Genomic DNA, 40,486 nt, shown 5'->3' on the forward strand with positions numbered 1-40,486 from the left:
CCTGTTCAGCCCCGTGTTGCGGCGCCTGCCCACGCAGGCGCAGGTGGCCTGGCTCACGATCGACGACGGCCCCTCGGAAGACACGCACGCGATCCTCGACCTGCTCGACGCGCACGATGCGAAGGCCACGTTCTTCCTCGTCGGCGAACGCGCGCGCGCGCGGCCCGATCTCGTGCGCGAGATCGCGCGCCGCGGCCATGGGATCGGCAACCACAGCGCGACGCATCCGCAGGCGTGGTTCTGGGCGCTGCCGCCGCGCCGCATGCGCGAGGAAATCGAACGCACGCAGGCGACGCTGCGCGAACTCACCGGCGCGACGCCGCAGTGGTTTCGCGCCGTGGTCGGCATGGCGAATCCGTTCGTCGCCGCGGTGTTGAAGGCGCACGGCATGACGCGCGTGGCGTGGAGTGCGCGTGCCTACGATGCGTTCGCTTCGGACCCCGCGGTGGTGGCCGATCGCATCGATCGCCAGCTCACGCCGGGCGCGATCGTGTTGCTGCACGAAGGCGCGAAGCACGGCCGCAACGTCGACGCGGTGCGCGCGGTCCTCGAACGCCTGCAGGCGCGCGGCTATCGCACGATATTGCCGGACTAGTCGCGCGCCGCGACGATCCGCCAGTTGTTGAACGGCGTGTTGCCGAACAGCGGCGTGAATGTCGCGCGCAGGCCCGCGCGTTCGAACTGCGCGCGCAGCGCATCGGGATTCGGGTAGCCCTTGGGCGCCGACGGCATCCAGTGCAGGACGCGCGAGAGCACGTCGATGCGGCGCGTGGTGCGCGCGCGCGTGCTGCCGTCGTCGAGGCCGGTGCGGATCACCAGGCGACCACCGGGCGCGACGCGATCGATCGCTTGCGCGACGACGTCCGCTTGCATGTCCGGCGGCACGAACTGCAACACGTCGAGCACGGCGACGCTGCCGTGGTGCGCGGGCAGGCCGTCTTCGACATCGACCACGTCGAACGCGACCTCGTGCAGTCCCGCGCGTGCGGCGCCGCGTCGCGCTTCGCCGATCTTCGGCGCATCGATGTCGACGCCGCGATACGCCATCGACAGGCCCTGCGCGCGCAACGCGTGCGCAAGCAGCCCGATGCCGCAACCGACATCGAGCACCGGCAGCGACGTGCCGCGCAAGGCTTCGATCACGCCCGGATACAGCGGATCGGTGCGCAACTTCGCGCGCGAGTAGTAATAGAGCGTGCGATTGCCCCACCAGCGTTCCGGCAGGAACGCGCGCGCGATGCGCAGCGCTTCGGCCGGCGGCAGGGCGGCGTCGTTCATCGCGCCATCAACCGGCGTACGACGGGCAGCGCGAGGCCGGTCCACGTCGTGTACATCGCGGCGGAAGGATGCAGCCCGTCTTCGGCGACCTGGTCCGCGTCGGCGCCGCGTTCGCGACTCGCGGGCGTGATGTCGACGTACGCGACGCCGCGCGCCTCGGCGATCTCGCGTGCGATCGCGTTGAACGCATCGATCTCGCCGCTGACGTCGCCGCGCGTCGGCGCTTCGTTGATGCCGAACGGCGTGATCGCCCAGTCCGGGATGCTCAGCACGAGCACGCGGTCGGCGCGGCCGTTCGCGAAACCGATCGCGCGCGCCAGCAATTCGGCGAACTCGGTGCGGTAATCGGCGAGGCTGCGGTTGCGATACTGGTTGTTCACGCCGATCAGCAGCGAGACGAGGTCCCAGTGGCCGAGCGGTTCGGCGGCGTCGATCGCGGACGCGAGTTCGTCGGTGGTCCAGCCGGTGGTCGCGATGATGCGCGGATCGCGCAGCTCGATGCCTTCCTCGCGCAGCGCGCGCGCGAGCTGCACCGGCCAGCGCATGTCGGCGTCGACGCCTTCGCCGATCGTGTAACTGTCGCCGAGCGCCAGGTAACGCACGGTCACGCGACCGCCGCGCGACGCGCGACCACGGCTTCCGCACGGCGGTCCAGCACGCGTTCGATGCGCGCGAACACATCGCGCAGCACGTCCGCTTCCGGCAATAGCGTCACGCGGAAATGGTTGCGATATGGCACGTTGAAGCTCGACCCCGGCACGACGAGGACGTCTTCCGTCTCCAGCATTTCCAGCGCGAACGCGTGATCGTCGAACCCTTCCGCCGCATCGCCGACGACCGCGGGAAATCCGTAAAGCGCACCTTGGGGCGCGACGAGCGAGAGGTGTTCGCTCGCTTCGCAACAGTCGATCAATGCGCGGCGCGTGTCGTGCAGGCGGCCGCCCGGGGCGGTGAGCGCGCGGATCGTGTCTTCGCCGTGCAGCGCCTGCTCGATCGCGAACTGGCCGGGCACGTTCGCGCACAGGCGCAACGCACCGAGCAGATCCATCGCGTGGTGGAAGTCGCCGCTGGCGAGCGGATCGCCGCTCAGCACGGCCCAGCCCACGCGCCAGCCGCAGGCGCGATGGACCTTCGACAAGCCGCCGAACGAAAGGCACGGCAGGTCGCCGGCCAGCGGCGCGAGCGGCTGGAACGTCGCGTCGTCGTACAGGATCTCGTCGTAGATCTCGTCGGACATCAGCAGCAGGTGGTGCTTTGCGGCGATCGCGACGATGCGTTCGAGCAGTTCGCGCGGATAGCTCGCGCCGGTCGGGTTGTTCGGATTGATCAGCACGATCGCGCGCGTGCGCGGCGACACGAGCGACGCGATTTCTTCCGGATCCGGCAGGAAGCCGTTCTCCGGATTGCAGCGGTAGTAGACCGGTCGCCCGTCGTTGAGGATCGTCGCGGCCGACCACAGCGGATAGTCGGGCGAGGGCAGCAGCACTTCGTCGCTGGGATTGAGCAGGGCGCGCAGGCTGAGGTCGATCAGCTCGCTGACGCCGTTGCCGACGAACACGCGCTCGGGCGATGCGTTCGGCGTTCCGCGCAGGCGATGGAACTCGGCGATGGCTTCGCGCGCGGCGGGCAGGCCCTGTTGGTGCGTGTACGGATCGGTGCCGGCGATGCGATCGGCAATCGCGCGCTGCAGGTGTTCCGGCGCACGGAAGCCGAACGCGCCCGGGTTGCCGATGTTGAGCTTCACCAGCGTGCGACCCTGGGCCTCGAGTTCGCGGGCCCGGCGGGCCAGTTCGCCGCGGATCTCGTAGCGGACTTCGGACAGGCGCTCGCGGGTTTTCAGGCTCGGCATCGACATCGTTGCGAATCGGCGGGGGATGGCCCGCAAGCCTACCAATGCCCGCGCTAGAATCCAGCCGCATGCAGCCAGAACGCACACAGTGACCTCGCCCCTGCGCGCCATCGGTTGGCCCTTCGCCGACGAGGTGGACGATCCCGCATGGCGGGAAACGCTTTCAGCGCACCCGAAAGCGCGCCCCGCGCGGGTCATCGAGCAGCACCGATCCGGTTACACGGTGGCCGAAGGCCTGGGCGAAGGCATCAAGGCCGAATCCCCGCCGGAGTGGCAGCGCGCCTCGAGCTATCGCAAGGGCGGCATCGCGCCGGAAGAGCGCGCGGCGGTCGGTGACTGGGTCCTGCTCGAAGGCAAGCGCATCGTCGCGCTGCTGCCGCGCCATTCGGCGATCAAGCGCGGCGCCGCGGGCGAGCACTACAAGCAACAGCTGATCGCCGCGAACATCGACACGGTGTTCGTGGTGTGCGGCCTGGATGCGGACTTCAATCCGCGCCGCATCGAACGCTACCTCGTGTTGATGGGCGGCAGCGGCGTCGAACCCGTCGTCGTGCTCACCAAGGCCGACAAGGCGCTCGAAGAGGATGCGCGGGCCGTCGACGATGCTCGCGCCGCGCTCGAGGGCGTTGCGCAGGACCACGTCGCCGTCGTCCCGGTGAACGCGAAGGACCGCGACAGCGTCGCCGCGCTCAACGGCTGGTTGCAGCCCGGCAAGAGCATCGTGCTCGTGGGGTCGTCGGGCGCGGGCAAGTCCACGCTCACCAACACGTTGCTCGGCGTGGAGAAGATGAAGACCGGCGAGGTGCGCGAAAGCGATTCGCGCGGGCGCCACACGACGACGCATCGCGCACTTATTCCGCTGCCCGGCGGCGCGTGCCTCATCGACACGCCCGGCATGCGCGAACTCAAGCCGACCGGCGAGGAAGACGTCGCCGAGAATTTCAGCGACATCGAAGCCCTGGCCGAGCAATGCCGCTTCCGCGACTGCCGCCATGCGAAGGAACCCGGCTGCGCGGTGCGCGCCGCGATCGAAGCGGGCACGCTCGACCCGAGCCGTTTCGCCAATTTCCTCAAGCTGCGCGACGAAGTCGCCGGCGCCGCCGACAAGCTCGCCACGCGCCTGCAGCAGAAATCCAGCGACAAGGTGCAGAATCGCGCGTTGTACAAGCGCATCGACGAGAAGTACGGCCGCCACTGATGACCCAGCTTGCCGACGACGCCCTCCATCACGCCGCGCTCGACGCGCGCATGGTGAAGGTCGCGCGCGGCATTCGCCTGCTGAACATGGTGAGCTGGGCGGCGAGCGAGCAGAAGCGCTTCTGCGCAGGCTTCGAGTGCGGCGACGTCACGCTGCCGATGCACGTGTACCCGAAGTACGACTTCACCGAGGAACGCCGCGAACTCGAGGCGGTGGAGAAGGAAGCCGATCCCGACCATCCGCTCGGCCATTACGTGTGCGATTCGGCGCGCAGCTGGGGCATCGCGTGCGAACTGCTGGAGAACCTCGGCACGCCCGAGGTCATGCGGCATTCGATCCGCCTGTTCGGCCGTCCCGACGAGCCGCTGCCCGGCGGCGGCCCGACCACGCGCGAGGCCGCGCACCATTTCATCGACATCGCCAACGAACTCGACAAGGAACTGCTCGCGCCCTCCGAGCAGGTGCAGATCTCCGCGACCGCGTTGCAACTGCAGCTGCAGGCGTCGCTCGACGATTTCTTCAACCAGCGCGTGATCGAAGTGGTGCTCGATCCGGAACTGATCGCGAAGGCCGCCGCCGGCGCCACGCGCATCCGCCTGCGTTCCAGCGCCGCCTTCAACGACTACGACAGGCACCAGTTGCTGGAACACGAGGCGTTCGTGCACTCGCTCACTGCGCTCAACGGGCGCGAGCAGCCGCAGTTGCAGAGCCTGTCGCTCTCCTCGCCGCGCACGACCGCGACGCAGGAAGGCCTGGCGACGTTCGCCGAACAGATCACCGGCAGCATCGACATCGAACGCATGAAGCGCATCAGCCTGCGCATCGAAGCAGTGTCGCGCGCGATGGAAGGCGCGGACTTCGTCGAGGTGTTCCGCTACTTCCTGGAGATGGGCAACTCGACGGCCGAAAGCTTCGTGTCCGCGCAGCGCGTGTTCCGCGGCGTGCCGACCACCGGCGGCTCCGCGTTCACCAAGGACACGGTGTACGTGCGCGGCTTGGTCGGTGTGCACACGTTCTTCCGCTGGGCGCTGCGCGAGCGCAAGTTGCGCCTGTGCCGACTGTTGTTCGCGGGCAAGATGACGCTGGCCGACGTGCAACGGTTCGAGCCGATGTTCGACTGCGGGGCGTTGTCGCCGCCGCGCTACCTGCCACAGTGGGTGTCGCGCGCGAACGGGCTCGCGGGGATGCTCGCGTTCTCGCTGTTCGCAAATCGCATCCGCCTGGACCAGGTAATGGCGTCCGAAGGCCTCTTCGAAATGCAGTGATTACGTTGCCGTGCGTCAGTCGGTCGCCGGCAACAGGCGGCCGTCGCGCGCGATGCGGTAATCGGCGGGCTGGCCGTGTTCGACCAGCTGCACGCGCGCGCCGATCGGCACGCCGTCGTAGGCCGGCACGTCGTGCGTGAGGCGCAGGAACATCCACGGCCTGGCGTCGTCCTCCGGGCGCAGGCGCAGCGGCGGGGCATCGAGCGGCCGCGTGCGCAACGCATCGGCGAGCGCGGGCGAGAACACCGATTGCACGCGGCCGACTTCGAACATCACGCCCATCAACACGATGCCGTGCAGGATCGTCAGCAGCGCATACGTCGCGATGGCCATGCGGCCCCAGCGCGCCGTGCGCGACCACGCGGCGGCGCCGCACAGCGCGGACACCGCGGCGAACGCATAGGCGTAGTGCGCCCACGCCTGTCCGAGCAGCAACACCGGACCGAGCGCCGCGCCACCCGCGACCAGCGCGAACACGCAGAGCTTGTGGTTCGCGCGCCACAACGCCGCGATCCACGCGGCCCACAGCAGCGCGGACACGACGAGGTACTTCGGCGAGATCGACAGCGTCTGGTGCGCTTCGAGCACGCGCACCATCGGCGTGAACAACTGGTACTCGCACCAGCGCACGAAGATGTTGGCGACCTTCGCTTCGTACAGCGTCGGCAGGTTCGCCGAGTGGAGCATCGCGTCGAGGCGCAACGCGAGGTAGGCCGCCGCCGCGACGCCCGCGCCGATCGCCGCCGCGGCCCAGCGCTTTTCGCGCGTGAAGACCCAAGCAACCGCGGCGAGGACCGGGATCGACAACGCGGCTTCCTTCGCGAACAACCCGACCGCGGTGGCGAACGCGGCGAACATCGCGACCGCGACGAACCCGCGCACGCGCAACGCGACCCATGCCACCGCCAGCGCGCAACTCAGCCATGCCAGGTCCGCGATCGTGCCGATCCAGCCATGCGCGACCACCGCGTACGGGCTCAGCGCGAAGACCAGCGCCGCCGCGCCCGCGAGCCGCGCCTCGATCCCCAGCCGCCGGCCGACCGCGTACACCGCGCCGACATTCACCGCGCCCCACGCCACCAGCAACGCATGGAAGGCCCGCGGCGTGTCGAAGAACAGCCGCGACAACCCCATCCACAGGTTGAAGGTGAGCGGGCGGAACTGGAACGGCGAGAAGTCGAACCACGCGAACGACTGCCCGAGCGTCGCGAAATACGCCCATTGCAGTTCGTCGTGGCTGAAGTAGCCGGGGTTGAGCGCGAGCGGCAGCTGGAGCACGAAGGCCGCCAGCACGATCGCCCAGGGGGCGGGCGAGGCCGGCAGCGCAGCCACCCAGCGCCGCAGGTCGGGTGCGGGCATTCGAGGTCCGGGGCGCGGTTCTGGCGAAAGTTTCTCGTGAAGCCGACGCCATTCCAAGCACTGTCGGGGACCGGCGACGCGCGCCGTGGGTAGAATCGAGGGCCCGTTCCCCCGAACCACGGCTCACGATGACCGACGATCTCAAGCAATCCGCGCTCGACTACCACCGCCTGGAGCCGCGCGGGAAGATCAAGGTCGTACCGACCAAGCCGATGGTGACCCAGCGCGACCTGTCGCTGGCCTATTCGCCCGGCGTGGCCTACGCCTGCGAAGCCATCGTCGCCGACCCCAAGGAAGCCGGCTCGGTCACCGCGCGCGGCAACCTCGTCGCGGTCATCACCAACGGCACCGCCGTGCTGGGCCTCGGCGACATCGGCCCGCTGGCCGGCAAGCCGGTGATGGAAGGCAAGGGCGTGCTGTTCCAGAAGTTCGCCGGCATCGACGTGTTCGACATCGAGATCGACGAGCGCGACCCGGACAAGCTGGTCGAGATCATCTCCTCGCTGGAGCCGACCTTCGGCGGCATCAACCTCGAGGACATCAAGGCGCCGGAGTGCTTCATCGTCGAGCGCAAGTTGCGCGAGAAGATGAACATCCCCGTCTTCCACGACGACCAGCACGGCACCGCGATCATCGTCGGCGCCGCGGTGATCAACGCGCTGGAAGTGGTCGGCAAGAAAATCGGAGACGTGAAGCTCGCCACCGCCGGTGCAGGCGCGGCGGGCATCGCGTGCCTGGACATGCTCGTCGCGCTGGGCATGAAGCCGGAGAACATCCTCGCCTTCGATCGCGAGGGCGTGCTGTACACCGGTCGCGGCCACATGGATCCGGACAAGCAGCGTTACGCGCGCGATACCGACAAGCGCACGCTGGAAGACATCGTCGCCGGCGCCGACGTGTTCCTCGGCCTCTCCGCGGGCGGCATCCTCAAGCCGGAAATGGTCGCGAAGATGGGCGAGCGCCCGATCATCCTCGCGCTCGCCAACCCGAATCCCGAGATCCTGCCCGAAGACGCCAAGCGCGTGCGCCCCGACGCGATCATCGCGACCGGGCGTTCGGACTATCCGAACCAGGTCAACAACGCGCTGTGCTTCCCCTACATCTTCCGCGGCGCGCTCGACGTCGGCGCGACGGAGATCAACGAGGCGACGAAGCTCGCCTGCGTGCGCGCGATCGCCGCGCTCGCGCGCCGCGAAGCCTCCGACCTCGGTTTGGCCTACGGCGGCGACGTGCCGTCGTTCGGCGCGGACTACATCATCCCGCGTCCGTTCGATCCGCGCCTGCTCGTGATGCTCGCGCCGGCGGTGGCGAAGGCCGCGATGGATTCGGGCGTGGCGACGTGCCCGATCGTCGACTTCGCCGCCTACGAAGAAAAGCTTGGCCAGTTCATCTATCGCACCGGCCTGCTGATGAAGCCGGTGTACGACCGCGCGCGTGCCGACAAGCAGCGCGTCGTGTATGCCGAGGGCGAAGAAGAAACCGTGCTGCGCGCCGTGCAGACGGTGATCGACGAAGGCATGGCGAGCCCGATCCTGATCGGCCGCCCGGACGTCATCGAAACGCGCATCAAGCGCCTCGGCCTGCGCATGCGCGCGGGCGTCGATTTCGAACTCACCAACATCAACGACGATCCGCGCTTCAACGAGTACTGGCAGCAGTACCACGCGCTGACCGAGCGTCGCGGCGTCACGCCGGCGGCGGCGAAGAACCTGATGCGTTCGCGCCCGACGCTGATCGCCGCGCTGATGGTCGAACGCGGTGAAGCCGATGCGCTGATCAGCGGCCTGGTCGGCCGTTACCACAAGAAGCTCGGTTACCTGCGCAGCGTGTTCGGCCTGGATCCCGGCGTGTCGAGCACGTCGGCGATGACTGGCGTGATCAACGAGCAGGGTGTGTGGTTCTTCCTCGACACGCACGTGCAGCTCGATCCCACCGCGGAGCAGATCGCGGAGAGCACGCTGCAGGCGTCGTATCGCTTGAAGCTGTTCGGCATCGAGCCGAAGGTCGCGTTGCTGTCGCACTCCAATTTCGGCAGCCACGACGACGCCAGCGCCCGCAAGATGCGCCAGGTGCGCGAGATCCTGAAGGCGCGGGTGCCGAAGCTCGAAGTCGACGGCGAAATGATGGCCGACACCGCGTGGGACGACGACCTGCGCCATCGCATCATGCCGAACACCACGCTGAAGGGCCGCGCGAACCTGTTCGTGATGCCCAACCTCGACGCCGCCAACATCACCTACAACATGGTGCGCGTGATGACCGACGGCGTGGCGATCGGCCCGATCCTGATGGGCATCGACCAGCCCGCGCACGTGCTCACGCCGGCGAGCACGCCGCGCCGCGTGGTCAACATGACCGCGATCGCAGCGGTCGAAGCGCAGATCCGCAAGGCGACGCGACAACCGGCGTAAGCGTGGCGAACCTGTCCGCCACCATCCTGGTCATCGCCTACGACATGCAGGCGATGATCGGCGACGCCGTGCGTTCCGCGCTCGCGCAGACGGTGCCGTGCGAGATCATCGTCAGCGACGACTGTTCACCCGACGGCGGTGCGACGCTGGCCGCGGCGCGCGAGGCCATCGCCGGCTACACCGGGCCGCATCGCGTGATCGTGCGCAGCACGCCGCGCAACCTCGGCCTGTGTCGTCACCTCACCGAACTCGCATCGATCGCGACCGGCGACGTGCTCGTCTGCGTCGGTGGCGACGACGTCGCGTATCCGCAGCGCACGCAACGTTTGCTGGAAGCATTCGAACGCGAGCCGGATGCGCAGGTCGTCGGCTCGCTGGTCGACGACATCGACGGCATGGATAACGTGCTCGTCCCGCGCACGCGCGGCACGCCGTACGAAATCGACCAGCAGTGGCTGCTCAAGCGCGGCAAGCTCGCGGCCGTGCTCGGTGCGTCGATGGCGATCCGCCGCACCTTGTTCACCGGGTTCCCGCCCCTGGAAGGCATGGTCGAAGACAACATGCTCACGTTGCGCGCGGTGCTGGCCGGGCGGTGCTTCTGCCTGCAGGAATCGCTGGTCGGCTATCGCCGGCACGCCGGGAACCTCGGCGCCTGGATCTTCGATCGCAGCGGCCGCGATTACGCCGCGTACGAGCGACGCAATCGTCGCGTGCTCGCGATGTACCGCGAGATCGCGGCGGACCAGCGGCGCTGCATCGACGCGCGGCCCGACCTTCCCGCAGCGAAGCGAGCGATGGGGGCGCAACTCGCCGACATGTACGCGATCGAAGCGGACATGCGCGAAGCGGTACTCGACAAGCCGCGCAGCGAATGGCTCGCACCGTTGTGGCGCGGACTGCGGCATCCGGGATTGCGTCGCAAGAGCGTCGAGCGCGCGTTGAAGCTGGTGTTGCCGCGCAAGCTGTTCGGCAAGCTCGGCTAAGCGCAAACTCGGTCGGACTCGACCATCAACCGCGGAACAGGCGCGTTTCCAGCGGATCCTGCAGCAATGCGCGACGCAGCCTGCGCCGCGTGCGGCGGAAGAACTGCAGTGCGTTGATCCACGCGATGCCGCGGAACGGCGGCAACGACGCGCGGTTGCGCCAGATCATGCGGAACAGGCCGCTGGCGCTGCCCGCAAGCCCCGGCGACAACGCCGATTGCCACAGGCGCGCGTCTTCGCTGCCGCGCCAGCCCGTCTGGCCGAAGGCGTCGAGCAGGTACATGCGCTCTTCGAGCCAACGACGATCGGGCGAACCCGGCCAACGCTTTCCTTCCAGCTGCGCGTCCGCGCGCTGTTGCTTGCGCTGCTTCTTGCGTTCACGCCTGCTCTGCACTTCCTTCTTGCCGAGCGGCGAATAGGCGCTTACATGGCGGCGGAATTGCACCAGCGGTTCATCGACGAACACCACGCCGTTGCCCGCGGCTGCGCGTATCGCCAGCCACCAGTCGTGATACAGCTCGTGGGGGAAGGGCCGGGCTGCGTCGAACACTTCGCGACGCACGAGCAACGCATGTCCCGACACGGTGTTCTGGAACACGAACTTCATCGGGTCGCGCCCGTCGTGCATCGTCGCCAGGTCGTCGGAGATGTTGCGTCCGATCGGCTGCCCGTCGCCATCGATGTACGCGGAGTCGCAGTACGCCATGTCGGCCTTGCCGATCGCGCGCGCGAGCGTGGCGAGTTTGCGCGGGTGCCACACGTCGTCCTGGTCGCAAGGCGCGATCATCGGCGCATCGCACAGCGACATGCACTTTTCGAAACTGCGCAGGTGGCCGAGGTTGACTTGGTTCGCGTGCACGCGGATGCGAGGATCGCGCCGCGCGTACTCCTGGAGCAACGCAAGTGAACCATCGCTCGAGCAATCGTCGACGACCACGACTTCGAGCTCGACGCCTTCCTGCGCGAGCAACGAATCGAGCTGCGGACGCAACCATGCTTCGCCGTTGTAAACGCATAGCGCGACAGAGATGCGCGGCAGTCCCGCAAGCGCAACCAGGCCCGGATGCGGGGACCATTCCATCGGGGCGAACGCGACGCTTCCTAGCGGCATAGGCGAAAGGCCATCGACTGTCTTCGAAGGTGACGCATGGTAGCGGCGTACTTCGCTTGGACGAATCTAGTGAATCTCCGGGAAACAGAAAGCGTTCAGTTTGGAGCTTTAGAGAAAATTCGCATCGAGGTTGTGACGACGCTGGCAATACGGTCCCGGAGGCCTTCCGACACCACGCCTCCCCCGCGATGTCCCTCAGCTTTCTCTCTCGTTTCTCACGGAATGCGCGCTGCGTACCGGCCGAGTCCAGCGTCGGAAACCGTTTCCAGCACGCACGTCGCCCGCGGGCATGGAACCTGCATGCGCGCCCGTACGGGGTCGTGCCGTGACCCACGCAGACGCGCCCTCCGTCACGATCCTGTTGCTTTGCCACAAGGACGAGCGCTTCATTCGCGCATCGCTCGAGGCCGCGTTCGCGCAGACGGTGCCGTGCGAAATCATCGTGTCGAACGATTGCTCGGGCGATCGCACGTTCGACATCGCGCAGGAGATGGTCGCGCAATACCACGGCCATCATCGCGTCAGCGTGCGTCGCAACGAACGCAACCTCGGCGTGGCCGAGCACGTCAACGCGACGGTGCCGCTGGCGAGCGGCGAGATCATCGTGATGATGGCCGGCGACGACATCGCGTATCCGCATCGCGTGGCCGCGACGCTCGATGCGTTCGCGCGCAATCCGCGCGTGACGATCCTGGGCAGCGACTTCGACGGCATCGATGAAGAAGGTCGCGCGCATCCGCTGCGCTTTCGCCCGCGTCCGGACCCGTTCGGACTCGATGCCTTCGTGCAGGCGGGCCGCCTGATCGGATTGCTCGGTGCCACGATCGCATTCCGGCGCGAAGTCTTCGATCGCTTCGGGCCCATCCTGGGGCCGATCGAAGACAACGCGCTTAGCCTGCGCGGCGCATTGCTCGGCCAGTGCCTGCAACTACAGGACAAGTTGATCCAGTATCGCCAGCACGCGGGCAGCGTCAGCGCCGGTGTGTTCGCGCGCAACGAATCGCAGGATGTCGCGATGCGCCGTCGCTACGAGCGCACGATCCGCTTCTACCGCGGCACCGCGGACGACCTGGAGCAATGCGCGACGCAACTGCCGGATCTGGCTGGCGAAGGCAGACGCCACGTCGATGACATCCTCGCGATGTACCGCATCGAAGCAGACTCGCGCGAAGCGCTGCTCGAAAGGCCGCGTCTGCACTGGGTGCGACCGATCCTTCGCGGACTCATGCAGCGCGGCGCGCGAAGGAAGAGCGCGGAGCGCGCGTTGAAGCTGTTCGTTCCGCGACGGTGGATCGGATTGCGCGCGTAGCGCGTGGGGTGTCGCGCGCGCATCTTTCGATGCGTCGCGGGCGGTTACGTCGCTGCCCGCAAAACGTGGTCCGACAATCCGCGCTCGGCCCAGGTCGACCGGGTCTCGCGCGCGCGACGCAACAAGACGTCGTTGGGAATCTCGAGGTTCGGTGGAATCCCATCCGGCCATCGCGTGCGATGCCAGAGATGGATCGCGAGTCCGGCGTAACGCAGCCGGGTGCGCTTCACGCCGGCATGCGCGAGGCGACAGGCGAGATCGTCGTCCTCGCGTCCCCAGCCTTCGTAGGCGTCGTCGAAACCGTTGACGCGATCCAGGTCCGATCGCCACACGCCCATGTTGCAACTCATCGGCACGCCGCCCCAACCATTGCGCGCCCGATTGCGCGCGAGGAACGGCAGGCGCAGCGCATGCTGGCGACGCGATTCGCCGCTCTGCGCCTTCGCCAACGGCATGAACGGCGAGAACCTCGGCGTCGCGCCTTCCAGCAATCGTTTCGATCCGTCGGCAGACAGGTTCAATCGTCCACCCTGCAGATAGAGCCCCGGCTGGATCAGCGCAAGGTGATCCTCGACGAACCGCGGGTGCAGGAGCATGTCGCCGTCGATGAAGATCACGTAGTCGCCCGCGCTCGCCGCAATTCCGAGATTGCGCACGCGCGCGGCGCGGAAGCCGAGGTCGTCCTGCCACACGTGTCGCAGCGGGACAGGAAACACCTTCGCCATCGCGTGCACGAGCTCGCCGGTGTCGGCGCGCGAACCATCGTCGGCAACGACGACTTCCAGCGGAAGGCGCGTTTGCCGCGAGGCGCTTCGCAGGCAGAGTGCCAACGCTTCCTTCCAGTTGTACGTGGTGACCACGAGGCTTGCAGATATCATCGATGCTCGAACCGTTGTCGCGATGCTGGGCGAGTCTAGTCACCCTGGAGGCGTATGCGCGCGTTGGAAAAGTCGGAGCCGGAACGCGCCCTGCAGCGTGCGGAACATTTCCGCGGCCAGTCGGGGTACGCGATCAACTACCGCGACCTGCCGATCTTCGCGGCGCCAGGGCTGCATGAACTCGCGGCCGAGCGTCTCGCCACCGTGCTCGCGCCGGCCGGCGCGCGCGTCCTCGAGCTGGGCGCGGGCGCGGGCGCGATGTCGCTGCGCCTGAAGGATCGCGGTTACGCGGTCACCGCCAGCGATCTGAACGAACGCAGCTTCGTGCCCACGCGCGAGATTCCTTTCGTCGCACTCGACCTCAACGAGGCCTTCGCGCAACGACTGCAGCGACGCTTCGATGCAATCGTCGCGCTGGAGTTGGTCGAACACCTGGAGAACCCGTGTCACTTCTTCCGGCAATGCCGCGAAGCGCTGGAAAACAAGGGCTTCCTGCTGGTCTCCACACCGAACCTGGCCAATCCGGTATCGCAAGCGATGTTCGCCACGCGCGGCCACTTCCAGTGGTTCAACGACAACGACTACCACGAGCAGGGCCACATCATGCCGCTGTCCCCAGGCGTGTTGCGGCGGTGCTGGACGGAGGCCGGTTTCGTTTGCCGATGGCAAGGCAGCGTCGGTGATCCGTTGCGCATGCTGGACCGCAAGCGCGATCGTCGCCTGCGCTGGATCTCGAAACTGTTGGCCGCCGTGTCCGCGACACCCGATGCCCTGCGCGGCGAGGTGTACCTGGCCGTGCTGCAGGTCGGCGGCCTCGACGGCGACGATTCGCCCTGACGCAAACGACGCGCGCTGCAACGGCGCGCGATGAGGAATGCACGCATGCGGACGCCGCGCGTCGCGCGTGCGCAATCCCCGCGGCCGCATTGGAGAATTTTCGCATCGAGTAGCGGGCGAACTCGCAATACGGTCCGTGGGGAATTTCTCACGCGCACGGTCCGGCCCCGAGATGTCCCATACGCTTCGCTCGCGATTCGCACTCTGGACACGGCTGCGCCGGCAGCGGGACGATGCCCGCGCTGATCGGGCCGGCGAAACGCACGACGACGCGCGCTGGATCGCGCGATTCGATGCACCGACGGATGCAGACCGGGAGCGCTGGGCCAAACGCGCACGCAACGTGCACGGGCGACCGCTGTTCTCGCTGCTGATGCCGGTACGCGACCCCGATCCACGACGTCTCGCGCGCGCGATCGCATCGGTGCAGGCACAGGCGTACGACCGCTGGGAACTCTGCATCGCGGACGATCGTTCGAGCGATCCGAACGTCAAGCGCGTGCTCTCCGATCTCGCCTTTGCCGACCCGCGAATCCGCGTGGTATGGCGCATGCATCGCACGCAGCCATCGACGACGTTCAATGCGGCGCTCGACATCGCGCGCGGCGAACACATCGCGCTGCTCGCGCCCGACGATGCGCTGTCGGAACACGCATTGCTGTGCATCGCCGAGACGATCGCACGCAAGCCCCGCGCAGCGATCGTCTATTCCGACGAAGACTGCATCGACGACGACGGCCAGCGCCGCTCGCCATGGTGCAAGCCCGACTGGAACCGCGAGTTGTTCCGCGGCAGCGGCGGGCTGTCGCACCTGGGCGTGTTTCGCACCGAGCTCGTGCGGCGCGTCGGCGGATTCCGGCCGGGATTCGACGGCGCGGAGGAGTTCGACCTGGCATTGCGCTGCGTCGACGCCACCGAGCCCGCATCGATCGTGCACGTGCCGCACATCCTCTATCACCATCGATCGCCGCCTGCGACGGAATGCAATGCGCATCGCCGTGAAGCGAGCGAACTGGCGCTCGCGGACCACTTCGATCGCAACGGGCTCGAAGCGGTGGCGGCCGCCAACGACGACGCGACGTGCACCATTCAATACGGCCTGCCCGATCCGATGCCGCGCGTGTCGATCATCGTGGTCGACGACGCGAGCCTGCTGCGCCTCCAGCGATGCATCCACGTCCTGCGCACGCAGACCGACTACAAACCCGTGGACATCCTCGTGGCGACACGCCGCGCCTCGCCGTTGCGCAATGCCAGCTTCACCGGCGTGCGCTGGGTGCGGGGCGCAAACGGAAGCCTGGCCGATGCCTGCAATCGTGCCGCGAAGGCGACGTCCGCGGAGCTGGTCGTGTTCATCGACAGTCGCTGCGATCGCATCGCGAGGAATTGGTTGCGCAGGCTCGTGTCGCACGCGCAGTTGTCGCACGTCGGGATCGTCGCGCCGTCGTGCATGCAGGACGGCAAGGCTGTCGGCGGCGGCCTCGTGCTCGGGACGAAGGAGGGCTTCTCGTCGCGCGCGCAAGCGGGCGTCGCGCAACAGGTGCGCGCGCGGCCACGGCTGCATCGTGATGCGCCGCTGGATCTTCGAGCAGGACAGCGGGTTCGACCCGTCGTATCTCGACCTCACGTGCGCGGTCGTCGACCTGTCGATGCGTGTCGCGCTGCGCGGCCTCGAACATCATTGGATGCCCGCGGTGCATGTGCGCTTGCGCCGGCCATCGCTGCTCTCGCGCCTGCGCCGGACGGGCCGCCATCGCGCAGAGCGCCGCCGCGTCTGCGACGCATGGCGCCTGGACGACTACCGCGATCCCTTCTGGAATCCCAACCTCAGCCTTGGCGCCACCGATGGCGCGTTCGCGTGTCCGCCGCGTTCCGATGCGGGCGCGATGGCCGACGACGCGCCGGAACCCTGCTTCAACGCGCGCCCGACCTTCAAGCCCGCTACTTGAACAAGGGCCCGTAGAACGACCGCTCGCGCTTCGCGCGATAGACCTTGTTTGCGCACTTGAAGAAGTAGACCAGCGCCGACACCTCGTGCCCGCCGCCCGCCTGCGGCAACGACACGCGATATCGCCAGATCACGCGCAGCAACGGGCCCACCTTGCCGTGCTCGCCCGCCAGCAACGCGTACAACCAGCGATCCGCCACGCTGCGCGGGAACCACGGCATGTACGACAACTGTTCGAACACATAGCCCTGCTGCGCGAGCCAGCGCTTGTTGTGCGACGACGAACGCCGCCGCCGCGAACCGTCGGCGCCTTTCCCCGCCGACGACGAGGCCGCCGCATGCCGGCGGAATCGCACCAGCGGCTTGTCGACGTACACCACGCCATTGCCCGCGGCCGCACGCAGCGCGAGCCACCAATCGTGGAAGAGCAGCGTCGGGAACGGCTTCGCGGTCTCGAACGCTTCGCGACGCACCAGCAACGCATGCCCCGACACGGTGTTGCGGAACACGAACCGCAACGCATCGTTGCCCGTAAGCATCGGCCCCACGTCCTGCGACAGGCGCTTGCCCAGCGAACGGCCCGCGTCGTCGATGTATGCCGAATCGCAGTACGCAAGGTCCGCATCGCCGATCGCCGCCAACAGGGTCGCGAGCTTCGACGGCTCCCACACGTCGTCCTGGTCGCACGGCGCGATGAAGTCCGCCGTGCACAGCGACATGCACTTCTCGAACGCGCGCAGGTGACCGAGGTTGGTCTCGTTGGCCTCGACGCGCACGCGCGGGTCGCGCGCGGCGTACTCGCGCAGCAGCGCGAGCGAGCCATCCGTCGACGCATCGTCGAGCGCGACCACTTCGAGATCGACGCCTTGCTGCGCCAACACCGAGTCCAGCTGCTCGCGCAGCCAGCGCTCGCCGTCGTGCACGCAAAGGGCGACCGAAACGCGGGGCAGGGGGGATGCCATGGGCCTGATGCTACCTGTCGGTTGGTTTCAGCGGAAAGCGATCGGGCCCCTCCACGCCCCAGTTGCTAGAATCACGGCTCTAAACGACCCCACCCCCACCTCCCTGCAATGGGGAGGAGAGCAGAGATCACGCGATGAATTGGCTGAACGAGCTGCTGCTGAACGACCCCGACCCCATCGAAACCCGCGAATGGGTCGAATCGATCAAGGCGGTCATCGACAACGAAGGCCCCGAGCGCGCGCACCAGTTGCTCGAAGGCATGGTCGAGCTGACGCGTCGCGCGGGCGCCCACCTGCCGTTCGCGCCGACCACCGAGTACGTGAACACCATCGCGCCGCACCTCGAGGCCAAGAGCCCGGGCGACGCCGCGATGGAATGGCGCATCCGTTCGATCATCCGCTGGAACGCACTGGCGATGGTCGTGCGCGCGAACCGCAAGCCGGGCGACCTCGGCGGCCACATCGCGTCCTTCGCGTCGGCGGCGACCCTCTATGACGTCGGCTTCAACCACTTCTGGCGCGCGCCGAGCGCCGAACATCCGGGCGACCTGCTCTACATCCAGGGCCACAGCTCGCCGGGCATCTATTCGCGCAGCTTCCTCGAAGGCCGCATCAGCGAATCGCAGCTCGACAACTTCCGCATGGAAGTCGACGGCCGCGGCATCAGCTCGTATCCGCATCCGTGGCTGATGCCCGACTACTGGCAGACGCCGACCGTGTCGATGGGCCTGGGTCCAATCGCCGCGATCTACCAGGCGCGCTTCTGGAAGTACCTCGAAGGCCGCGGCCTGATGCCGAAGACCGACCGCAAGGTGTGGTGCTTCCTCGGCGACGGCGAGACGGACGAACCCGAATCGCTGGGCGCGATCTCCGTCGCCGGCCGCGAAGGCCTCGACAACCTGGTGTTCGTCATCAACTGCAACCTGCAGCGCCTCGACGGCCCGGTGCGCGGCAACGGCAAGATCATCCAGGAACTCGAAGGCAGCTTCCGCGGCGCGGGCTGGAACGTCCTCAAGCTCATCTGGGGCAGCTACTGGGATCCGCTCCTCGCGCGCGACACCCACGGCGTGCTGAAGAAGCTGATGATGGAAACCGTCGACGGCGAGTACCAGAACTGCAAGGCGTTCGGCGGCGCGTACACGCGCGAGCATTTCTTCGGGAAGTACCCGGAAACGCGCGAGATGGTCGCCAACCTCTCCGACGACGACATCTGGCGCCTCAACCGCGGCGGCCACGATCCGCACAAGGTCTACGCCGCCTACCACCAGGCCGTGCAGACCAAGGGCATGCCGACCGTCATCCTCGCCAAGACGGTGAAGGGCTACGGCATGGGCGCGGCGGGCGAAGCGCTCAACCCGACGCACCAGACCAAGAAGCTCGACGACGAAGCGGTGCGCCTGTTCCGCGATCGCTTCAACATCCCGGTCAGCGACGAAAGCCTGAAGGACAGCGCCGTGCCGTTCTTCCACCCGGGCGAGAAGTCGCCGGAAGTGGAATACCTGCATGAGCGTCGCCGTGCGCTCGGCGGCTACCTCCCGCAGCGTCGCAAGAAGAGCACCGAAACGCTCACCGCGCCGAAGCTCGAAGTGTTCGATCGCCTGCTGAAGAGCAGCGGCGACCGCGAGATCAGCACCACGATGGCGTTCGTGCAGAGCCTGTCGATCGTGCTGCGCGACAAGTCGGTCGGTCCGCGCTGCGTGCCGATCGTCGCCGACGAAGCGCGCACGTTCGGCATGGAAGGCATGTTCCGCCAGCTCGGCATCTATGCGCCGCACGGCCAGAAGTACAAGCCGGTCGACCGCGACCAGCTGATGTACTACCGCGAAGACGCGGCGGGCCAGGTGCTGGAGGAAGGCATCACCGAGTGCGGCGCGTTCTCGAGCTGGATGGCCGCGGCCACCAGCTACAGCACGAACGACCTGCCGATGATCCCGTTCTACATCTACTACTCGATGTTCGGGTTCCAGCGCGTCGGCGACAGCGCGTGGCAGGCGGCGGACATGCGCGCGCGCGGCTTCCTGCTCGGCGCGACCGCGGGTCGCACCACGCTCAACGGCGAAGGCCTGCAACACGAAGACGGCCACAGCCAGGTCTTCGCGAGCGTGATCCCTAATTGCAAGAGCTACGACCCGACCTTCGGCTTCGAAGTCGCGGTGATCCTGCAGCACGGCATGCAGCGCATGCTCGACGAACAGCGCGACGAGTATTTCTATCTCACGCTGATGAACGAGAACTACGCGCACCCCGACATGCCCGAAGGCGCCGCCGAAGGCATCGTCAAGGGCATGTACCTGCTCACCGACGCCGGCAAGCCGAAGAAGGCCGAACTGCGCGTGCAGCTGATGGGCAGCGGCACGATCCTGCGCGAAGCGATCGCCGCGGCGGAATTGCTCGACAAGGACTTCGGCGTCACCGCCGACATCTGGTCCTGCCCGAGCTTCAACGAACTCGCGCGCGATGGCTTCGACGTCGAGCGTTGGAATCGATTGAACCCGGAAGCGAAGCCGCGCAAGGCGTACGTGACGGAGATGCTCGAAGGCCGCCAGGGACCTGCGATCGCGGCGACGGATTACATCCGGACGTTCGCGGAGCAGATTCGTGGGTTCGTGCCGATGCGATACACGGTGTTGGGCACCGATGGTTTCGGTCGCTCGGACACGCGCGCCAACCTGCGTCGCCACTTCGAAGTCGACCGCTACTACATCGCGCACGCGGCCGTTGCGGCGCTCGCGGCGGAAGGGAAGATGGCGGGGAAGGATGTTGCTCGAGCGATCAAGCTTTACAAGATCGATGCGGAGCGGGGCAATCCGCTCGGCGCGTAGGCGTCCGCAAGCGCAGTGAGTCAGCGAAGGGCGCCGATGGCGCCCTTCGTCTTATCGGCGATCGCACGATGCACGCCGTAGAACGCGAGCGCACCGACGAAGCCCAGCGCGCCGAACACCGCAGCTTCCTGCAACCACTCCAACCACCCGGCGGTCGTCGTCACACCATTCGCCATCGTCTGCACGCCATCGCTGAACACATCGACGCCCGCAGCATCGTTGAATGGAAACGAGAAGATCGCGTAAGGCAGCGCCCCCACCAGCGCGCCCGCGATCGCCATCGGCAACACGCGATAGCGTCCGATGCGTCGCAACACGACCACCGCCGGCACGCCGAGCAATACCACGTGCGCCAGCGCGATCGCGAACAACACTCCGGCGACGATCCACCACTCGTCGCGCGTGATCTCGTCGCTGGCGATGGTGCCCACGAGCGCCATCAACACGATCGTCGGCAGCGCGGCGGCGGCCAGGGTGGCCGCGACGAACGCGGTGAACTTGCGAGCCTGCATGTGTGCCCCTTCGGTGGTCCCCGTGACCGCAAGCGCACTATCCCACAGCAAGGCGGGCGCGTTCGTCGGCGACCAGCGGCAAAACCGCACGACGTGACCACGATTCAACAGGACACCGTGCCACCATTTGCCCCGACTTCAAGGAGGAAGCGCCATGCAGCTGCTCTACGCTTCGCCGAGCCTGGGGTTCGGCCACACGTTGCGCATTGCGTTGGAAGGGGAAGGGATTTCGGCGTTCTGTTCGGACGCGGATGCCGCGGTTGCGGGCATCGCCGGGCCGATGGCGGGGCCGCAGACGCGGGTATACGTGTCGTCGGATGACTTCACGCGCGCGGTCGAAATCCTCGAACGATTGCTGACGGACGACACGGCGCCCGCGCCCGCAGCGACGCCACCGCCACCGCCGCGTCGCCTGCCCACGTGGTGGCTCATCGCGATGAGCGCAGGTGCGATCGCGGTCATGGGGGCGATGCTGTCGCAGTAGCATTGCGTCGATGGTCCGCATCATCGACGCCGCATTCCCCGACGACCTCGCCACGGTCCGCACGCTGCTGCTCGAATACGCGGCGTCGCTGCCGGTCGACCTCGACTTCCAGGACTTCGAAACGGAAGTCGCGACGCTGCCTGGCAAGTACGCGCGCCCACGCGGACGCCTGTTGCTCGCCCGCGACGACGAGCGCGTGCTCGGTTGCATCGGCATGCGTCCACTGACCGGCAACGATTGCGAAATGAAACGCCTCTACGTGCGTCCCGAGGCGCGCGGCATGCAACTCGGTCGCCAGCTGGTCGAGCGTCTGTGCGACGAAGCTCGCAGCGAAGGCTACGCACGCATGTTCCTCGACACGTTGCCGACGATGGCGTCGGCGCAGCGGTTGTATGCGTCGATGGGGTTCGTGCCGACGGAGGCTTACGTGTTCAATCCGGTGGCGGGGACGCAATACATGGTGCGCGTGTTGTAACCCACCTTGACAGTACAAAGGGCCAGCCGGAAGGTTGGCCTTTCTCATACAAGGAGTCTCGATGCTGACTTTCTTGCTCGTCCTGCTGATCGCCGCCTTGATCGCCGTCGTGCCCGTGATGATCGGCGCGCGCATGGTGGGCGCCGCGAAGACCAACTTCGGTGCGGCGTTGTTCGGCGTGATCGTGCTTGGCGTCGTGTCTGCAGTTGTGCGCTGGTCGGGCGTCAACGAGTTCCTCGGCTGGGTGATCTCCGCGGTCGTCGGCGGCCTGCTGCTCGCGCAGATCCTGGGCACGACGTTCTGGCGCGCGATCGTCGTGTCGATCATCGCGACGGTGATCCAGGTGATCGCGGTGGTGGTGTTGGCGGGGACGATGCTGGCGTCGGTGGTGGCGCGATAGACGACACGGCAAACGAAAAGGGCGCCTATCGGCGCCCTCCCAAGGTTGCTATCCCTGTTGCTGCGGCCCTCGTGACGAGGGCCCCGGGTGGGACTCGAACCCACAACCTGCGAACTGCGAAGTCCGAGCTCTATCCATTTGAGCTACCGGGGCTGATCTCGACCGCAGGGCAACTGTAATGAGCCTCGCGATCAAAAAACCGCCGAGCGCGCTCGTGTAGCAGGTTCCTCGATTCGACAAGAACTTATTAGCGGCAAGTTGTCGCGGATTCCGCAATTTGTCGTGCTTGACATGGCTGCGAACGTGGACAACCATGCGCGCACTGCGAAGTTCGAGCGGCCCAAAAGGGCTGTGAGCTACCAAAGGGCCAGCCGAAAGGTTGGCCCTTTCTCTTTGCAGCGAGGTTCAACGCGAGTCGCCCGCCTTTGCGCCGCGCTCAGCTCGCATCCTCCCAGCCTCCTCCCACACCGCCTTGAAGATATTCGCGTAGTACTTCGTGTCCTCGCCCGACAACGACGTATTCGAAAACACCACCACGCCGATCTTCCCGTCGAGGCTCGCGAGCATGTCGGTCATCACGCCGGGATCGCTGCCGCCGTGGCCGACGCGCGTGACGTTGTACTTGCTCTGCCAGAACAGCCCGACGTTCTTCTCCGCGAGGTCGACGTTGTCCGGCTTGTTCGCCTTCGTGTAGTGGAAGCGCAGCATTTCGTCGACGGTCTTCTGATCGAGAACGCGCACGCCTTCGTACGCGCCGCCGTTCAACAGCATCGCGAAGAACCGCGACAGGTCCGCCACCGACGTGCGCACGCCGCCGTCCGGATACGTCGACAAGCCATACAGCGGAATCGGGATGGTCATACCGCCCTGCGAGACATACAGCGTCGAATGTCGCGCGCGATCGATGTCCGCCAGGAACCAGCCGGTGTGTTGCATGCCCAGCGGCTCGAACACGATCCGCTTCGTGTAGGCGTCCAGCTTCTCGCCCGACACGCGTTCGACGATGTAGCCCGCGAGCCCGGCGCCGATGTTGGAGTACTCGCGATGCGTGCCAGGCTTCGCATCGACGAAGTTGTCCGCCGACCAATTCGCGCCGCCCGGCACGAAGTAGCTTTCGAGGAACGTGCCCAGCGCTTCCGGTGCATCGCCACCGTAGTGGTACGCGCGCTTGTAGACGTCCCAGCGATCGGCGATGCCAGACGTATGCGTCGCGATCTGCCGCAGGGTGATCTTCTCGTCGGGGAAGCGCGGATTGCGCACCTTGAACGGCAGGTGCGCGTCGACGTCCTCGTCGAGCGACAACTTGCCTTCCTGCACGAGTCGCATCATCGCAACGCCCGTGACGGTCTTGCTGATCGATCCGATGTTCATCATCGTGTCGGGCGTGAACGGTACGCCGCGCGCAATGTCGGCGTGGCCATAGCCCTTCGTCCACGCGACCTTGCCGTCGACGAGGATCGCGGCGCCGACGCCGGCGATCGCGCCTTCCTCCATCTGCTGCGCGATGTAGGCGTCGAGCGTTTCCTGCGTGCCCGCGCGGACCGGCGTCGCGATGGCGAACGCGAGCATGGCGACGAAGACCGAAAGCACGTTTCCGTAGCGCATCGAACGTCTCCCAGGTGACCGAAGGTAGCGACCGCTCGTTATCCTCGCCCGCGTTGATCCCAGAGTCCAACCCGCGGAGGTCGCCATGCCACGCAGTCAATCCGTCCTCGTCCCCCGAGTGGGGCAGTTCAAGGACACCTATCACCGCATCAAGCGCGACAAGCGGTTCAAGGACGTAACGCCGATCATCTTCTGCGAGGGCGACTCGTGGTTCTCCACGCCGCTGTCGATGAACATGCTCGACTGGCTCGTCTACGCGCCGCCGGAACTAGAAGCGCTCGGCGTGCCGGTCTTCGGCGCGGGCGGCCTGTTCTTCCGCGCCGAGGAATCGGGTTACCACGCGAGCGCCAACCCGAAGAACCCGAAGGCCTCGATGTTCGTGCCGAAGAACATCCACAAGCTGAGTGGCTGGTACAAGCACCACGAGTTCGACATCGTGCTGCTGAGCGCGGGCGGCAACGACTTCGTCGCCGACTTCCTCGACAAGACGTTCAAGGGCCTGCAGCCGATGTCGGTGTCGAAGGCCTTCCGCGAGATCGAGAAATCCGGCAAGTTCAAGACCGTGTACGAGGCGTACCAGGCGTTCGTCGGCGCGTTCCTCGACATCCGGCCGAACGTGCCGATCCTCGCGCACACCTACGACTATCCGCGACTGCTGGGAAAGCGCGCGGAGTTCACCGTTGCGAACCTCGGCGCGGCGGCGATCTTCGCGAAAGGCACGGGCCCGTGGATCGGCGATCGCATCGCGCACGTGTTGCCGGATACGAAGGACCAGCGCGAGTTCGCGCGCATGATGATGGATGGCTTCACCGAAAACGTGCTGATGCCGGTGAAGAAGAAGTTCAAGACGAAGGGGCGATTCGAGTTCGTCGACTTGCGCGGGATCCTGACGAAAGACACCGACTGGTTCGACGAGATGCATCCGACGGGCGAGGGGTTTCGCATCCTGGCTGAAGTGATGCGAGTGCGGATCGGGGAGTTGTTGCCGGAAGGGAAGCGCATGGGAGTGCTGTAAAGAAAAAGGGCGCCATTCGGCGCCCGTTTCCAAGGTTGCAATCCTTGCTGTTGCGGTCATCGCAGGAAGCGCCCCGGGTGGGACTCGAACCCACAACCTCCGTCTTGCGAAGTACGTGCTCTATCCAGTTGAGCTACCGGGACTCCCGACCGCGGAGCAACTGTATCGAGCAACTTGAGCTGAAAATCGACGTTGAAGCGCGAGTAGCTGATTCCTGAAAACAACAGGAAAAGACGACCTGTAAACGTTCACTCATTGCCTCGACTGTTGATGCTTGACAAGGCGGAGCCTGTGGCCAACCATTGGGCCACTTGCGAAGTGCGTGCCGGCCGAAAGGCCGTTGAGCTACCAAAGGGCCAACCGAAAGGTTGGCCCTTTCTCTTTTCCGAAGTGCGCGAAGGTGATTGCGCGCAGTCGCGCGATCAAAGGAGCTCGTTCAGCCGAACGAGCGGAAGACTCGACCATCAGAGAGTCCACGAATCCGCGATTGACGACTCGACGACAGGACGTGAGTGCCGCACCATCAACGCGACTTGCGAGGCTGGAGCTGGCCGAAAGGCCCAGTTGAGTCACCAGAGGCCAACCGAAAGGTTGGCCTCTTCTCGTTTCAGGCCCGCGCTCCCGCATACACTCGGCGTCCCCCCGCACCACACGAACGCCGCCGCATGCGCCCATCTCGCTTCCGAACCCGCGCGCTGCTCGCACTCCTCGCGATCGCCGCGACCGCACCGCTCTTCGCCGCCGAACCCACGACCACCGTGCCCACGTCGCTGCGCAACACCGGCGACGCAGCACACCTCTTCGGCTACACCCCGAAGCCAGGCATGGAAGCGCAATTCGACGCCGGCTATCGCAAGCATCTCGACTGGCACAAGACGCACGACGACCCGCTCGTCTGGTACGGCTGGTACGTCACGCACGGCCCGCGCATGGGGATGTTCATCGACGGCTCGTTCGGTGCGCCGTTCTCCGCGTTCGACAACCGCGTCGCGATCGCCGACGACGTCAAGGACGCGGACCGCAACGTCACGCCGTATGCCGACGCGGCGTTCCGCAGCGTGTGGCGCGTGCGCCGCGACCTCAGCACGGGCACGCCGCTGGAAGAGTGGAAGCCGTCGGCGATGGTGCAGGTCCACACCTACAAGGTGCGCCTGGGCAAGGCGAAGCAGTTCGAACAGATCGTCAAGCGCATGCGCAGCGTCGCCGAAGCGAGCGGCAAGACCGGCGCGTTCACCTGGTACGAAGGCATCGGCGGCGTCGACAACGAATTCATCCTGATGGTCGCGCGCGATGGATGGGGCGCGTTCGATGCGCCCGGCGACCTGGAAGGCGTGCTCGCGACGATCGAAGATGCGACGACGCGGCGCGAACTGCTCTCCGGTTACGCCGCATTCGTGGAAGACGTGTCCAGCGAAGTCTGGCGTTACCGCAGCGACCTCAGCCTGATTCCCTGAGATTCCCCGGTCGGGGGGACGCCCGTCAGGGCGGCAGGCCGAACAGCCGTTTCGTCGACTTCCACGCCAGGAAGATGGCCGGCCGCGCCTCGTGGAACGTGAGGTCGATCTTCACGCCGACCCACAGGTCTTCGAGCAGCGGCTGCACTTCGCGCCAATCGTCGCTGCTCACGGCGCCGGCCGATTCCCCGAGCTTGCGCGCGAAGGCGTAGCGCTGGCCGGTGTAATCGCCGGAGAGCTCTTCGACCGAGAACGAGCCGGTGATGCGAACTTGTGCGGGGGTTGAGGTCTGCATACCCAGTGATACGAAGAAAGCGTGGCACCAAGGACGACAGCGCAAACGGTACCTGTCGACGGTGACAGCCTCGTGAGAGACTCCGCCGCCGTTGCCGCTCGGGGACCCGCATGACGCTCGCCCGCCAGCACTTCATGGCCGCCGCCTGGATCGCGGTCGCCTACATCGCGATCCAGACCTTCCAGTGGTACGTGTTCTCCGTGTCGCCGCCGGAGGGTTCAGCCGACGCGACACTCCTCACCGGACCGTCATCGCTGGAACTCGCACGCGCCGGCTCGATGCTTGCATCGTTCTTCGGCCTGGCCTACCTCTACCTCGTGGTGTGCGTGAGCAACCTCGCGCGTGCGCCGATCGCGAGCGTGGCCGCCTTCCTCGGCCTGTTCGTGTTCTGCCTGCTGGAAGTGGTGCTGCGGTCGGTCGAACTGTTCTGGGCGACGCTGCACCTGTCGGACGCGTATGCCGCCGCTTCGCTCGCGCAACGCACGGCGATCCTCGACACGCATGCGACCTTCTACGCCGTGCAATCGGCCGTCTACTTCCCGTTGGGCCTGGTGCAACTGATCGGCAGCGTGCTGCTGGCAGTGACGTTGCGCGGCCCGTGGAGCGGGATCGCGCGCTTCGCCTTCGGCTTCAATGCAGTGCGGCTGGGGCTGCGCATGCTCGACGTCTACGTGCTCGGGCCGAAGTTCGATGCGCTGTATGACGTGCTTTACCTGCCGATGGTGTACGTGGTGTTCGGCGGCATCGCGTTGTGGCTGTGGCGCATGGCGCGCGGGCCTTAGCGGCCGCCGAACGCCGAAACATTGCACCGCAACACGGTTCACGGCCGCCGCAGCGCTATCCTCAGCGGCGGGGAAGTCGGGGAGACGGGAATGCGTCGGCGTCGCAGGAAAAGCAGCGGGCTCGGCTGGACCATCGCGTTGGTGGCGGTGGCGGCGCTTGCCTGGTTCGGCCGCGATTACTGGATGGCATACCTGCCGTCGTCGCACGCGCCGGCGACTGCGCAATCGATCGACTCCGTCGTCGAAGCGCCCGCACCCGCACCCGCACCCGCACCCGAAGTCGCAGTCGGCGCACCGGCCGCAGCCACGACGACCGTTGCCCCCGCACCGACGCCTCCGACCATGTCCATGATCGAAGCCGAAGCCCGCGACGCCGCCGCCCGCAACGCACGCGAGCAGACGCTGAAGGTGCAGCGGCAACTGCGCGAAGCCCAGCAGGCGCACAAGGAACAAGCCGACGCCGCGGCGAACGACAAGAACACCCGCTGCATCGGCGGCCAGAAGATGAAGCGCGTCGACAACGGATGGGTGCAGGCCGGCGCCTGCTGAGGCGTCCAGCGCGTCAGATCACCGCGCGCACATGAAACCCGAGCGGCCCCGCCACCTGGGGCAACGCCTCGTCATCCGACCGCTGCGCGATCCACCCCGCCACCATCTCCGCCCCGGTCTCCCACGACCACAGCGTGTACCCACGCTCCCGCAACTGCACGGCTGCCTGCGACATCAACGCCCCGGTGTCCGCATCCGCGAACGGATCGTCGGCCTCGTCGTCGATGTCCCACTCGACCCGAACCCCGACCCGCGCCGCGAGCTCGTCGATCACCTCGACCAGCCCCTGCGCGTCGGACTCCGCGACGAAGAACCCGGCCTTCCAGTCGATCGCCTCGCGAATGGCCTCGATCGGCTCCGCGTCGGCGACGAGCGCATCGCGGATCTCCGCGAACTGGGCCGCGGCCGCGTCCTCGTCGCCCGGGTTGATGAGGAGGAGGAACTGCCAGACGACCGCTTCGAGGGCGGCGTCCTCGTCGAGGTCCGCGTAGTCGGAGAAGGCGGCGCGGAAGTTGTCGTCGGGGTCGAAGTTGTCGGAGTCGGGGGGCACGATAAGGTGAACAGAGTAGCGGACTTTAGGCCGAACAGTTTGCACGATACGCTAGGGCTAAGTCGCAGAACGTAAAGCCAAACTCTGTAGGGGGAGTTATGGAGCCGGCCAACGGATCGTTGGGGTATTTCTTTTACAAGATATTGGACCGGTACGGCCAGGCGAAGCAAAGCCTGCCATTCGGGCCATTCGGGAGTTATCAAGGCGGCCTGTCAACTTGTTTCAGGCACATCTGATCTAGACCCCAACCTTCGTCGCAGGGCGCGTCGAGTTGCAGCGCGAATGGATGGTGTTGGTCCTCTCAGACACGGAGATGGAAGTAGCCGGCTGTCTCGTCTGACGAAGGACTACGGGCGCGCCCTTCCGCTGGCCAGGTTGGTGTTGCAGGGCGGGGGTGTCACAACTCAACTCGGTGCTCTTGCGGGGAGATCATTCCTCATTCGAACTCCTGAGCTCATCGAGGAAGGGTTGCGCAACATCCTCGATAGGGCGCTGTCGGTTCGAGTCAGAAAGCGGCGCTTGTCGTTGGGCGACTCTGGGATGACCATTAATCCTGATCTCGTGTTTGGGGATGCGATTGCCGTTGGTGACATCAAGTACCGGCATGTACACGGAGAGTGGCATCGCCCAAGTCTTTACCAAGTTGTCGCCTTCGCTACGGGTTTCGGTAGTGAACGCTGCGCGATCCTCGGCTTCTCCAGCAATGGCAAAAAGGCGCCCCCAGACGTTGTACTCGGAAACGTCGAGGCAAGATGCTTTGCATGGGATGCAAGTCCCGACATGCCGGCCGTAACCAGTGAGCAACGCTTAGTTGCTGAAGTTAATGCGTGGCTTAGCACCGCAAAACAGCGAGCAGCGATGGCTGCTTGACCATGCGCCGATTCGTTGGGGATGCCTAGGCTGATCAGCTGTGCCGCCCTGCATCCACCTAAAACGCATCTGTCTAAAACGCATCTGTCAATCCTTACGTCACGCCAAACCCCTGCCACAATCGGCCCACAGCACTACCGCACCGCCGCTCGCAGACCCCCGCAAATGCCCGACCTCCCCCAGCACCTCGCCCGCCAAATCGCCTCCACCATCGCGACCGAAATCGGCGCGCAGCCCGCCCAGGCCTCCGCCGCCATCGCGCTCCTCGACGAAGGCGCCACCGTCCCCTTCATCGCGCGCTACCGCAAGGAAGTCACCGGCGGGCTCGACGACACGCAGCTGCGCAATCTCGAAACGCGCCTGACGTACCTGCGCGAGCTCGAGGATCGCCGTGCCGCGGTGTTGGCGAGCATCGCGGAGCAGGGGCAGCTCACGGATGCGTTGCGTGCGGAGATCGAGGCCGCGGATTCCAAGTCGCGCCTGGAAGATCTCTACCTGCCGTACAAGCCCAAGCGCCGGACCAAGGCGCAGATCGCGCGCGAGGCGGGGCTGGAGCCGCTCGCCGATGCGCTGCTCGCCGATCCGTCGCAGGTGCCGGAGGACGTGGCCGCGGGTTTCGTCGATGCGGAGAAGGGTGTCGCCGATGCGAAGGCTGCGCTGGAAGGCGCGCGCTGGATCCTGATGGAGCGTTGGGGCGAGGACGCCGCGCTCGTGGGTGAGTTGCGTGCGTGGTTGCACGAGGTCGGCGTGATTCGCGCGCGCGTGGCCGAAGGCAAGGAGACCGAAGGCGCGAAGTACCGCGATTACTTCGATCATCGCGAGTCGCTCGCGCGCATTCCGTCGCATCGCTTGCTCGCGTTATTCCGCGCGCGCCGCGAAGAGATCCTCTTCATCGACCTCGATCCGGGCACCGATGCCGATGCGGGGCATGTGTTGGCAGAAGGTCGCGTCGCGCACCACGTCGGTTTCAAGGCGCAGGGTCGGCCCGCGGATGCGTGGTTGCAGGCCACGTGTCGCCTGACGTGGAAGGCGAAGTTGCACATGCACCTGATGCTCGATCTGTTCGGCCAGGCGCGCGAGAAGGCCGAGGCCGAGGCGATCAATGTCTTCGGCGACAACCTCAAGGATTTGTTGCTCGCCGCGCCCGCGGGTCCGAAGGCCGTGCTCGGTCTCGATCCGGGGCTGCGCACGGGCGTGAAAGTCGCGGTGGTCGATCGCACCGGCAAGGTGGTCGACACGTCGACGATCTATCCGCACGAACCGCGTCGTCAGTGGGATCAGTCGCTCGCGATCCTGCATGCGCTGTGCGCGAAGCACGACGTCGAGTTGATCGCGATCGGCAACGGCACCGCATCGCGCGAAACCGACAAGCTCGCCGGCGAGTTGATCCAGCGCACGCCCGGCGGTGGGATGCAGAAGATCGTCGTCAGCGAAGCCGGCGCGTCGGTGTATTCGGCCTCCGAACTCGCGGCGAAGGAATTCCCGAATCTCGACGTGTCGTTGCGCGGCGCGGTGTCGATCGCGCGACGCCTGCAGGATCCGCTCGCCGAGTTGGTGAAAATCGAACCCAAGGCGATCGGCGTCGGCCAGTACCAGCACGACGTCGATCAATATCGCCTCGCGCGTGCGCTCGATGCGCGCGTCGAGGACTGCGTGAACGCCGTGGGCGTGGACGTCAACACCGCGTCCGCTGCGTTGCTCACGCGCGTGTCGGGCCTGTCGTCGACGGTCGCCGAGAACATCGTCGAGTATCGCGACACGAACGGCGCGTTCAGGAATCGCAAGGCGCTGCTGAAGGTACCGCGCCTCGGCGACAAAACCTTCGAGCAGTGCGCGGGCTTCCTGCGCATCGCCGATGGCGATCAGCCGCTCGACGCATCGTCGGTGCATCCGGAAGCGTATCCGCTGGTCGCGCGCATCCTGGAAAAGTGCGGACGCGAAGTGAAGCAACTCGTCGGCGACACCGCGCTGCTGCGCGGCCTCAAGCCGGAACAGTTCACCGACGCGCAGTTCGGCGTGCCCACCGTGCGCGACATCCTCAAGGAACTGGAAAAGCCCGGCCGCGATCCGCGCCCCGAGTTCAAGGCCGCGCGTTTCGCCGAAGGCGTGGAGGACATCAAGGACCTCAAGGTCGGCATGATCCTCGAGGGCGTCATCAGCAACGTCGCCGCGTTCGGTGCGTTCGTCGACATCGGCGTGCACCAGGACGGGCTGATCCACATCTCGGCGTTGGCGGACAAGTTCGTCAAGGATCCGCGCGATGTCGTGAAGTCCGGCGACATCGTGAAGGTGCGCGTGCTGGAGGTCGATGTGCAGCGCAAGCGGATCGCGTTGACGCGGCGGCTTGACGACACGCCGGCGCCTGCGCGTGAGTCGATGCGTGATTCGGCGCGCGATTCCTCGCGCGATGCGCAACATCGCGGCGGCAAGCGCGACGACGCGCGCGGTGCTCCGCGCGACTCGCGTGGTGCGCGTGACCCGCGCGGTGCACAGCAGCCGCCAGCCAACAACGCGTTGGCGGCGGCATTCGCGCGGGCGAAGAAGGACTGATCGAAGTCGCAGGCTAGGGCGCGGCGAACACGCCGCGCGCTTGCCTGGGCTCACACCGCAGATACTGGTTCGCCGGCTTCACGGTCGCGCCCAGCTTCGCCGCTGCATGCCACGGCCATCGTGGGTCGTACAGCGCCGCGCGGGCGATGGCGATGATGTCGGCGTCGCCATTCGCGACGATCGCCTCCGCATGCTCGGGCTCGGTGATCAGGCCAACCGCGATCACGGGAATATCGACGGCCTCCTTCACCGCACGCGCCAGCGGCACTTGGTAACCCGGTGCGAGCGCGATGTGCTGCTCCGCCGCGACGCCACCGCTGCTCACGTGGATCGCATCGCATCCACGCGCTTCGAGCGCCTTCGCGAACGCGATCGTCTGCGCGACATCCCACCCACCATCCATCCAATCGGTGCCCGACACGCGCACGGTGACGGCCTTGTCGCGCGGGAAGGCCGCGCGCACTGCGTCGAACACTTCCAGCGGGAAGCGCATCCGGTTCTCCAGGCTTCCGCCGTACTCGTCGTCGCGCTGGTTGCTCAACGGCGACAGGAATTGATGCAACAGGTATCCATGGGCCGCGTGGATCTGCACGGCATCAAGACCAAGTCGCGCGGCGCGCACGGCAGCCGCTGCGAACGCATCGCGAATCTCGCGCATGCCTTCCTTGTCGAGCGCACGCGGCGCATTGTCGCTCGCGTAATGCGGAATCGCCGAAGGCGCGACGGTCTGCCATCCATGCGCGTTCTCTGGCGAGAGCTGCTTTCCGCCAGCCCACGGCACTTCGCAGCTCGCCTTGCGCCCCGCATGCGCGAGCTGGATCGCGATCGGCATGTCGCTCCATTCGCGCACCGCGTGCAGCGTCGTGCGCATCGCTGCTTCGGTGGCGTCGTCCCACAGGCCCACGTCGGCCCAGCTGATGCGGCCTTCGGGCAGCACAGCAGTGGCCTCGATCGTCAGCAGCGCCGCGCCCGACAGTGCGAGGTTGCCGAGGTGGATCGTGTGCCACGAGTTCATGCGTCCGTCGCCGTCGCACGAGTACTGGCACATCGGCGCAATGACGATGCGATTGGCGAGGGCGATGTTGCGCACGCGCAGCGGTTCGAACAGCTTGGGCTTGGCCATCAATCTTTCCTTTCGTCGCGCGGGTCGCGCGCGTTGGCGATGTCGATCAGCACGTCGGCGTGGCACGGGCCATCGAGGGGGCACCAGCACGCAAGGTCGAGACCGGCGAGTTGGCTGCGCACATGCTCGCGCGAAAACTGCGCGCGCCAGCCTTTGCGACGGCTGAGTTGGATGCGTTTTGGCGACACGGGCATTCACGTTGAACCGCGCGGAGGAGGCCCAGCATCCACTGATTGGAGCGGCCATCGCGTGGAGGCTCGCCATGAAAGCCCAACGATTCCTTCTTCCTTCGCTGCTCGCGCTCGGCCTGGCCGTCGCGGCCGGCGTCCAGGCGCAGTCTGCGCCGCAGATCGTGTGGTCGGTGCCGACACCCAGCGGCCTCGCCAATTCCATCGTCGGGGTAGCGTGGTCGCCCGCGGGCGGGCGCGTGGCTGTCGGCTCGACCGATCGCTGGGCACGTGCGCGCACCGCATCGAGCGGCGCGCTGCAGTGGTCGACGCTGCAGGTGCCCATCGGTTCGGGCACCGCGGACCAGATGATCTTCTCCAACGACAGCGCGTTGGTCGCCGTGCACAACTCGGGGCAGGGGTGGACGTTCCGCGTGCATCGCGCTTCCGACGGCGTGTTCGTCGGCAAGCTCGTCGGCACGTTGCAGCCCAACAACATCGCGACCTTCGCGCCGGATGCGCAGCTTGCCACCGCGACGGGTGACGCGACGTTCAACAACTGGCGCCTGTCGAGTTTTTCCACGGTCAAGGTGATCGGCAGCGGTTACAACAAGATCGCCACGAGCTTCGTGTTCTCGCCGAACGGCTTGCTGCAGGCGTCCGCCACGCAAGGCACGATCACCATCCAGCGTCGCAGCGACGGCGCGACGGTGCGCCTGCTCACCGGCGGCAACCTGCGCAGTACGACGCCGATGGCGTTCTCGCCCGACAGCGCGACGTTGGCCGAGTACCAGGCCAACCCGAACGAGACGACGTTGTTCCGCATCTCCGATGGCGCGGTGTTGCGTCACTTCCCCTATCAGCCATCGAACGAAGGCGTCGTCGCGGTGCGTTTCTCGCCGGGCGGCACGCGCCTGGTGACAACGGGGTGGCGTGCGTTCGAAGGCAGCGACGGGCTGTGGGACCAGGTCGGCACGATCAAGTTCTGGCGCGTGAGCGATGGCGCGTTGCGGCGCAGCTTCGAAGCCGGCACCGGCATCGGCGTAACCTCGCCGGTCGCATGGAACCCGGGGTTCACCCGCTTCGCGTACGGCACGTACGAGGGCAGGGCGGTAGTCGCGGTGGTGCCGGCGCCGTAGAGAAACAGCGAAACAGGGGTCAGAAACAGGGGTCAGAGCACAATTAATTAATTGTGCTCTGACCCCTGTTTCTGACCCCACCCCTGTATTTGAAGCTCTGCTATAAGGGCTTCCAATCCACCGACAGGGAAGCCCCGTGGCCGGATCGCAGGACCTGGAAGTCTTCGTGCGCGAGGCGCTCGCGCGCGGCACATCACGCGACACCATCACGGCCACGCTCGCCGGCGCCGGCTGGTCCAACGCGCAGGTGAAACGCGCGCTGGGCTCGTGGGCCGAGGTCGACTTTCCCGTCCCTGTCCCGCGGCCGCGTGCATCGCTCTCGGCGCGCGAGGCGTTCTTCTACCTGCTCATGTTCGCGGCGCTGTACATGGCGGCGTGGCACCTGTGCAGCCTCGCGTTCGACCTGCTCAATCGCGCGCTTCCCGATGCGACGGATCAGGGTTACCTCTTTCGCACGACCGAAAGCTCGATGCGTTGGTCCGCGGCCTCGCTGGTGATCGCGTTCCCGGTGTTCCTGTGGATGGCGCGCCTTGTCGCGCGGCAGGTGACGCAGGATCCGCTCGCGCGCCTGTCGCCCGTCCGGCGTTGGCTCACGTATCTCACGTTGTTCCTGGCGGCGCTGGCGCTCGTCGGCGACATGATCACGCTCGTGTACAACCTGCTCGGTGGCGATGTGACGTTGCGCTTCGTGCTCAAGGTGCTGGTGATTGGCGCGGTCGCCGGCGCAATCTTCAGCTACTACCTCGCCGACCTGCGCCGCGGAGAAGACGCATGAGCGCCGCCGCCGACAAGCTGGGCAAGTGGCTGGCGATCGGGGGCTCGATCGCCGTTGGTGCGGTCGTGGTGCTGTCGATCGTCGCGACGGGCACGCCGATGGAGCAGCGCCGAATCCGCATCGATGCCGGCCGCGTAGACGACCTGCAGGAGATCCAGCAGGCCGTTCGCATTTACTGGAACGTGCACGACGCTGTGCCTGCGGATCTTGCGACGCTTGCCAACCAGCCGGGCGCGAACCTGCCCGTCGCCGATCGCGAAGGCCGGGGCCGCTACGAATACGCGCGCATCGACGACGACCATTACTCCCTCTGCGCCGTCTTCGACACGGACACCGCGCTCATGCGCAGCGAAGACTACCCGGCGAACTCGCAAGAGTGGATGCATCCTGCCGGTCGGCACTGCTTCACGCGAACGCTCGGCAAGAAAGACAACGAGTGATCGATTCCCTGAAATAGTGCTCTGACCCCTGTTTATGCTTCCCCGCACAAAGAAAAAGGACAGCTGACCGGCCGTCGCGTTGTGCGGCCTGTCGAGGGCGGCCACCGCGTTGGTCAGTGCGGAGGTCGTATCCCATGCCCAAATATCTCATCGAACGCGAAGTCCCCGGCGCCGGTCAGCTGACGCCGATGGAACTGCAGAGCCTGGCGCGCCGCTCGGTCGGCGTGCTGCGCCAACTCGGCCCCGACATCCAGTGGGTCGAGAGCTACATCACCGGCAACAATCTCTACTGCGTGTACGTCGCGCCCGACGAAGAGATGGTGCGCGAACACGGCCGCCTCGGCGGTTTCCCGGTGAACCGCGTGACCCAGGTCAGCCAGATCATCGATCCCACCACCGCCGAGTAACCCGCGAGGACTGCGGCCATGTTCGGCGAGATGGCATGGTCGTTCGTCATCCAGACGCTGTCGGGCATCGTCGCGGTGTTCGTCGGCATCTGGCTCGCGCTGATCGTCGAGCGCCGGCGCAAGGAAGAGGACACGAGCGAACGCGAGGCCGCGCAGATGGCCGAGTACGAGCGCGTGATCGATTCGATCCTCGGCAGCGTGGTGAAGAACACCGCGGAGGCGAAGCGCATCCTGCGCCTGCTCGGCGGCGCGCATTGCCCGCGCCTGTTGCACGCCGACCTGGAAACGGCGGTGTGGTACGCGAGCCACGGCCACTTCACCGCGCTGTGCCACAACGTCGACCAGCGCGTGATCCTCAGCCAGTTCTTCGACGACGTGCGGCGGCTGTCGGCGTTCATCGAGTTCCGCACCGAATTGCTGGCGCAGCGCACGACCGTCGGCCGCCGTGCCGACGATGCGGAAGTCGAAGCGCTCGCCGCCGAGGTCGACAAGCGCCTCGCCGCGATGGCCGAAGACCTGCGTTTCACCGGCGTCATGGTGATCACCGACCACGGCAAGCCGGTGCACAAGCGCTTGATGGGCATCCCGACGGAAGTGGCCTGAGCCGCGCGCGTGCGCGATGATGGCGCCATGACCACGCCCATCGACCTGCGCTCCGACACCGTCACCAAGCCCACGCCCGCCATGCGCGAAGCGATGCTGCGCGCCGCGGTCGGCGACGATGTGTACGGCGAAGATCCGACCGTCAACGCGTTGCAGGAACGCCTGGCGCGCGACCTCGGTTTCGAAGCGGGCCTCTACGCACCGAGCGGCACGCAGGCCAACCTGCTCGGGCTGCTCTCGCATTGCCAGCGCGGCGACGAGTACATCGTCGGCATGGACGCGCACACGTATCGCTTCGAAGGCGGCGGCGCGGCGGTGTTCGGTTCGATCCAGCCGCAACCGCTCGTGCAGGACGACGATGGCACGATTCCGCTCGCGTCGGTCGAAGCGGCGATCAAGCCGGTCGATCCCCACTTCGCGCGATCGAAGTTGCTGTGCCTGGAGAACACGTGGCACGGCCGCGTGCTGCCGCGTGCGTATCTCGCGGAAGCGCGTGCGTTGTGCGATCGACGCGGGTTGTCGCTGCATCTCGATGGCGCGCGCCTGTACAACGCCGCCGTCGCCGATGGCGTGGCGCCGCGCGAGATCGCCAAGCACTTCGACAGCGTGTCGGTGTGCCTGTCGAAGGGGCTCGGTGCGCCGGTGGGGTCGGTGCTGCTCAGTTCGCGCAAGTTGATCGACGATGCGAAGCGTTGGCGCAAGGTCGCCGGCGGGGGCATGCGTCAAGCCGGCATCCTCGCGGCGGCGTGCCTGTATGCGCTCGATCATCATGTCGCGCGTTTGGCCGACGATCACCGCCGCGCGAAGCAACTCGCCGACGGCCTGCGCGGCCTCGACGGCGTCGATGTCGCCGCACAACACACCAACATGGTGTTCATCGACGTGCCGACCGACCGCCTCAACGCCTTCCGCTCGGCGATGGACAAGGCCGGCATCCGCATGTCGATCGGCTACACGCCGCGCATCCGCATGGTCACGCATCTCGATATCGACGATGCGGCGATCGAACAGACAATCGCGGCCTTCAGGGATTTCTCCCGCGGCTGATTCGCCGTAAGCCATCGAACTTTCGCATCGCGGGCGCGATGCGAAGTCCTCAGGCTTCGCGCTCCTTCCCAGGAGTGCCCTCCCAATGCGTTTCCAACTTCTCGCGACGGTGCTCGCGTGTAGCGCCGCGTTCGTCTCCTTCGGCGCCAACGCGTCGAACCCGACCCCCTTCGACGGCGGCTACGTCCTCGAAGTCCTGCCGAACAACACGGCCGATCATTCGAAGCCGAGCTGCGTGGTCTTCGATCCGGCGCTCGGCGATGCCGGCATTCGCGCGCATCGCTGGGGCAACAGCGCCACCGCCCTGTGCGGCCTGGGTGACCTGACCGCGCACGGCGCCAACAAGCAGGCGGTGTGGGACATCACGCCGGTCGAGCACACCGACGGCCGAAAGGCGTACACCCTTCGCAGCCGCTACAACGGCAAGTGCCTGATCCGCAGCAACAACGGCCACAACGTCGTGCCGAGCCTGCACATGTGGAACGCGACCAACCCGCAGTGGTGTGGTTTCGGCTCGGCAGATGCGGTGATCGAGAACGGCCAGGCCGCGTGGGTCTTCGGCGAAACGCCGGACGGTGCGCCTGAAACCCAGGTGTCCAGCATCGCTGCGATGCGCAATGGCCTCGCGTACCTGTCGTTCGCTTCCACGAACACCAACATGCGCGGTACGCAGGCGATGCTTGCGGTCGACCACGTCTTCCGCCTGTCGTGCATGCCGGAAACGTGCATGAAGCCCGAACACCACCAGATCGTCGGCTCGGGTCCTTACGCCTACTCGCGGGCCGTGCGCGTGATCGACGCGGCTTACCTCGATCTCCCGTACACCGCGTGGACTCCGACCGAGGGCTTCGGCGATACGCGTGAGCAGTATGTCGCGGTTCTGCCGAAGGACGCGGAGTTGTACTGCACACGGTTGCGCACCGGTGGCTTCTCCGACTGGCGACTGCCGACGCCCGACGAGTTGAAGAGGATTACGTGGCCCTCCAACCAGAACAACAACCAGCTGTGGACGCGATTCGGCTGGCCCACTGGCGAGCTTCCGTATCAGACGACGCTCTACCGCAACACCAGCACCATCGGCTGGGCCATCGCCGGAGAGTATCTCCACGGTGCGCGCGGCAACTGGTACTCGGTCAACGATCCGTATCCGGTGTCTTGCGTCCGCTGATTGACGGACACCGAACTCTTCAAGGAGTGCATCCAATGCGTTTCCAACTACTCGCGACCGTGCTGGCTTATGCCGCCGCATTCGCAACCTCCGGCGCTTCGGCGTCGGAGGTCGAGCCCTACCAGGACGCCGCCTACAACGGCAGCTACGTGATCGAAGTGCTGCCGAACAACACGGTCGATCATTCGCAACCCAAGTGCATGATCGTCGACCCTGCGCAGGGCGCCTACGGCGTCCGCACGCATCGCTGGACCAGCATCCCGACGGGCCTGTGTGGCCTGGGCCACATCACCGCGCACACGGAGAACAAACAGGCCGTGTGGGACATCACGCCGGTCCAGCACACCGATGGCCGCAAGGCATACGTGATCCGCAGTCGCTTCAACGGCCAGTGCCTGATCCGCAGCAACAACGGCCAAGACAACACGGCACGTCTCTTCAGCTGGAACGCCACCAATCCGGCCTTGTGCGGTTGGGGTAACGAAGATGCGCTCATCGACAACGGCCAGGCCGCGTGGGTCCTCGGCGACAGCGCCGTCGTAGGCGAGAATCTCGTCTCCAGCATCGGTGCGTTGCGGAACGGCATCGCGTACCTGTCGTTCGCTTCGAACAACAACGGCTTGCGCGCAGGTCAGACGATGCTGGCCGTCGACCACGAGTTCCGCCTCACCCGCGTGCCGGAAACCTGCACGAGTCACGCGCTGCAGCCCGACATCATCCGCGTGTGCGGCGTCGGCGACTTCTCGAAGCCGGTGACCGTGCGCGACTCGGCGTACCTCAACATGGACTTCGCGCCGTGGAATGCCACCGCGTCTACCGACAACTTCTACGGCGACTGGAGCGTGCATTACATGGCGATCCGCGACAAGGCCGCCGCGCCCGTCTACTGCAGTCGCCTGCGCACCGGCAATTTCAGCGATTGGCGCCTGCCGACGCGCGCTGAGCTCCGCAAGTTGTACGCGGCGTTCCCGAACAACAAGATCCGCGACTTCGGGTGGGCCACGGGTTACCGCGGGCACTGGACGAGCGAAGGGTTCACGGATCAATTCGGCAGGTACAACTTCTACAGCGTTCGCTTCTTCGACGGATCCGAAGGCCAAGAGTGGGACGCGAACCCGTACCCGATCTCCTGCATCCGCTGATCCAACGCCTCACCTCGCACGTGTCGCCCTTTTCGGGGCGACACGTCGAATCTTCACCGACAACATCGCGCACAACGTCCGCAGGATGCGCGCTCCTTCCAAGGAGTGTCCTCCATGCGTCATCCACTACTCACCGCGCTCGCGTGTAGCGCCGCGTTCTTCTCCTTCGGCGCCAACGCGAAGTCCGGTATCGACGGCACCTTCAATGGCACCTACGTGATCGAAGCCCTGCCGAACAACACGCTCGATCATGAAAAACCCAAGTGCATGATCTTCGATGCCACGCAGGGAGCCTACGGGATTCGCCTGCATCGCGGGACCTACTCGGGGCCATGCGGGGAGGGCCATCCGTATGTAGCCATCGCAATCGCGACCCCGGAACGCGCTTGGGATATCGCACCCGTCAAACACAGCGATGGCCGCACGGCGCATGTCATTCGCAATCGCGCCAATGGGCAATGCCTGATTCGCAGCAACAACGGCCATGACGTCGCACCGCGCCTCTTCATGTGGAACGCCTCCAACCCGCAGTGGTGTGGCCTGTCTTCCGCCAATGCGGTGATCGAAAACGGCCAGGCGGCATGGGTGTTCGGCGACAGCCCGACCGAATCGGGCACCCTCGTGTCCAGCATGGGCGTGCTGCGCAATGGTCTCGGTTTCCTGTCGTTCGCTTCCCGAAACGTCGGCCTGCGCGAAGACCAGGCGATGATCGCCGTCGACAACG

General features: G+C 66.3%; 40 protein-coding genes and 2 tRNA genes (1 of these 42 cut by a window edge). 27 read left to right on the forward strand and 15 right to left on the reverse strand.

The features are described 5' to 3' along the window. On the forward strand, window positions 1-595 hold the 3' portion of the coding sequence (locus LK996_RS14250) for a polysaccharide deacetylase family protein (protein WP_230528037.1). Its footprint begins 179 nt before the window's first position; 595 of the gene's 774 nt are visible here — the last part of the coding sequence; its start codon lies off the left edge, out of view; it ends in the stop codon at window positions 593-595. Here LK996_RS14250 and LK996_RS14255 read toward each other — a convergent pair. Genes LK996_RS14255 through LK996_RS14265 form a run of 3 tightly spaced genes read right to left on the reverse strand, consistent with a single transcriptional unit; the run spans window position 592 to window position 3,133 of the window. After that, complete coding sequence (locus LK996_RS14255) at window positions 592-1,263, reverse strand: class I SAM-dependent methyltransferase (RefSeq protein WP_230528264.1); 672 nt, start codon at window positions 1,261-1,263, stop codon at window positions 592-594. The genes LK996_RS14250 and LK996_RS14255 overlap by 4 nt on opposite strands. A gap of 11 nt (window positions 1,264-1,274) precedes the next feature. After that, the gene (locus LK996_RS14260) at window positions 1,275-1,886 is read right to left on the reverse strand and encodes an SGNH/GDSL hydrolase family protein (protein ID WP_230528038.1); all 612 of its coding nucleotides are present in this window, start codon (window positions 1,884-1,886) and stop codon (window positions 1,275-1,277) included. Continuing rightward, a complete protein-coding gene (locus LK996_RS14265) occupies window positions 1,883-3,133 on the reverse strand; it encodes an aminotransferase class I/II-fold pyridoxal phosphate-dependent enzyme (protein ID WP_230528039.1) in 1,251 nt (416 codons plus the stop codon). The genes LK996_RS14260 and LK996_RS14265 overlap by 4 nt, the downstream gene beginning before the upstream one ends. 82 nt (window positions 3,134-3,215) lie before the next feature. Here LK996_RS14265 and rsgA point away from each other — a divergent pair, with 82 nt between their 5' ends. Then, complete coding sequence (gene rsgA, locus LK996_RS14270) at window positions 3,216-4,325, forward strand: ribosome small subunit-dependent GTPase A (RefSeq protein ID WP_230528040.1); 1,110 nt, start codon at window positions 3,216-3,218, stop codon at window positions 4,323-4,325. Then, window positions 4,325-5,590 carry a flavohemoglobin expression-modulating QEGLA motif protein gene (locus LK996_RS14275; RefSeq protein ID WP_230528041.1) on the forward strand — a complete coding sequence of 422 codons (1,266 nt, stop codon included), beginning with the start codon at window positions 4,325-4,327 and terminating at the stop codon, window positions 5,588-5,590. The genes rsgA and LK996_RS14275 overlap by 1 nt, the downstream gene beginning before the upstream one ends. Before the next feature lie 15 nt (window positions 5,591-5,605). Here the strand turns inward: LK996_RS14275 and LK996_RS14280 are convergent, their stop codons facing one another. Further along, window positions 5,606-6,949, reverse strand: a complete 1,344-nt coding sequence (locus tag LK996_RS14280) for a hypothetical protein (RefSeq protein WP_230528042.1) — start codon at window positions 6,947-6,949, stop codon at window positions 5,606-5,608. Window positions 6,950-7,077: 128 nt separating this feature from the next. On the opposite strand from LK996_RS14280, the gene LK996_RS14285 reads away from it, so the two are divergent. Continuing rightward, window positions 7,078-9,360 carry an NADP-dependent malic enzyme gene (locus LK996_RS14285; protein ID WP_230528043.1) on the forward strand — a complete coding sequence of 761 codons (2,283 nt, stop codon included), beginning with the start codon at window positions 7,078-7,080 and terminating at the stop codon, window positions 9,358-9,360. Between the two features lie 2 nt (window positions 9,361-9,362). Then, on the forward strand, window positions 9,363-10,343 hold the full coding sequence (locus LK996_RS14290) for a glycosyltransferase (RefSeq protein ID WP_230528044.1): 981 nt from the start codon (window positions 9,363-9,365) through the stop codon (window positions 10,341-10,343). 25 nt (window positions 10,344-10,368) lie between these two features. Here the strand turns inward: LK996_RS14290 and LK996_RS14295 are convergent, their stop codons facing one another. Then, complete coding sequence (locus tag LK996_RS14295) at window positions 10,369-11,424, reverse strand: glycosyltransferase (RefSeq protein ID WP_230528045.1); 1,056 nt, start codon at window positions 11,422-11,424, stop codon at window positions 10,369-10,371. 355 nt (window positions 11,425-11,779) lie between these two features. Here LK996_RS14295 and LK996_RS14300 point away from each other — a divergent pair, with 355 nt between their 5' ends. After that, entirely contained in the window at window positions 11,780-12,763 is a 984-nt protein-coding gene (locus LK996_RS14300) for a glycosyltransferase (protein WP_230528046.1), read from the forward strand. 44 nt (window positions 12,764-12,807) lie between these two features. On the opposite strand, the gene LK996_RS14305 is transcribed toward LK996_RS14300, so the two are convergent. Then, window positions 12,808-13,641, reverse strand: a complete 834-nt coding sequence (locus tag LK996_RS14305; RefSeq protein WP_230528047.1) for a glycosyltransferase family 2 protein — start codon at window positions 13,639-13,641, stop codon at window positions 12,808-12,810. A 54-nt stretch (window positions 13,642-13,695) separates the two neighbouring features. Between LK996_RS14305 and LK996_RS14310 the strand changes: the two genes are divergently transcribed. Next, window positions 13,696-14,478 carry a class I SAM-dependent methyltransferase gene (locus LK996_RS14310; RefSeq protein WP_230528048.1) on the forward strand — a complete coding sequence of 261 codons (783 nt, stop codon included), beginning with the start codon at window positions 13,696-13,698 and terminating at the stop codon, window positions 14,476-14,478. A gap of 343 nt (window positions 14,479-14,821) precedes the next feature. After that, window positions 14,822-16,441, forward strand: a complete 1,620-nt coding sequence (locus LK996_RS14315; RefSeq protein WP_230528049.1) for a glycosyltransferase family 2 protein — start codon at window positions 14,822-14,824, stop codon at window positions 16,439-16,441. On the opposite strand, the gene LK996_RS14320 is transcribed toward LK996_RS14315, so the two are convergent. Then, a complete protein-coding gene (locus tag LK996_RS14320; protein ID WP_230528050.1) occupies window positions 16,420-17,388 on the reverse strand; it encodes a glycosyltransferase in 969 nt (322 codons plus the stop codon). The genes LK996_RS14315 and LK996_RS14320 overlap by 22 nt on opposite strands. Before the next feature lie 134 nt (window positions 17,389-17,522). On the opposite strand from LK996_RS14320, the gene aceE reads away from it, so the two are divergent. Further along, window positions 17,523-20,210, forward strand: coding sequence for a pyruvate dehydrogenase (acetyl-transferring), homodimeric type (gene aceE / locus LK996_RS14325; protein ID WP_230528051.1), 2,688 nt, complete (start codon window positions 17,523-17,525; stop codon window positions 20,208-20,210). Between the two features lie 20 nt (window positions 20,211-20,230). Here aceE and LK996_RS14330 read toward each other — a convergent pair whose 3' ends face one another. Continuing rightward, window positions 20,231-20,722: a hypothetical protein gene (locus LK996_RS14330; RefSeq protein ID WP_230528052.1), complete on the reverse strand. Its 492-nt coding sequence runs from the start codon at window positions 20,720-20,722 to the stop codon at window positions 20,231-20,233. A 154-nt stretch (window positions 20,723-20,876) separates the two neighbouring features. Here LK996_RS14330 and LK996_RS14335 point away from each other — a divergent pair, with 154 nt between their 5' ends. From LK996_RS14335 to LK996_RS14345, 3 genes are all read left to right on the forward strand, one after another. Further along, the gene (locus LK996_RS14335; RefSeq protein WP_230528053.1) at window positions 20,877-21,206 is read left to right on the forward strand and encodes a DUF2007 domain-containing protein; all 330 of its coding nucleotides are present in this window, start codon (window positions 20,877-20,879) and stop codon (window positions 21,204-21,206) included. A 10-nt stretch (window positions 21,207-21,216) separates the two neighbouring features. After that, window positions 21,217-21,681 (forward strand): GNAT family N-acetyltransferase, encoded by a 465-nt coding sequence (locus LK996_RS14340; protein WP_230528054.1) that lies wholly within the window; start codon window positions 21,217-21,219, stop codon window positions 21,679-21,681. A 61-nt stretch (window positions 21,682-21,742) separates the two neighbouring features. Next, window positions 21,743-22,081, forward strand: a complete 339-nt coding sequence (locus tag LK996_RS14345) for a hypothetical protein (RefSeq protein WP_230528055.1) — start codon at window positions 21,743-21,745, stop codon at window positions 22,079-22,081. A gap of 79 nt (window positions 22,082-22,160) precedes the next feature. Here LK996_RS14345 and LK996_RS14350 read toward each other — a convergent pair. Beyond that, window positions 22,161-22,234, reverse strand: a tRNA-Arg gene (locus tag LK996_RS14350). Between the two features lie 252 nt (window positions 22,235-22,486). Next, window positions 22,487-23,686, reverse strand: coding sequence for a serine hydrolase domain-containing protein (locus LK996_RS14355; RefSeq protein ID WP_230528056.1), 1,200 nt, complete (start codon window positions 23,684-23,686; stop codon window positions 22,487-22,489). 85 nt (window positions 23,687-23,771) lie between these two features. On the opposite strand from LK996_RS14355, the gene LK996_RS14360 reads away from it, so the two are divergent. Continuing rightward, a complete protein-coding gene (locus LK996_RS14360) occupies window positions 23,772-24,701 on the forward strand; it encodes a hypothetical protein (RefSeq protein ID WP_230528057.1) in 930 nt (309 codons plus the stop codon). 69 nt (window positions 24,702-24,770) lie between these two features. Here the strand turns inward: LK996_RS14360 and LK996_RS14365 are convergent. Then, window positions 24,771-24,844: transfer RNA gene (locus LK996_RS14365), tRNA-OTHER, on the reverse strand. 522 nt (window positions 24,845-25,366) lie between these two features. Between LK996_RS14365 and LK996_RS14370 the strand changes: the two genes are divergently transcribed. After that, on the forward strand, window positions 25,367-26,155 hold the full coding sequence (locus tag LK996_RS14370; protein WP_230528058.1) for a hypothetical protein: 789 nt from the start codon (window positions 25,367-25,369) through the stop codon (window positions 26,153-26,155). Window positions 26,156-26,180: 25 nt separating this feature from the next. On the opposite strand, the gene LK996_RS14375 is transcribed toward LK996_RS14370, so the two are convergent. Next, complete coding sequence (locus tag LK996_RS14375; protein ID WP_230528059.1) at window positions 26,181-26,450, reverse strand: hypothetical protein; 270 nt, start codon at window positions 26,448-26,450, stop codon at window positions 26,181-26,183. 110 nt (window positions 26,451-26,560) lie between these two features. On the opposite strand from LK996_RS14375, the gene LK996_RS14380 reads away from it, so the two are divergent. Together LK996_RS14380 and LK996_RS14385 are read left to right on the forward strand one after the other, a co-directional pair. Next, window positions 26,561-27,232: a hypothetical protein gene (locus LK996_RS14380; protein ID WP_230528060.1), complete on the forward strand. Its 672-nt coding sequence runs from the start codon at window positions 26,561-26,563 to the stop codon at window positions 27,230-27,232. 90 nt (window positions 27,233-27,322) lie between these two features. Further along, complete coding sequence (locus LK996_RS14385; protein WP_230528061.1) at window positions 27,323-27,781, forward strand: hypothetical protein; 459 nt, start codon at window positions 27,323-27,325, stop codon at window positions 27,779-27,781. 13 nt (window positions 27,782-27,794) lie between these two features. On the opposite strand, the gene LK996_RS14390 is transcribed toward LK996_RS14385, so the two are convergent. Further along, window positions 27,795-28,331 (reverse strand): DUF6630 family protein, encoded by a 537-nt coding sequence (locus tag LK996_RS14390; protein ID WP_230528062.1) that lies wholly within the window; start codon window positions 28,329-28,331, stop codon window positions 27,795-27,797. 198 nt (window positions 28,332-28,529) lie between these two features. Between LK996_RS14390 and LK996_RS14395 the strand changes: the two genes are divergently transcribed. Together LK996_RS14395 and LK996_RS14400 are read left to right on the forward strand one after the other, a co-directional pair. Beyond that, on the forward strand, window positions 28,530-29,201 hold the full coding sequence (locus tag LK996_RS14395; RefSeq protein ID WP_230528265.1) for a 5-methylcytosine restriction system specificity protein McrC: 672 nt from the start codon (window positions 28,530-28,532) through the stop codon (window positions 29,199-29,201). A gap of 165 nt (window positions 29,202-29,366) precedes the next feature. Further along, on the forward strand, window positions 29,367-31,751 hold the full coding sequence (locus LK996_RS14400; protein ID WP_230528063.1) for a Tex family protein: 2,385 nt from the start codon (window positions 29,367-29,369) through the stop codon (window positions 31,749-31,751). 13 nt (window positions 31,752-31,764) lie between these two features. Here LK996_RS14400 and LK996_RS14405 read toward each other — a convergent pair whose 3' ends face one another. Then, window positions 31,765-32,874 (reverse strand): NADH:flavin oxidoreductase/NADH oxidase, encoded by a 1,110-nt coding sequence (locus LK996_RS14405; protein ID WP_230528064.1) that lies wholly within the window; start codon window positions 32,872-32,874, stop codon window positions 31,765-31,767. Continuing rightward, on the reverse strand, window positions 32,874-33,068 hold the full coding sequence (locus tag LK996_RS14410) for a DUF4326 domain-containing protein (protein ID WP_230528065.1): 195 nt from the start codon (window positions 33,066-33,068) through the stop codon (window positions 32,874-32,876). The genes LK996_RS14405 and LK996_RS14410 overlap by 1 nt, the downstream gene beginning before the upstream one ends. Window positions 33,069-33,136: 68 nt before the next feature. Here LK996_RS14410 and LK996_RS14415 point away from each other — a divergent pair, with 68 nt between their 5' ends. From LK996_RS14415 to LK996_RS14455, 9 genes are all read left to right on the forward strand, one after another. Further along, window positions 33,137-34,180 carry a WD40 repeat domain-containing protein gene (locus LK996_RS14415; RefSeq protein ID WP_230528066.1) on the forward strand — a complete coding sequence of 348 codons (1,044 nt, stop codon included), beginning with the start codon at window positions 33,137-33,139 and terminating at the stop codon, window positions 34,178-34,180. 136 nt (window positions 34,181-34,316) lie between these two features. Continuing rightward, complete coding sequence (locus LK996_RS14420) at window positions 34,317-34,955, forward strand: DUF5671 domain-containing protein (RefSeq protein WP_230528067.1); 639 nt, start codon at window positions 34,317-34,319, stop codon at window positions 34,953-34,955. Then, window positions 34,952-35,395: a hypothetical protein gene (locus LK996_RS14425; protein WP_230528068.1), complete on the forward strand. Its 444-nt coding sequence runs from the start codon at window positions 34,952-34,954 to the stop codon at window positions 35,393-35,395. Before LK996_RS14420 ends, LK996_RS14425 begins: the two co-directional genes overlap by 4 nt. A gap of 134 nt (window positions 35,396-35,529) precedes the next feature. Further along, window positions 35,530-35,802: a DUF4242 domain-containing protein gene (locus LK996_RS14430; RefSeq protein ID WP_230528069.1), complete on the forward strand. Its 273-nt coding sequence runs from the start codon at window positions 35,530-35,532 to the stop codon at window positions 35,800-35,802. 18 nt (window positions 35,803-35,820) lie between these two features. Further along, window positions 35,821-36,405, forward strand: coding sequence for a hypothetical protein (locus LK996_RS14435; protein WP_230528070.1), 585 nt, complete (start codon window positions 35,821-35,823; stop codon window positions 36,403-36,405). A gap of 27 nt (window positions 36,406-36,432) precedes the next feature. Continuing rightward, a complete protein-coding gene (gene ltaE / locus LK996_RS14440) occupies window positions 36,433-37,452 on the forward strand; it encodes a low-specificity L-threonine aldolase (protein WP_230528071.1) in 1,020 nt (339 codons plus the stop codon). 85 nt (window positions 37,453-37,537) lie between these two features. Beyond that, complete coding sequence (locus tag LK996_RS14445) at window positions 37,538-38,620, forward strand: DUF1566 domain-containing protein (protein ID WP_230528072.1); 1,083 nt, start codon at window positions 37,538-37,540, stop codon at window positions 38,618-38,620. 35 nt (window positions 38,621-38,655) lie between these two features. Further along, window positions 38,656-39,762: a DUF1566 domain-containing protein gene (locus LK996_RS14450; protein WP_230528073.1), complete on the forward strand. Its 1,107-nt coding sequence runs from the start codon at window positions 38,656-38,658 to the stop codon at window positions 39,760-39,762. 105 nt (window positions 39,763-39,867) lie between these two features. Continuing rightward, a partial coding sequence (locus LK996_RS14455) for a hypothetical protein (RefSeq protein WP_230528074.1) occupies window positions 39,868-40,486 on the forward strand: 619 nt, incomplete at its 3' end.

This window comes from Noviluteimonas lactosilytica (assembly GCF_020866925.1).
GTDB classification, from domain to species: Bacteria; Pseudomonadota; Gammaproteobacteria; order Xanthomonadales; family Xanthomonadaceae; genus Noviluteimonas; species Noviluteimonas lactosilytica.

Excerpts from the sequence above, each read along its gene's own strand:
- LK996_RS14265 (WP_230528039.1), bottom strand. The coding sequence starts at position 3,133 with ATGTCGATGCCGAGCCTGAAAACCCGCGAGCGCCTGTCCGAAGTCCGC.
- LK996_RS14275 (WP_230528041.1), top strand. The coding sequence starts at position 4,325 with ATGACCCAGCTTGCCGACGACGCCCTCCATCACGCCGCGCTCGACGCG.
- LK996_RS14280 (WP_230528042.1), bottom strand. The coding sequence starts at position 6,949 with ATGCCCGCACCCGACCTGCGGCGCTGGGTGGCTGCGCTGCCGGCCTCG.
- LK996_RS14285 (WP_230528043.1), top strand. The coding sequence starts at position 7,078 with ATGACCGACGATCTCAAGCAATCCGCGCTCGACTACCACCGCCTGGAG.
- LK996_RS14295 (WP_230528045.1), bottom strand. The coding sequence starts at position 11,424 with ATGGAATGGTCCCCGCATCCGGGCCTGGTTGCGCTTGCGGGACTGCCG.
- LK996_RS14305 (WP_230528047.1), bottom strand. The coding sequence starts at position 13,641 with ATGATATCTGCAAGCCTCGTGGTCACCACGTACAACTGGAAGGAAGCG.
- LK996_RS14310 (WP_230528048.1), top strand. The coding sequence starts at position 13,696 with ATGCGCGCGTTGGAAAAGTCGGAGCCGGAACGCGCCCTGCAGCGTGCG.
- LK996_RS14320 (WP_230528050.1), bottom strand. The coding sequence starts at position 17,388 with ATGGCATCCCCCCTGCCCCGCGTTTCGGTCGCCCTTTGCGTGCACGAC.
- aceE (WP_230528051.1), top strand. The coding sequence starts at position 17,523 with ATGAATTGGCTGAACGAGCTGCTGCTGAACGACCCCGACCCCATCGAA.
- LK996_RS14330 (WP_230528052.1), bottom strand. The coding sequence starts at position 20,722 with ATGCAGGCTCGCAAGTTCACCGCGTTCGTCGCGGCCACCCTGGCCGCC.
- LK996_RS14335 (WP_230528053.1), top strand. The coding sequence starts at position 20,877 with ATGCAGCTGCTCTACGCTTCGCCGAGCCTGGGGTTCGGCCACACGTTG.
- LK996_RS14340 (WP_230528054.1), top strand. The coding sequence starts at position 21,217 with ATGGTCCGCATCATCGACGCCGCATTCCCCGACGACCTCGCCACGGTC.
- LK996_RS14345 (WP_230528055.1), top strand. The coding sequence starts at position 21,743 with ATGCTGACTTTCTTGCTCGTCCTGCTGATCGCCGCCTTGATCGCCGTC.
- LK996_RS14355 (WP_230528056.1), bottom strand. The coding sequence starts at position 23,686 with ATGCGCTACGGAAACGTGCTTTCGGTCTTCGTCGCCATGCTCGCGTTC.
- LK996_RS14360 (WP_230528057.1), top strand. The coding sequence starts at position 23,772 with ATGCCACGCAGTCAATCCGTCCTCGTCCCCCGAGTGGGGCAGTTCAAG.
- LK996_RS14370 (WP_230528058.1), top strand. The coding sequence starts at position 25,367 with ATGCGCCCATCTCGCTTCCGAACCCGCGCGCTGCTCGCACTCCTCGCG.
- LK996_RS14375 (WP_230528059.1), bottom strand. The coding sequence starts at position 26,450 with ATGCAGACCTCAACCCCCGCACAAGTTCGCATCACCGGCTCGTTCTCG.
- LK996_RS14380 (WP_230528060.1), top strand. The coding sequence starts at position 26,561 with ATGACGCTCGCCCGCCAGCACTTCATGGCCGCCGCCTGGATCGCGGTC.
- LK996_RS14385 (WP_230528061.1), top strand. The coding sequence starts at position 27,323 with ATGCGTCGGCGTCGCAGGAAAAGCAGCGGGCTCGGCTGGACCATCGCG.
- LK996_RS14400 (WP_230528063.1), top strand. The coding sequence starts at position 29,367 with ATGCCCGACCTCCCCCAGCACCTCGCCCGCCAAATCGCCTCCACCATC.
- LK996_RS14405 (WP_230528064.1), bottom strand. The coding sequence starts at position 32,874 with ATGGCCAAGCCCAAGCTGTTCGAACCGCTGCGCGTGCGCAACATCGCC.
- LK996_RS14410 (WP_230528065.1), bottom strand. The coding sequence starts at position 33,068 with ATGCCCGTGTCGCCAAAACGCATCCAACTCAGCCGTCGCAAAGGCTGG.
- LK996_RS14415 (WP_230528066.1), top strand. The coding sequence starts at position 33,137 with ATGAAAGCCCAACGATTCCTTCTTCCTTCGCTGCTCGCGCTCGGCCTG.
- LK996_RS14425 (WP_230528068.1), top strand. The coding sequence starts at position 34,952 with ATGAGCGCCGCCGCCGACAAGCTGGGCAAGTGGCTGGCGATCGGGGGC.
- LK996_RS14430 (WP_230528069.1), top strand. The coding sequence starts at position 35,530 with ATGCCCAAATATCTCATCGAACGCGAAGTCCCCGGCGCCGGTCAGCTG.
- LK996_RS14435 (WP_230528070.1), top strand. The coding sequence starts at position 35,821 with ATGTTCGGCGAGATGGCATGGTCGTTCGTCATCCAGACGCTGTCGGGC.
- ltaE (WP_230528071.1), top strand. The coding sequence starts at position 36,433 with ATGACCACGCCCATCGACCTGCGCTCCGACACCGTCACCAAGCCCACG.
- LK996_RS14445 (WP_230528072.1), top strand. The coding sequence starts at position 37,538 with ATGCGTTTCCAACTTCTCGCGACGGTGCTCGCGTGTAGCGCCGCGTTC.
- LK996_RS14450 (WP_230528073.1), top strand. The coding sequence starts at position 38,656 with ATGCGTTTCCAACTACTCGCGACCGTGCTGGCTTATGCCGCCGCATTC.